General features: G+C 69.5%; 53 protein-coding genes (2 of these 53 running past the window's edge). 23 read left to right on the top strand and 30 right to left on the bottom strand.

Annotated features, from left to right (window positions below):
* From IEY14_RS14445 to tesB, 4 genes are all read right to left on the bottom strand, one after another.
* On the bottom strand, positions 1-2,108 hold the 5' portion of the coding sequence (locus tag IEY14_RS14445) for a DNA translocase FtsK (RefSeq protein ID WP_188909627.1). The gene continues 853 nt to the left of window position 1, outside the view; the window shows 2,108 of its 2,961 coding nt (coding positions 1-2,108); the start codon lies at positions 2,106-2,108; its stop codon lies off the left edge, out of view.
* A 211-nt stretch (positions 2,109-2,319) separates the two neighbouring features.
* Positions 2,320-3,756 carry an ammonium transporter gene (locus IEY14_RS14440; protein WP_188909626.1) on the bottom strand — a complete coding sequence of 479 codons (1,437 nt, stop codon included), beginning with the start codon at positions 3,754-3,756 and terminating at the stop codon, positions 2,320-2,322.
* Between the two features lie 15 nt (positions 3,757-3,771).
* Positions 3,772-4,110 (bottom strand): P-II family nitrogen regulator, encoded by a 339-nt coding sequence (locus tag IEY14_RS14435; protein WP_188909624.1) that lies wholly within the window; start codon positions 4,108-4,110, stop codon positions 3,772-3,774.
* A gap of 278 nt (positions 4,111-4,388) precedes the next feature.
* Entirely contained in the window at positions 4,389-5,252 is an 864-nt protein-coding gene (gene tesB / locus IEY14_RS14430) for an acyl-CoA thioesterase II (RefSeq protein WP_188909622.1), read from the bottom strand.
* Positions 5,253-5,366: 114 nt separating this feature from the next.
* Here tesB and IEY14_RS14425 point away from each other — a divergent pair, with 114 nt between their 5' ends.
* Positions 5,367-6,629 (top strand): ubiquinone biosynthesis hydroxylase, encoded by a 1,263-nt coding sequence (locus IEY14_RS14425; protein WP_188909620.1) that lies wholly within the window; start codon positions 5,367-5,369, stop codon positions 6,627-6,629.
* A gap of 34 nt (positions 6,630-6,663) precedes the next feature.
* On the opposite strand, the gene IEY14_RS14420 is transcribed toward IEY14_RS14425, so the two are convergent.
* Positions 6,664-6,927: a hypothetical protein gene (locus IEY14_RS14420; RefSeq protein ID WP_188909618.1), complete on the bottom strand. Its 264-nt coding sequence runs from the start codon at positions 6,925-6,927 to the stop codon at positions 6,664-6,666.
* 236 nt (positions 6,928-7,163) lie between these two features.
* A complete protein-coding gene (locus IEY14_RS14415) occupies positions 7,164-7,997 on the bottom strand; it encodes a flagellin (protein ID WP_188909615.1) in 834 nt (277 codons plus the stop codon).
* A 386-nt stretch (positions 7,998-8,383) separates the two neighbouring features.
* Here IEY14_RS14415 and IEY14_RS14410 point away from each other — a divergent pair, with 386 nt between their 5' ends.
* The 7 genes from IEY14_RS14410 to IEY14_RS26170 all read left to right on the top strand — a co-directional run bounded on the left by IEY14_RS14410 (position 8,384) and on the right by IEY14_RS26170 (position 14,712).
* Complete coding sequence (locus IEY14_RS14410) at positions 8,384-8,755, top strand: DUF2849 domain-containing protein (RefSeq protein ID WP_188909613.1); 372 nt, start codon at positions 8,384-8,386, stop codon at positions 8,753-8,755.
* Positions 8,756-8,784: 29 nt separating this feature from the next.
* Positions 8,785-10,479: a nitrite/sulfite reductase gene (locus IEY14_RS14405; RefSeq protein WP_188909611.1), complete on the top strand. Its 1,695-nt coding sequence runs from the start codon at positions 8,785-8,787 to the stop codon at positions 10,477-10,479.
* Positions 10,476-10,994, top strand: coding sequence for a DUF934 domain-containing protein (locus IEY14_RS14400; protein ID WP_188909609.1), 519 nt, complete (start codon positions 10,476-10,478; stop codon positions 10,992-10,994). The genes IEY14_RS14405 and IEY14_RS14400 overlap by 4 nt, the downstream gene beginning before the upstream one ends.
* Before the next feature lie 220 nt (positions 10,995-11,214).
* The gene (locus IEY14_RS14395) at positions 11,215-12,009 is read left to right on the top strand and encodes a phosphoadenylyl-sulfate reductase (RefSeq protein WP_188909608.1); all 795 of its coding nucleotides are present in this window, start codon (positions 11,215-11,217) and stop codon (positions 12,007-12,009) included.
* Positions 12,006-12,908, top strand: coding sequence for a sulfate adenylyltransferase subunit CysD (gene cysD / locus IEY14_RS14390; protein WP_188909605.1), 903 nt, complete (start codon positions 12,006-12,008; stop codon positions 12,906-12,908). The genes IEY14_RS14395 and cysD overlap by 4 nt, the downstream gene beginning before the upstream one ends.
* Before the next feature lie 2 nt (positions 12,909-12,910).
* Positions 12,911-14,584, top strand: coding sequence for a sulfate adenylyltransferase subunit CysN (gene cysN / locus IEY14_RS14385; RefSeq protein ID WP_188909603.1), 1,674 nt, complete (start codon positions 12,911-12,913; stop codon positions 14,582-14,584).
* Positions 14,581-14,712: a hypothetical protein gene (locus IEY14_RS26170; RefSeq protein ID WP_280515047.1), complete on the top strand. Its 132-nt coding sequence runs from the start codon at positions 14,581-14,583 to the stop codon at positions 14,710-14,712. The genes cysN and IEY14_RS26170 overlap by 4 nt, the downstream gene beginning before the upstream one ends.
* Before the next feature lie 784 nt (positions 14,713-15,496).
* Here the strand turns inward: IEY14_RS26170 and fabF are convergent.
* From fabF to IEY14_RS14370, 3 genes are all read right to left on the bottom strand, one after another.
* On the bottom strand, positions 15,497-16,765 hold the full coding sequence (gene fabF, locus IEY14_RS14380; protein WP_188910119.1) for a beta-ketoacyl-ACP synthase II: 1,269 nt from the start codon (positions 16,763-16,765) through the stop codon (positions 15,497-15,499).
* Between the two features lie 56 nt (positions 16,766-16,821).
* Positions 16,822-17,274 (bottom strand): MarR family winged helix-turn-helix transcriptional regulator, encoded by a 453-nt coding sequence (locus IEY14_RS14375; RefSeq protein WP_188909601.1) that lies wholly within the window; start codon positions 17,272-17,274, stop codon positions 16,822-16,824.
* Between the two features lie 118 nt (positions 17,275-17,392).
* Complete coding sequence (locus IEY14_RS14370) at positions 17,393-18,424, bottom strand: aspartate-semialdehyde dehydrogenase (protein WP_188909599.1); 1,032 nt, start codon at positions 18,422-18,424, stop codon at positions 17,393-17,395.
* A gap of 273 nt (positions 18,425-18,697) precedes the next feature.
* Here IEY14_RS14370 and IEY14_RS14365 point away from each other — a divergent pair, with 273 nt between their 5' ends.
* The gene (locus IEY14_RS14365; RefSeq protein ID WP_188909597.1) at positions 18,698-19,936 is read left to right on the top strand and encodes a GTP-binding protein; all 1,239 of its coding nucleotides are present in this window, start codon (positions 18,698-18,700) and stop codon (positions 19,934-19,936) included.
* Between the two features lie 446 nt (positions 19,937-20,382).
* Entirely contained in the window at positions 20,383-22,128 is a 1,746-nt protein-coding gene (locus IEY14_RS14360) for an MFS transporter (RefSeq protein ID WP_210318424.1), read from the top strand.
* An 84-nt stretch (positions 22,129-22,212) separates the two neighbouring features.
* Here the strand turns inward: IEY14_RS14360 and IEY14_RS14355 are convergent, their stop codons facing one another.
* Genes IEY14_RS14355 through leuB form a run of 3 tightly spaced genes read right to left on the bottom strand, consistent with a single transcriptional unit; the run spans position 22,213 to position 24,472 of the window.
* On the bottom strand, positions 22,213-22,875 hold the full coding sequence (locus IEY14_RS14355; RefSeq protein WP_188909595.1) for a hypothetical protein: 663 nt from the start codon (positions 22,873-22,875) through the stop codon (positions 22,213-22,215).
* Positions 22,872-23,315 carry a RusA family crossover junction endodeoxyribonuclease gene (locus tag IEY14_RS14350; protein ID WP_188909593.1) on the bottom strand — a complete coding sequence of 148 codons (444 nt, stop codon included), beginning with the start codon at positions 23,313-23,315 and terminating at the stop codon, positions 22,872-22,874. Before IEY14_RS14350 ends, IEY14_RS14355 begins: the two co-directional genes overlap by 4 nt.
* Before the next feature lie 47 nt (positions 23,316-23,362).
* The gene (leuB, locus tag IEY14_RS14345; protein ID WP_373288978.1) at positions 23,363-24,472 is read right to left on the bottom strand and encodes a 3-isopropylmalate dehydrogenase; all 1,110 of its coding nucleotides are present in this window, start codon (positions 24,470-24,472) and stop codon (positions 23,363-23,365) included.
* Positions 24,473-24,745: 273 nt separating this feature from the next.
* Here leuB and IEY14_RS14340 point away from each other — a divergent pair, with 273 nt between their 5' ends.
* Positions 24,746-25,657, top strand: a complete 912-nt coding sequence (locus IEY14_RS14340) for a mechanosensitive ion channel family protein (RefSeq protein ID WP_188909589.1) — start codon at positions 24,746-24,748, stop codon at positions 25,655-25,657.
* 20 nt (positions 25,658-25,677) lie between these two features.
* A complete protein-coding gene (locus IEY14_RS26165) occupies positions 25,678-25,812 on the top strand; it encodes a hypothetical protein (protein WP_280515046.1) in 135 nt (44 codons plus the stop codon).
* 7 nt (positions 25,813-25,819) lie between these two features.
* On the opposite strand, the gene IEY14_RS14335 is transcribed toward IEY14_RS26165, so the two are convergent.
* The 6 genes from IEY14_RS14335 to IEY14_RS14310 all read right to left on the bottom strand — a co-directional run bounded on the left by IEY14_RS14335 (position 25,820) and on the right by IEY14_RS14310 (position 29,467).
* Positions 25,820-26,203, bottom strand: a complete 384-nt coding sequence (locus IEY14_RS14335; protein WP_188909587.1) for a RidA family protein — start codon at positions 26,201-26,203, stop codon at positions 25,820-25,822.
* Entirely contained in the window at positions 26,200-26,805 is a 606-nt protein-coding gene (gene leuD, locus IEY14_RS14330) for a 3-isopropylmalate dehydratase small subunit (RefSeq protein ID WP_188909585.1), read from the bottom strand. The genes IEY14_RS14335 and leuD overlap by 4 nt, the downstream gene beginning before the upstream one ends.
* Positions 26,806-26,864: 59 nt before the next feature.
* Entirely contained in the window at positions 26,865-27,509 is a 645-nt protein-coding gene (locus tag IEY14_RS14325; RefSeq protein WP_188909583.1) for a class I SAM-dependent methyltransferase, read from the bottom strand.
* A 13-nt stretch (positions 27,510-27,522) separates the two neighbouring features.
* A complete protein-coding gene (locus IEY14_RS14320) occupies positions 27,523-27,945 on the bottom strand; it encodes a metallopeptidase family protein (protein WP_188909581.1) in 423 nt (140 codons plus the stop codon).
* A gap of 40 nt (positions 27,946-27,985) precedes the next feature.
* On the bottom strand, positions 27,986-29,146 hold the full coding sequence (gene opgC, locus IEY14_RS14315) for an OpgC domain-containing protein (protein WP_188909579.1): 1,161 nt from the start codon (positions 29,144-29,146) through the stop codon (positions 27,986-27,988).
* A 144-nt stretch (positions 29,147-29,290) separates the two neighbouring features.
* Positions 29,291-29,467, bottom strand: coding sequence for a hypothetical protein (locus IEY14_RS14310; RefSeq protein WP_188909577.1), 177 nt, complete (start codon positions 29,465-29,467; stop codon positions 29,291-29,293).
* A 319-nt stretch (positions 29,468-29,786) separates the two neighbouring features.
* Here IEY14_RS14310 and IEY14_RS25940 point away from each other — a divergent pair, with 319 nt between their 5' ends.
* The 10 genes from IEY14_RS25940 (at position 29,787) to IEY14_RS14265 (ending at position 43,270) form a co-directional block, all read left to right on the top strand.
* The gene (locus IEY14_RS25940) at positions 29,787-30,671 is read left to right on the top strand and encodes an ImuA family protein (protein WP_244639487.1); all 885 of its coding nucleotides are present in this window, start codon (positions 29,787-29,789) and stop codon (positions 30,669-30,671) included.
* Between the two features lie 4 nt (positions 30,672-30,675).
* Positions 30,676-32,133, top strand: coding sequence for a Y-family DNA polymerase (locus IEY14_RS14305; RefSeq protein WP_244639503.1), 1,458 nt, complete (start codon positions 30,676-30,678; stop codon positions 32,131-32,133).
* 406 nt (positions 32,134-32,539) lie between these two features.
* Complete coding sequence (locus tag IEY14_RS14300) at positions 32,540-36,067, top strand: error-prone DNA polymerase (protein WP_188909573.1); 3,528 nt, start codon at positions 32,540-32,542, stop codon at positions 36,065-36,067.
* A gap of 78 nt (positions 36,068-36,145) precedes the next feature.
* A complete protein-coding gene (locus IEY14_RS14295; protein WP_188909571.1) occupies positions 36,146-36,370 on the top strand; it encodes a DUF2188 domain-containing protein in 225 nt (74 codons plus the stop codon).
* Between the two features lie 3 nt (positions 36,371-36,373).
* Positions 36,374-37,003 carry a hypothetical protein gene (locus tag IEY14_RS14290; protein ID WP_210318422.1) on the top strand — a complete coding sequence of 210 codons (630 nt, stop codon included), beginning with the start codon at positions 36,374-36,376 and terminating at the stop codon, positions 37,001-37,003.
* Between the two features lie 116 nt (positions 37,004-37,119).
* A complete protein-coding gene (locus IEY14_RS14285) occupies positions 37,120-38,151 on the top strand; it encodes a c-type cytochrome (protein WP_188909569.1) in 1,032 nt (343 codons plus the stop codon).
* 10 nt (positions 38,152-38,161) lie between these two features.
* Complete coding sequence (ctaD, locus tag IEY14_RS14280) at positions 38,162-40,714, top strand: cytochrome c oxidase subunit I (RefSeq protein ID WP_188909568.1); 2,553 nt, start codon at positions 38,162-38,164, stop codon at positions 40,712-40,714.
* A gap of 5 nt (positions 40,715-40,719) precedes the next feature.
* A complete protein-coding gene (locus IEY14_RS14275) occupies positions 40,720-41,112 on the top strand; it encodes a hypothetical protein (protein WP_188909567.1) in 393 nt (130 codons plus the stop codon).
* A gap of 236 nt (positions 41,113-41,348) precedes the next feature.
* On the top strand, positions 41,349-41,990 hold the full coding sequence (locus IEY14_RS14270; RefSeq protein ID WP_244639486.1) for a cytochrome c oxidase assembly protein: 642 nt from the start codon (positions 41,349-41,351) through the stop codon (positions 41,988-41,990).
* Positions 41,987-43,270, top strand: coding sequence for a c-type cytochrome (locus tag IEY14_RS14265; protein ID WP_188909566.1), 1,284 nt, complete (start codon positions 41,987-41,989; stop codon positions 43,268-43,270). The genes IEY14_RS14270 and IEY14_RS14265 overlap by 4 nt, the downstream gene beginning before the upstream one ends.
* 96 nt (positions 43,271-43,366) lie before the next feature.
* On the opposite strand, the gene IEY14_RS14260 is transcribed toward IEY14_RS14265, so the two are convergent.
* Positions 43,367-44,044 (bottom strand): SH3 domain-containing protein, encoded by a 678-nt coding sequence (locus IEY14_RS14260; RefSeq protein WP_188909565.1) that lies wholly within the window; start codon positions 44,042-44,044, stop codon positions 43,367-43,369.
* Between the two features lie 152 nt (positions 44,045-44,196).
* Between IEY14_RS14260 and IEY14_RS14255 the strand changes: the two genes are divergently transcribed.
* Positions 44,197-45,006: a polyphosphate kinase 2 family protein gene (locus IEY14_RS14255; RefSeq protein WP_188909564.1), complete on the top strand. Its 810-nt coding sequence runs from the start codon at positions 44,197-44,199 to the stop codon at positions 45,004-45,006.
* 54 nt (positions 45,007-45,060) lie between these two features.
* Here IEY14_RS14255 and IEY14_RS14250 read toward each other — a convergent pair whose 3' ends face one another.
* From IEY14_RS14250 to IEY14_RS14200, 11 genes are all read right to left on the bottom strand, one after another.
* The gene (locus IEY14_RS14250; RefSeq protein ID WP_244639485.1) at positions 45,061-45,447 is read right to left on the bottom strand and encodes a cytochrome C oxidase subunit IV family protein; all 387 of its coding nucleotides are present in this window, start codon (positions 45,445-45,447) and stop codon (positions 45,061-45,063) included.
* Positions 45,444-46,085 carry a cytochrome c oxidase subunit 3 family protein gene (locus tag IEY14_RS14245; protein WP_188909563.1) on the bottom strand — a complete coding sequence of 214 codons (642 nt, stop codon included), beginning with the start codon at positions 46,083-46,085 and terminating at the stop codon, positions 45,444-45,446. Before IEY14_RS14245 ends, IEY14_RS14250 begins: the two co-directional genes overlap by 4 nt.
* Positions 46,082-47,791 (bottom strand): cytochrome c oxidase subunit I, encoded by a 1,710-nt coding sequence (locus IEY14_RS14240; RefSeq protein WP_188909562.1) that lies wholly within the window; start codon positions 47,789-47,791, stop codon positions 46,082-46,084. Before IEY14_RS14240 ends, IEY14_RS14245 begins: the two co-directional genes overlap by 4 nt.
* Positions 47,788-48,750, bottom strand: a complete 963-nt coding sequence (gene coxB / locus IEY14_RS14235; RefSeq protein WP_188909561.1) for a cytochrome c oxidase subunit II — start codon at positions 48,748-48,750, stop codon at positions 47,788-47,790. Before coxB ends, IEY14_RS14240 begins: the two co-directional genes overlap by 4 nt.
* Positions 48,747-49,535 (bottom strand): thioredoxin domain-containing protein, encoded by a 789-nt coding sequence (locus tag IEY14_RS14230; RefSeq protein WP_188909560.1) that lies wholly within the window; start codon positions 49,533-49,535, stop codon positions 48,747-48,749. Before IEY14_RS14230 ends, coxB begins: the two co-directional genes overlap by 4 nt.
* A gap of 224 nt (positions 49,536-49,759) precedes the next feature.
* On the bottom strand, positions 49,760-50,278 hold the full coding sequence (locus IEY14_RS14225) for a hypothetical protein (protein WP_188909557.1): 519 nt from the start codon (positions 50,276-50,278) through the stop codon (positions 49,760-49,762).
* Positions 50,268-51,320, bottom strand: coding sequence for a hypothetical protein (locus tag IEY14_RS14220; protein WP_188909556.1), 1,053 nt, complete (start codon positions 51,318-51,320; stop codon positions 50,268-50,270). Before IEY14_RS14220 ends, IEY14_RS14225 begins: the two co-directional genes overlap by 11 nt.
* Positions 51,317-51,841, bottom strand: coding sequence for a c-type cytochrome (locus tag IEY14_RS14215; RefSeq protein ID WP_188909554.1), 525 nt, complete (start codon positions 51,839-51,841; stop codon positions 51,317-51,319). Before IEY14_RS14215 ends, IEY14_RS14220 begins: the two co-directional genes overlap by 4 nt.
* Entirely contained in the window at positions 51,838-52,368 is a 531-nt protein-coding gene (locus IEY14_RS14210; RefSeq protein ID WP_188909552.1) for a DUF3341 domain-containing protein, read from the bottom strand. The genes IEY14_RS14215 and IEY14_RS14210 overlap by 4 nt, the downstream gene beginning before the upstream one ends.
* Positions 52,365-53,705, bottom strand: coding sequence for an NrfD/PsrC family molybdoenzyme membrane anchor subunit (gene nrfD, locus IEY14_RS14205; RefSeq protein WP_188909550.1), 1,341 nt, complete (start codon positions 53,703-53,705; stop codon positions 52,365-52,367). Before nrfD ends, IEY14_RS14210 begins: the two co-directional genes overlap by 4 nt.
* Positions 53,702-55,836, bottom strand: the 3' portion of a protein-coding gene (locus IEY14_RS14200; RefSeq protein WP_188909548.1) for a 4Fe-4S dicluster domain-containing protein. The gene runs 745 nt beyond the window's last position; only the last 2,135 of its 2,880 coding nucleotides appear in the window; the start codon falls outside the window, past its right edge — the gene reads right to left on this strand; it ends in the stop codon at positions 53,702-53,704. Before IEY14_RS14200 ends, nrfD begins: the two co-directional genes overlap by 4 nt.

Below are 55,836 nucleotides of genomic sequence, written 5' to 3'. Positions count from 1 at the left end.
TAGCGGTCCTCCATCTCGCGGACCGTCCATTTCAGCGCCACCACAGCCTTCTTCGGATCGGTGACGACGGGCGCGAGGAGATGCGGGATGCCGTCATAGATCGACAGTTCGAGCATCTTCGGGTCGATCATGATCAGGCGGCATTCGGCCGGCGTCATGCGATAGAGCAGCGACAGGATCATGGTGTTGATCGAGACCGACTTGCCCGAGCCGGTGGTGCCGGCGACGAGGAGATGCGGCATCTTGGCGAGATCGGCGATCACCGGCTCGCCGCCGATCGTCTTGCCGAGCGCCAGCGGCAGCTTGGCCTTCGAGCCGGAAAAGGTCTCCGAATCGATCATCTCGCGGAAATAGACGGTCTCGCGCTTGGCGTTCGGCAGTTCGATGCCGATCGCGTTCTTGCCGGGAATCACGGCGACGCGGGCGGCGATGGCGCTCATCGAGCGGGCGATGTCGTCGGCGAGGCCGATGACGCGGCTCGACTTGATGCCGGGGGCCGGCTCCAGTTCGTAGAGCGTCACGACCGGGCCGGGCCGCACCTCGATGATCTCGCCCTTGACGCTGAAGTCGTCGAGCACGCCTTCGAGCAGGCGGGCATTTTCCTGCAGCACGTCCGGGGCGAGCATCGCGTCGCGGCCGCGCGCCTTCGGCGGCGCCAGGAGATCGACCGGCGGCAGCTCGAAATCGGCCGGCTCGCGCGACGGCGCGAAGGCGACGGCGGCGCGCTGCGCGGCGGCCGGGCGGGACGGCGCGGCGGTGACGACACGGGCGGCGCCGCCGCTGGCCGGCAGGGCGGGCGCGGCCGCACGCGGAGCGGCGGCGGCGGCCGGACGGGCGGCGGGCGCCGCCGGGCGCGGCTCGGGCTCGGCCTTCGGCTTCCGCTTGCCCGGAAAGGCGACGATATTGGCGGCGATGCCGCGCCAGCCGCCGGCCTCCTCCTCGCGGGGCATCTCGGTCACGCGGTCGTCGGCCTCCATCACGAAGCTGTCGTCCTCGGCGATCGGAGCGTCCCGCTCGTCGAGATCGTCATCGACCTCCGGCTCGTCCATGTCGAAGGGCGGCTCGTGCGCTTCCTCGCCCTCGTCCTCGTCAACGAAGCGCGGCTCGGGCGCGGCCGGGGCGACCGGCGCCTCGGCGCGCGGCCGGCGCGCCACCGCCGGCGCCTCGAACTGGAAGGGTTCCGGCGCGTCCTTCACGAGGCCGGCATCCTCGTCGTCCTCCAGCGGATCGACATAGCCGCCGCGATAGGGCGCGGCGACGCGGATCTGGCGCTCGCGGGCGGGACGCGGCGCCTCGAGGCGCGGCTCGTCCTCTTCCTCGCCGCGCCATTCGCGGAAGCCGTCGGCGAACTCGCCCGGCTCCCGGCGGCCGGACGCCTCGGCCCGGCGGCGCTGGAAGGCGGCCTTGGTGGAATAGACGAAATGCGCGGCGGCGCCGAGCGCCAGCGCCAGCCGGCTTTCGCTCGGCTCGTCCTCGTCCTCCTCCACCGGGGAGAGCGGCAGGGCGGCGGGGTTCTGCCGATCGATCAGGCCGGCGCCGTTGAGAAACAGCCAGGTGCCCGGCAAGGCGAAGAAGGCGGCGAGGACGAGGCCGAAGACGCCGGACGGATAGGCGCCGGTGACGGCGGCGGGCAGCTTCAGCACGATGTCGCCGACGACGCCGCCGAGGCCGATCGGCAGCGGCCAGGCCGGCGGGGCCGGGAAGCAGCCGAGCGCGGCGGCGCCGAGCGCCATGCCGCCGAGCGCCAGCCAGGCGCGGCGCCAGATGCGGTCGACCGGGCGGCCGGAAGCGAGAAGCACGCCCCAGATCACCGGCAGGGCAGCGACGAGGACGGCGCCGAGGCCGAAGCACTGCATCACCAGATCGGCGACGATCGCGCCGGACGGGCCGGCGAAGTTCACCACCTCGCCGCCATTGGCCTGCGACCAGGACGGATCGCCGACATTCCAGGTGGCGAAGGCGATGCACGCCCAGATGCCGACCGTGACGAGAGCGAAGCCGCCGGCGATCTCCATCTGCCGGCGCAGGAAGCCGGGCTCCTCGCGCATGGCCGGGGCCGGCCGCGCCGCCGGCTTTCCTGCGCTTCTGCCGATTGTCGTAACCGCCATGGTGCAACCGCTCGTCTGAATGCCTGTCGTCCGCGCCCCGCCCGGGGCGGACGGACCCGATCGGGACGAGACTAGGCGCGCCCTGGTTAAATCCCGTTTAACCCTAAGGATTCCTTTTGACCGCAACCGGGCGGCCTATGCTGCCGGCCAAGCAAAAGGGGCAGGCGGTCGCCCGCCTGCCCCTTGTCGATCTCATGCTGCTCAGACGGGCTCAGAACGAGCCGTGATAGGCCGTCTCGCCATGCGAGGTGATGTCGAGGCCCTCGCGCTCGGCTTCCACCGAGGGACGCAGGCCGACGACGAGATCGACGATCTTGTAGAGGATCGCCGAGCCGACGCCCGACCAGACCACGGTCACGAGCACGCCCTTCAGCTGCGCCAGGACCTGCGTCGCCGTGCCGCCGTAGCTCGCGGCGAAATCGGCCGTCGAATAGTCGACGATGCCGGTGCCGCCGAGGGCTGGGTTGACGAGGACGCCGGTCATGATGGCGCCGAAGATGCCGCCGACGCAGTGGACGCCGAAGACGTCGAGCGAGTCGTCGTAGCCGAGCTTGTTCTTCACCACGTCGACGAAGAAGAAGCAGATCAGCGAGACGAGGAGGCCGAGGACGATGGCGCCCATCGGGCCGACGAAGCCGGCGGCGGGGGTGACGGCGACGAGGCCGGCGACGGCGCCCGAGGCGGCGCCGAGCATCGAGGCCTTGCCCTTGGTCACGGTCTCGACCAGCGCCCAGGAGACGACGGCGGCGGCGGTGGCGACGAAGGTGTTCAGCATCGCCAGCACGGCGCCGGGGCTCGCCTCAAGATTGGAGCCGGCGTTGAAGCCGAACCAGCCGACCCAGAGCAGCGAGGCGCCGACCATCGTGAGCGTCATGGAATGGGGCGCCATGATCTCCTTCTTGAAGCCCGTGCGCTTGCCGATCATCAGCGCGCCGACGAGGCCCGCGATGCCGGCATTGATATGGACCACCGTGCCGCCGGCGAAGTCGATCGCGCCGAAGGAGAAGATGAGACCACCCGGATCGGAATAGGCCGAGGGACCGCCCCAGAACCAGACCATGTGCGCCATCGGGAAGTAGACGAAGGTCACCCAGAGGATGGTGAAGAGGATGACGGCCGAGAACTTCACGCGCTCGGCGAAGGCGCCGACGATCAGCCCGGGGGTAATGCAGGCGAAGGTCATCTGGAAGCAGACGAAGACCAGCTCGGGGATCGCGACGCCCTTGGTGAAGGTCTCGGCGACCGAGGCCGGCGTGACGCCCGCCAGGAACATCTTCGACAGGCCGCCGACGAAGGCGTTGCCGGGGGTGAAGGCCAGCGAATAGCCGTAGACCACCCAGATCAGCATCACCACGGCGGTGATCATGAAGACCTGCATCAGCACGCTCAGCATGTTCTTGGCGCGCACGAGGCCGCCATAGAACAGCGCGAGGCCGGGGATCGTCATCAGAAGGACCAGGACGGTGGACAGCATCATCCAGGTCGTGTCGCCCTTGTCGACGGTCATCGCCGGCGCGGCGGCCGTCGCGGCGGCATCGGCGGTCCCGGCGGCGACGCCGGCCGGGGCGCTCGCGTCCTGCGCGAAGGCCGCCGTCGCGGCGAGGCCGGCCAGGAGCCCGCCGGCGAAGAGCAGTTTCTTCCAATTCATCAGGTTCATGTCCCCTTAGAGTGCGTTCGCGTCGACCTCGCCCGTGCGGATGCGCACGGCCTGGTCGATGCCGAAGACGAAGATCTTGCCGTCGCCGATCTGGCCGGTCTTGGCGGCGTTCGAAATGGCCTCGACCGCCCGGTCGACGAGATCGGCGGGCACGGCGACCTCGATCTTGAGCTTCGGCAGGAAGCTCACGGCATATTCGGTGCCGCGATAGATCTCGGTATGCCCCTTCTGCCGGCCGTAGCCCTTCACCTCGGTGACGGTCAGGCCCTGGATGCCGATGCCGGTCAGCGCCTCGCGCACCTCGTCGAGCTTGAAGGGCTTGATGATGGCCATCACGATTTTCATTCACCACCTCGAGTCTTGGGGCGGCGGCCCCCGCCGCCTGCCGCGATCTTCCGCTCTCCGCGAAGGCAGGGCGGAGGGCGACTGATCCACACCATTCAAGGAGCGTGCCAAGTCGCGCATCCCCCGGACCGATCGCGAAACAAGGCAAAGAAACGGGCAAAAGCGCAGGACTTCGCCCCGCGCCCGGCGCCGATGCCTGCGGATGGTGCGAATATAATTTCGGCATATGACGTTTTTTTCGGCAAACGGCGCGAAATGCGGCGCAGCCGAAGGGCGGCTCAGGACGCCCGGACGGGCCGGATCAGGCCTTCCTGCGCGACGGAGGCGACGAGCCGACCATCCTCGGTGAAGAGCGAGCCGCGCGTCAGGCCGCGCCCGCCCGAGGAGGAGGGCGAATCCTGCGCATAGAGCAGCCATTCCCCGACATCGACGGGCCGGTGGAACCACATGGAATGGTCGAGGCTCGCGGCCTGGATGCGCCGGTCGAAGACCGACAGGCCATGGGCGAAGAGCGCCGTGTCGAGCAGCGTCATGTCGGACAGATAGGCGAGGACGGCGGCGTTGAGCCCCGCGTCGTCGCCGATCGGGCGCAGCGCGCGCACCCAGATGCGCTGCACCGGCTCCAGCTTCTTCTCCGTCAGATAGTGGTCGAGCAGCACGGGGCGGAACTCGATGGGGCGGGGCCGGCTCCAATAGCGGCGCACCGGCTCCGGCGCCCCGTCAAGGAGGAGGCGCGCCAGATCCTCGCCGCCCGGCAGCGCGTCGGGCCGCGGCACGTCCGGCATGGGCAGCTGATGGGCGAGTCCCTCCTCGTGCTTCTGGAAGGAGGCGGACAGGGTGAAGATCGCCTGGCCGTGCTGGATCGCGACGACGCGGCGGGTGGTGAAGGAGCCGCCGTCGCGGATCCGGTCGACCTCGTAGACGATCGGCCGTTTCGGATCGCCGGGCCGCAGGAAATAGCCGTGCAGCGAATGGACCGGGCGCTCGCCGGGCACGGTCCGCTGCGCCGCGACGAGCGCCTGGGCGACGACCTGGCCGCCGAAGACGCGCTGCCAGCCCTGGTCGGGACTGATGCCGCGATAGAGATCGTCCTCGATCCGCTCCAGATCGAGGACGGCGAGCAGCTGGTCGACGCTGTTCATCCGGCTTTTCCCTGCATTCGGCGCGGCGCGGCACCCATATTCGCGCCACCCTTTGATTGCCGCCCGCGCGCGACGCATCTAAGTCACACCGAAACGGGATCGAGAGTCGAGACGATGCGGGCTGCGCCGGAAACGGATGGAGAGACGACGGAGCGCTTCGACGTCGTGATCGCGGGCGCCGGCTATGTCGGCCTGTCGACGGCGGTGGCGATCGCCGATGCGGCCCCGGGCCTGAAGCTGCTGCTGGTCGATGCCGCGCCGGACGAGGTCTGGCGGCGCGACACGCGCGCCTCGGCGGTGGCCGCCGGCGCCGTGCGGATGCTGACGCGGCTCGGCGTCTGGAGCGAGATCGCGCCGGAGGCCCAGCCGATCACCGAGATGATCGTCACCGATTCGCGGCTCGGCGACGTGGTGCGCCCGGTCTTCCTCACCTTCGGCGGCGAAGGCGAGACGGTGGCGGCCGGCGAGCCCTTCGCCCATATGGTGCCGAATGTCGCGCTGAACGGCGCGTTGCGCGCCCGCGCGGCGGCGCGCGGCATCACGATCCGTCAGAACTGCGCCGTCGCCGGGCTCGGCGAGGCGCCCGGCGCGCTAGAGGTCGCGCTCGCGGGCGGAAAGAGCGTGGCGGCGCGCCTCGTGGTCGCCGCCGACGGCGTGAAATCGGCCGTGCGCGACATGGCCGGCATCCGCACCGTCTCGAAGGACTACGACCAGTCCGGCATCGTCTGCACCGTTCGCCACGAGCGCCCGCATGGCGGCCGGGCGGAGGAGCATTTCCTGCCCGCCGGCCCCTTCGCCATCCTGCCGCTGAAGGGCAACCGCGCCTCGCTGGTCTGGACGGAATCGCGCCGCGACGCCGAGCGGCTCGTCAATGGCGACGCCTTCCTGTTCGAGATCGAGCTGGAACAGCGCTTCGGTCGCAAGCTCGGCCGCCTCGAGGTGGAAGGACAGCCCCGCGCCTTTCCGCTCGGCCTGACGCTCGCCCGCGATTTCGTGCGCTCGCGCGTCGCGCTCGTCGGCGACGCGGCGCATGGCATCCACCCGATCGCCGGCCAGGGGCTCAATCTCGGCTTTAAGGACGCGGCGGCCCTGGCGGAGGTGGTGGTGGAGGCGGCGCGGCTCGGCCGCGACATCGGCGCGCTCGACGTTCTGGAGACCTATAGCCGCTGGCGCCGCTTCGACACGCTGCGCATGGGCCTCACCACGGATGTGCTGAACATCCTGTTCTCGAACGACAACGCGCCCTTGCGCGCGCTGCGCGACCTCGGCCTGTCGCTGGTCGATCGCGCGCCGGGATTGAAGCGCTATTTCATCGGCGAGGCGGCGGGGCGGCTGGCCGGCCCGGCGCCGCGCCTTCTCCAGGGCGAGGCGATCTGAGCCGCATCAGCCAAGCGGCGGCCGGAGGGCGGCGTCAGCCCTCCACCGAGGGCTTCGGCGCGATATGGCTGCGCAGGAGCAGGTCGGCCGCCGAATTCACCATGGCCTCGAAATAGTAGTCCTGCAGGCGCGCCTCGGCCTCCGGCGTCGCGACGGAGGGCGCGGGCTCGGCGGCGGCGGCCGGCGCCGCGCCGCTCTTGTCGCGCAACGGAGCCGCGCCGCCCGGATGCACGGCCGGCATCGGGCCGGCGGGCATCGCGGTGGCGCTCGGCAGGAAGGAAAGGCTGCGGATGATCATCCGTGGTCGTCCCGTGAACGAAAGGCGAAGGCCCCGTCCGGTGACGAAGGCCTTGTCAGGCCCCGGTCCTTAACGGGCGAAACGTCGCCATTTCCTTCACGGACTCCGAACAATTCGAAGGAAACGGCCGGCGCCACCACCACTTTAACGAGAAACACCCCCGGCGCAAGTCGCGCCGAGGGTGCTGCGTAAGCCGCGAACCGCGTTCGCGACGGGGACCGCGTCGGTCCTGCGGCTTACTGGAAGAGGCGAAGGATGTTCTGCTGCGCGCTGTTGCCGATCGCGAGGGCCTGGTAAGCGAGCTGCTGCTTGACCTGGAGGGCGTTCAGCTTGGCGCTTTCCTTCTCGAGATCGGCATCGACCAAGCCGCTCACCGCCGAGTCGCGGATGTCGTTCAGCTTGTCGAGGAAGCTCATCGAAGATTCGATGCCGGCGGAGAACCCGGAGAGCGTCGCCGCGATCTTGCCGATTTCCGTCTGAGCCGTGTCGATGGTCGTGGTGGCGTAGGTCGCCGTGATGTCGGCCTTGGCGATCGAAGACTTCAGCGCGTCCTTGAGGACACCCGCGCTTCCGACCACATCCTGAGCCGTCAGGGTCGTCGTGAGGTTCGTCGTTGCGCCGTCGACGATGTTCATCGTCACCGAGACGTCGTTGGCGGTCGACGCACCGAGAAGGTTCTTGCTGTTGATCGAGGCGCCAGAGATGATCGCACGGGCCTGGGTAATCAGGGCGCCAATCTGGTTCGCGTCCGCGTCGGTCGCGCCGCCAGAAGCGTTCACGGCCGTGGTCGCGAGGTCCTTGATCTTCTGCAGAAGGGTGCTGACCTGATCGAGGGCGCCGGATGCGGCATCGGCCTGCGCCTTCGCCGTCGACATGCTGCTCTTCAGGTTCTCGGAGGCCGACCTGTCGGCGCGGATCTTCGTGGCCGTCGCCCAGACGGTGGCGTTGTCGGCCGCGGAGTTGACCTTATAGCCAGTGGCGATGCGGTTCTGCGTGACGGCGAGCTGAGCGTTGATGCTGCGGAGCGCCGCAGAAGCCATGCCGGTGGAGGAGGTGTTGATCGAAACCATTTTATTCTTTCCCCGTTTTTGTTTGAAGCGTCTTCCTGTCCGCTTCGAGGAATTGAATAGCCCGTGGCCTCGTAAGGTCTTCGTGCCAAAAAGATTCGAATTTTAGACATCCGGCATTTGGGTCGAATGCGGATCTATTATAGTCTACTATTCGATACGAACTCGCCGCGAATGCGAGCGATGCCGGTAGGGTTTCGGCAACCATGCCGGTCCCGGCCTCTTGGAAAAGCTCGGTTTTCCGGCCTTCAGGGGCAAAATCTTTCCCGAAGGGGCATGACGACGAAAATCCCTACGCCGCAACCGACGGCCCGCCCGGCTATTTAGAACGATGACAAACCCCGGCGGCGCCCCGTCGGGGGCGTTCTTGCATGCGGAAGGCTCAAGCCATGGCAAGGGACATCAAGGCGGGACCGAAGGCGACGCCGAAGAGCAAGGGCCCGCCCTTGCCGGTCGTCCTGTCGGCCAACGACCTTCTGGAAGGCGACGTCGTGTTCCTGGCGGCGACGGGCGGCTGGACCCGCGACCCCGCCAAGGCCCGCATCGCCCACGATCCCGAGACGGCGGCCGCGATGGAGGCGGAGGCCGGCGCCGAATTCAAGGCGAACCGGATCGTCGATCCCTATCTCGTCCCCGTGCGCGTCGCGGCGAACGGCCTTGCCGTCGCCTTGCATTTCCGCGAGGCCATCCGCCAGAAGGGGCCGACCGTCCATCCCGATTTCGGCAAGGAAGCCGAGTTCGGCAACGACTATCCGGCCTGAGCGCCAAAGGGCCGAGAGAAGGTTTCGCGATGTATCGCTACGATGAATTCGACGAGCGCTTCGTGCGCGAGCGCGTCGCCCAGTTCAAGGATCAGGTGGAGCGCCGGCTCGACGGCTCGCTGTCGGACGACGAGTTCAAGCCGCTCCGGCTGAAGAACGGGCTCTATCTCCAGCTCCACGCCTATATGCTGCGCATCGCCGTGCCCTATGGCACGCTGAATTCGCGCCAGCTGCGCCAGCTCGCCCATATCGCCGAGCGCTACGATCGCGGCTACGGTCATTTCACCACGCGCCAGAACCTCCAGTTCAACTGGCCGAAGCTGAAGGACGTGCCGGAGATCCTAAATCTCCTGGCCGATGTCGAGATGCATTGCATCCAGACTTCCGGCAACTGCATCCGCAACGTCACCGCCGACCAGTTCTCCGGCGTCGCGCGCGACGAGGTCGAGGACCCGCGCCCGACGGCCGAGCTGATCCGGCAATGGTCGAGCCTCCATCCGGAATTCGTCTGGCTGCCCCGCAAGTTCAAGATCGCCGTCACCGGCGCCGAGCACGATCGCGCCGCGATCATGGTGCACGATATCGGTCTGAAGGTGCTGCGCCACGCCGAGACCGGCGAGATCGGCTACGAGGTGGTGGTCGGCGGCGGTCTCGGCCGCACGCCGATGATCGGCAAGGTCGTGCGCTCCTTCCTGCCGAAGGACGAGCTTCTCGCCTATCTCGAGGCGGTGATGCGCGTCTACAATGCCGAAGGCCGGCGCGACAACAAGTTCAAGGCACGGGTGAAGATCCTCGTCCACGAGACGGGCACGGAGGAATTCGTGCGCCGCGTCGAGGAGGAATATGCCCAGCTCGACGGGCCGACGGTGAACGCGCCGCTGGAAGAGGTGGAGCGCATCGCCCGCTATTTCGCGCCGCCCGCCTATGCGGCGCTGCCGGAGACCTCCGAGACGCTGGCGAGCGCCCGCCGCGCCGATCCGGCGCTCGACCGCTTCGTCGAGCAGAACGGCTTCGCCCACAAGCAGCCGGGCTACATCGCGCTCACCGTGTCGCTGAAGCCGATCGGCGGCATTCCGGGCGACATGACGCATGACCAGATGCGCGCCTTCGCCGACATCGCCGAGCGCTGGTCCTTCGACGAGCTGCGCGTCACCCATGCGCAGAACCTCGTGCTGCCGCATGTGCGCCAGGACGACGTGCCGGCCGTGTTCGAGGCGCTGAAGGCGGCGGGGCTCGCCACCGCCAATGCCGGCCTCGTCACCGACATCATCGCCTGCCCGGGCCTCGACTATTGCGCCTTGGCGACGGCGCGCTCGATCGGGGTGGCGCAGGAGATCTCCAAGACCTTCGGGGCCGAGGAGCGCCAGCGCGAGGTCGGGCCGCTGCAGATCAAGATCTCCGGCTGCATCAATGCCTGCGGCCATCACCATGTCGGCCATATCGGCATTCTCGGCATCGAGAAGTCGGGCAAGGAGAACTACCAGATCACGGTCGGCGGCGACGCCTCGGAACAGGCGGCGCTCGGCGAGCGCGTCGGCCCCGGCATCGACGGCGAGGACGTGCCCGGCGCGATCGAGGCGCTGGTCGCGACCTATATGACCGAGCGGCAGGACGGCGAGACCTTCATCGACACGGTGAAGCGCACCGGGCTCGACCCCTTCAAGGCGAGCTTCACCGCCTATGTCGCGGACAGGACCGGCAGCCCGGTCGGAGAGGATGCATGAGCCTGCTGATCGGAGCCGAAGGGCCGCGCCCGGACGCCTATGCGAGCGTCGAGGACTGCGCCGACCTGTCGCTCGCCGACGGGCCGGTCGTCGTGCCGCTGACGGTGATCGACGAGGCGCTGACGCATCGGCGCAACGAACGCATCGGTCTCTTCGTCGAGAACAACGTTTCGATCGAGGCGATCCGCCCCTATCTGCCGAGCCTGTCGCTGATCGCGATCGGCTTTCCCTCCTTCGCCGACGGGCGCGGCTTCAGCCTGGCGCGGCGGCTGCGGCGCGCGGGCTTCACCGGTACGCTGCGGGCGAAGGGGCCGCTGATCGCCGACGAGTTCTACGACGCGCTCGCCTGCGGCTTCGACGAGGTGGAACTGCCCGACCAGATGGCCGCCCGCCAGCCGCCGGAACAATGGCTGCGGCAGAAGGACATCGTCTCCGCCCATTACCAGTCCGGCTATGGCGAGGGGCAGAGCATTCTCGAACAGCGCATGGCCGCCCGTAAGGCGGCGGCGGAATGACGGGCGCCGGACCTTCGCGGGAAGGGCTCCCTCCCCTCTCCCGAGTCGGGAGAGGGTGGCCCGAAGGGTCGGGTGAGGGAAGCGTCGCGAGCCGGCGTCGGACCGGCCTGCGCCCCATCGCTCCCTCATCCCGCTGCCGCGACCTTCTCCCGACTCGGGAGAAGGCCGAAGCGTCGCCGTTCTCGCGTCCCCTCCCGCTCCCCTCTTCCGGAGCCTTCGCATGAGCACCGATCTCGAAGCCCTGTCCCGCGAGCTCGATCTCGCCTTCGCGCAGCTCACCCCGGTCGAGCGCTTGAAGACGCTGGTCGAGCGCGTGCCGGGCCGTATCGTCTTCACCACCAGCCTCGGCCTGGAGGACCAGATGCTCACCCATCTGATCTTCGCCGAGAAGCTGCCGATCGAGGTGAAGACGCTGGATACCGGCCGCCTGTTTCCCGAGACCTACACGGTCTGGCGCGAGACGGAGGAGAAGTACGGCCGCCGCATCAAGGCCGTCTATCCGAAGGGCGAGGCGCTGGAGGAGCTGGTCAACGACCAGGGGATCGACGGCTTCTACTACGCGCCGGAATTCCGCAAGGCCTGCTGCGGCGTGCGCAAGGTGGAGCCGCTCGCCCGGGCGCTTTCCGGCGCCGAGGCCTGGATCACGGGCCTGCGCCGCGACCAGTCGGCCAATCGCGAGGGCATGCATTTCGTCGGCTTCGACGCGGGGCGCGGCCTTCTGAAGGCCAATCCGCTCTTCGACTGGACGCGCGAGGAGATCCGCCTCTTCGCCGAGGAGGAGAAGGTGCCCGTCAACGCCCTGCATGGCCAGGGCTTCCTGTCGATCGGCTGCGCCCCCTGCACGCGGGCGGTGCGGCCCGGCGAGCCGGAACGCGCCGGCCGCTGGTGGTGGGAAGAGGAAACGCTGCGCGAATGCGGCCTGCATGTCGAGCCGGACGGGCGCGTCATCCGCGCCAAGCTCGTGCCCGGCACCAATCATGGCGATGCCGCCTTCGAAGGACCCGCCGAATCATGAAGCCCATGACCCATCTGCAGCGGCTCGAGGCCGAGTCGATCTTCATCATCCGCGAGGTGGCGGCGACGGCCGAGAACCCGGTGATGCTCTATTCGATCGGCAAGGATTCGGCCGTGATGCTGCATCTGGCGCTGAAGGCCTTCGCGCCGGGGCCCCTGCCCTTTCCGCTGATGCATGTCGACACGACCTGGAAGTTCCGGGAGATGATCGAGCATCGCGACCGCCTGCCCGAGCGGCTCGGCGTGAAGATGATCGTCTATACCAACCAGGAAGGGCTGAAGGCCGGCATCAATCCCTTCGCCTCCGGCTCGCGCGTCCATACCGACGTGATGAAGACCGAGGCGCTGAAGCAGGCGCTGGACAAGTACAAGTTCGACGCGGCCTTCGGCGGCGCGCGGCGCGACGAGGAGAAGAGCCGCGCCAAGGAGCGCGTCTTCTCGCTGCGCTCGGCCGAGCACCGCTGGGAGCCGAAGAACCAGCGGCCGGAACCCTGGCATCTCTACAATACACGCAAGCGCAGCGGCGAGAGCTTCCGCGTCTTCCCGCTGTCCAATTGGACGGAGGGCGATGTCTGGGACTATATCGCCCTCGAGAAGATCGACGTCGTGCCGCTCTATTTCGCCAAGCCGCGCCCCGTGGTGGAGCGCGACGGCACGCTGATCATGCGCGACGACGAGCGCATGCAGCTGAAGCCCGGCGAGGTGGTCGAGGACCGCATGGTCCGCTTCCGCACGCTCGGCGACTATCCGCTGACGGGCGCGGTGGAATCCTCCGCCGCCACGCTCGACGAGATCATCGCCGAGATGCGCGCCTCCCGCTCCTCCGAGCGCCAGGGCCGGGTGATCGACCGCGACGGCGGCGCCTCCATGGAAGAAAAGAAGCAGGAAGGCTATTTCTGACGATGACTTCCGCAGCAGCCCGGATCGCCGACGCCGAATTCGCCGGCCCCGCGCCCGACCTCGCCCCGGTGACGCCGGCTTTGGCCGGCCGGCCGGAATCGCTTCTTCACTTCATCACCTGCGGCTCGGTGGACGACGGCAAGTCGACGCTGATCGGCCGCCTGCTCTATGACGCCGGCGCCGTCTTCGACGACCAGCTCGAAGCCCTGGAGCGCGACTCCAAGAAGTTCGGCACGACGGGCGGCGGCCTCGACTTCGCCCTTCTCGTCGACGGCCTCTCGGCCGAGCGCGAGCAGGGCATCACCATCGACGTCGCCTATCGGTATTTCTCGACGCCGCGCCGCGCCTTCATCATCGCCGATACGCCCGGCCACGAGCAATATACCCGCAACATGGCGACCGGCGCCTCGGATGCCGAGCTCGCCGTGATCCTGGTCGACGCGCGCAAGGGCATCCTGCCCCAGACGCGCCGCCATTCCTTCATCACCTCGATGCTCGGCGTCAAAAGCGTCGTCGTCGCCATCAACAAGATGGATCTCGTCGATTTCGATCAGGCGGTCTTCGACCGGATCGTCGCCGACTACAAGACGATCCTGCCCTCGCTCGGCTTCGCCGACGTTGCCTATATCCCGCTTTCGGCGAAGAACGGCGACAACATCACCAGCCTTTCGGCCCATACGCCCTGGTATCGCGGCAAGACCCTGCTCGACCATCTGGAAACGGTGGAGCCGAAGACGCTGCGCGAGGAGGACGAGTCCTTCCGCCTGCCCGTGCAATGGGTGAACCGGCCCAATCTCGACTTCCGCGGCTTCGCCGGCACGGTGGCCGGCGGGCGGGTGCGGCCGGGCGATGCCGTGATCTCGCTGCCCTCCGGCCGCACCAGCCATGTGAAGGCCGTCTACGGCCCGAATGGCGAGGTGGCGGAGGCCCAGGCCGGCGAGGCGGTGACGCTGACGCTGGCCGACGAGATCGACGCCTCGCGCGGCGACGTGCTGGTCGCTTCGGACGACACGATCGCGCCGCATCGCAGCGCCAAGGCCGAGATCCTCTGGATGGTCGACCGGCCGCTGATCGCCGGCAGCCGCCTCATCGCGCGGCTCGCCACCAGCCAGACGCCGGCCTCGGTGCGCACGCTCGACGCCGCCATCGACATCCACACCTATCAGACGCGGCCCGCCAACGCGCTCCTGATGAACGAGATCGGCCGCGTCACCATCGCCTTCGACCGGCCGACCGTCTGCCTGCCCTATGCGGAGAACCGCGAGCTCGGCGCCTTCATCTTGATCGACCAGCTCACCAACGAGACGGTGGCGCTCGGCTTGGTGCGCGAGGTGAAGGCGGACGTGCCGCCGGCGGAGGCCGCCCTGCCCAAACCCGGCGAGCCGGCCGCGCCCGCCGAGCCGGACAGTGCCGCCGAGCGCATCGGCCGGCTCTGGCTCGGCGCGGATGCGCAGCGCAACCCGGAACGGGCGGCGGGCGTCGTGCGCTTCCGCCTTCTCGGCGCGCTGCTCGTCGCGATCCTCGGCTATGCCTTCGGCCTCGGCTTCGGCGGCGCCTTCGCGCTCGGCCTCGCCGATCTCGCGCTGCGGCCCTTCCTGCGCCTTCTCGTCGACCGGACGGAGCGCGAGCCGAAAGCCGCCGAGCCCGACACGGTGGACGAGGGCGCCGGCATATGACGGACGGCTTCGAGGAGCGCTTACGCCGCGCCTTCAGCGCCGTCCGGCGCCCGCCCTACGCGGAAGCGGCCCTCTTCGCCGCCTCCGCCGGCCTTTGCCTGGCGCTGACGACGGGGCTGATCCGGTAGGGCGGGCCGTATTCGTTCGCCAAAGAGGCCTTCCCTGAAGGCTTCGCCCGGCCAAGACGGATTCGGCCTCCCGCACATCTCGTCCGCCGCGAGCGCCGAGGCTTCCACGGCGTTCTTCTCCCCTGCGGGGAAGTGCCCGGCAGGCGATGAGGAGGCGGTGGAGCCGAGGGGCCGGGGCCATTCTCCACCGCCGCATGCCCCTCACCCGGCCCTTCGGGCCGCCCTCTCCCCGCAGGGGAGAGGAAGGGCGCCCTTGCGTCCACCGACTTGGCGCACCTGCCGCTTTTCCATGTGGAGGAAGGCGAAGGCCGTGCAGCCTCCTCCTTCTCCCGAGCCGGGAGAAGGTCCCGGCAGGGGGATGAGGGAGCCGTAGAGCGCCGGCGTCCACACACAGCCGTGACGCCAATGCCTGCGCCTCACGGCTCCCTCACCCGCCTGCCGGCACCCTCTCCCGACTCGGGAGAGGGACGCGGTGGCCGCCGTCCGCGCTCGTTCTGTCGGCTCGTAAGAAGGCGCGGCCGCCCCACCGCTTTCTTCTCCCCTGCGGGGAGAAGTGCCGGCAGGCGATGAGGGGTCGGCGCAGCCGAGCAGTCTTCGCCCACTCTCCACCGCCGCAGGCCCCTCACCCGGCAATTCGGGCCACCCTCTCCCCGCAGGGGAGAGGAAAGAAGCCCTATCCGGTCCGGCATGGCGGCCCACCCGGCGGTTCGAGGCTGACGGCTTTCACTACCGCCTCATGTCGATCATCAAGTCGATCCGATGCCGTCTTCCGGCAAAAAGCCGGCTAATCGTAGCGACTGAAGACCAGGGCGGCGTTGACGCCTCCGAATCCGAAGGCGTTGGACAGGACATGGTCGACTTCCGCAGGACGGGCGCCCTCGGAAAGAAGATCAAAGCCCTCCGCTTCCGGCATCGGATGGTCGATATTGAGGCTCGGGGGAAGGGTTCGGTTCCGAAGGGCGAGAACGGCAAACACCGCCTCGATCGCTCCCGCCGCGCCCAGCATGTGTCCCGTCGCCGATTTCGTCGAGCCGACCGGGATACGGCCGCCGCCCGGTCCGAAGAGGGTCGTCAGGGCGGCGAGTTCCGCTGCGTCGCCCACCGGCGTGGAGGTGGCATGCGCGTTGACATAGCCGACCTGTGCCGGCTCGATACCGGCCATCGATAAGGCGATCTCCATGGCCCGCGCGGCCTCCCGCCCATCGGGCCAGCCTGCAGTGACGTGATGAGCGTCGGTCGTCGTGCCATAGCCGGATAGTATCGCGAGTGGACGGGCGCCACGCCGCTCGGCATGGGACAGGCGCTCGATGACCAGCATCGCGGCCCCTTCCGATAGGACGAACCCATCGTGATCGCGATCGAACGGCCGTGACGCCCGTTGGGGCTCATCGTTGAAGCCGAAGGTCAGGGCCCTTGCTGCCGTGAAGCCGCCGATCGCCACGGGATCGACGCAAGCCTCCGTTCCGCCGCAGAGAGCAATGTCGGCTTCGCCGGAACGGATCATGCGCATGGCATCGCCGATCGCTTGGGCGGAAGCGGCGCAGGCGGTCGTCGGCGCGCCGGCCGGGCCGTTGAAGCCGAAGCGAATCGACGCCTGTCCCGCCGCGAGATTGGGCAGGAAGGACGGAACCACGAAGGGCGACAGCCGGCGGACGCCGGACAGGCGGATGGTTTCGTTCGCGGCGGTGATGGCCGGCACGCCGCCGACACCCGTGCCGATCACCGTCGCCGTCCGCGCACGCTCCTCGCGCCGCTTGGGATGCCAGCCGGCTTGGTTCACCGCCTCCTGGGCCGCTGCCATCGCATATTGGATGAACAGATCGTTGCGGCGCAGATCGCGAGACTCCATGGCTGTTTCGGGATCGAAGCCTTCGGCGTCCTCCTTGATCGAGGGGACCAGACCGGCGACACGACATTTCCAGCCTTCGACATCGAAGCGCCCATTCGCGCGAATGCCGCTGCGGCCTGCGACAAGCCGCGACCAGACGGCGGGAATGCCGATCCCCAGTGGCGATACGGCACCCAAGCCGGTGACAACGATGGGTTCCTGCATAGTCTCCTCACAGTGTGCATATGCACTGCGCATATACAGACTGTCAGGACTCGAGGCTACGGATTTCCGGGCTCGCCGCCCGCCGCGAAATGCTTCGCCAATTTCAGATAGGCCTTTGCTTCGGCTGGCGAGAAACCCTGCAACAGATCGGCCTGCGCTTTGCGCCATTCGACGAGCAGTTGGTCGAGAAGTCGGTCTCCCTCCTCCGTGAGCTCGCAGAGGCGCGCGTTGCCGCTGGTCTCCGCGACGCGCCGAACCAAGCCCTTTTGCTCCAGCAGGTCGAGATTGCGCGTCAGGCTGGTCCGATCCAGCAGGATCCGCTGCGCCAGGGCCGCCACCGGCTGGGTAGGATTGAAGCGGATGGCGGCCAGGAGCGAGAACTGCTGAACCGTCACGTCGAACCGCCGCATCGCCGCATCGCCGCGGCGCAGAAGCGTCCGCGACGCCGCAATCGTGTTGAGGACGAGACAGTTCGACAGTTCTTCGGGCATGGCCATGGGCAAGGACATGCGGGACCTTGCCCGCCGCCGTCAATCCACCCTCGTTCCTGGTCCGGCCGTCCCAACCCCGATACGAAAAAGGCGGCCCACTCGGAGCCGCCTTCATTCATGCGTATGGGAAGGCCCCTCAGGCCGCCTTCTTGGCGCCGAGGAGCTTGCGGTTGACGAGGAGTTCGGCGATCTGCACCGCGTTCAGCGCCGCGCCCTTGCGCAGGTTGTCCGCGACCACCCAGAGGTTCAGGCCGTTCTCGACGGTGATGTCCTCGCGGATGCGCGAGATATAGGTCGCGTCCTCGCCCGCCGCCTCGTGCGGGGTGATGTAGCCGCCGTTCTCGCGCTTGTCGACGACGAGGCAGCCCGGGCTGGAGCGCAGGATGTCGCGCGCCTCTTCCGCCGTGATCGGCTTCTCGAACTCGATGTTCACCGCCTCCGAATGGCCGATGAAGACCGGCACGCGCACCGCCGTGCAGGTGACCTTGATCTTCGGGTCGAGCATCTTCTTCGTCTCGGCCATCACCTTCCACTCCTCCTTGGTGGAGCCGTCCTCCATGAAGGTGTCGATATGGGGAATGACGTTGAAGGCGATGCGCTTGGTGAACTTCTTCGCCTCGACCGGATCGGAGACGAAGACGGCGCGCGACTGGGAGAAGAGCTCGTCCATGCCCTCCTTGCCGGCGCCCGAGACCGACTGATAGGTCGAGACCACGACGCGCTTGATCGTCGCGTGGTCGTGGAGCGGCTTCAGCGCCACGACGAGCTGGGCGGTCGAGCAGTTCGGATTGGCGATGATGTACTTCTTGGTGAAGCCGCGCACCGCCTCGGCATTCACTTCCGGCACGACGAGCGGCACCTCGGCGTCGTAGCGCCAGGCCGAGGAATTGTCGATCACGACGCAGCCCTGCGCCCCGATCTTCGGCGACCATTGCTTGGAAATGTCGCCGCCCGCCGACATCAGGCAGATATCGGTGGTCGAGAAATCGTAGGTGTCGAGCGCCTGCACCTTCAGCGTCTTGTCGCCGAAGGCGACCTCGGTGCCCTGGCTGCGCCGCGAGGCAAGCGCCACGACCTCGTCGGCGGGAAAGCCACGCTCGTCGAGAATGGAAAGCATTTCGCGCCCGACATTGCCGGTGGCGCCCGCGACGGCGACCTTGTAGCCCATCTTCACTCCGCCCTCGCCTCCCGAAACCTGTGGCAGCGCGCTTCTCGCCCACCCCGGGGAGACAAGCGGGGCGGCGGGTCAGCGAATGAGAATGGTTTTCGGGGCGAAGCGCGTCGTCATGGGCGGAGCTATGGGCGCGCGGAAAAGGGAAGTCAACCATTGCTTTTCGGGAGGGCGCGGCCGGCGCCGCCGGTTTCAGCCCCGCCGTCGGGCGCTTGCCAAGTGGGATCGCTTCCCATAACGTTATATTGTTACATCTGATTGGAGAGACCCATGAGCCGCTTTCGCTGCGACGCGGTGGAGACCGCGCCGCGCCTTCCCGTCACGGTCCTTTCGGGCTTTCTCGGCGCCGGCAAGACGACGCTGCTCAACCACATCCTCAACAATCGCGAGGGCCGGCGCGTCGCGGTGATCGTCAACGACATGAGCGAGGTGAATATCGACGCCGATCTCGTGCGCAGCGGCGGGGCGGACCTGTCACGCAAGGAGGAATCCCTTGTCGAGATGACCAATGGCTGCATCTGCTGCACGCTGCGCGGCGACCTGATGGACGAGGTGCGGCGGCTGACGGCGGAGAACCGCTTCGACTATCTCCTGATCGAGGGCACCGGCATCGCCGAGCCCCTGCCCGTCGCGGCGACCTTCTCCTTCCGCGACGAGACGGGCGCCAGCCTGTCCGATGTCGCCCGGCTCGACACGATGGTGACGGTGGTCGACGCCGCCTCGCTGCTACGGGATTTCGGCTCGCACGATCTCCTCGCCGCGCGGGGCGAGACGGCGGGCGAGGGTGACACGCGCACGCTGGTCGACCTCCTGGTCGAGCAGATCGAGTTCGCCGATGTCGTGGTGATCAACAAGGTGTCCGAGGTGGATGCGACGCAGCGCGGCCATGTGCGGGCGGTGGTCGCCGCGCTGAATGCCGATGCGCTCGTGCTGGAGACGGATTTCGGCCGCGTGCCGCTGAATCTCGTCCTCAATACCGGCCTCTTCGACGAGGAGAAGGCGCAGAGCCATCCGCTCTGGTACAAGGAGCTCTACGGCTTCGCCGACCATGTGCCGGAAACCGAGGAATACGGGATCTCCAGTTTCGTCTACCGGGCGCGCCGGCCCTTCGATCCGACGCGCTTCGACGCCTTTTCCAAGGCGACCTGGCCGGGCCTCATCCGCGCCAAGGGGCATTTCTGGCTGGCGACGCGGCCGGACTGGGTCGGCGAGTTCTCGCTGGCCGGGGCGGTCGCCCGCATGTCCGGCCTCGGGCGCTGGTGGGCGGCGGTGCCGAAGGAGCGCTGGCCGGACGTGTCCGAATGGCGCGACCTCGTCGGGCGCCATTGGAGCCCCGTCTGGGGCGACCGGCGCCAGGAGCTCGTCTTCATCGGCCAGGCGATGGACGAGGCGGCGATCCGCGCGGCGCTCGATGCCTGCCTGGTGGGGGCGGAGGAGGAGAAGGGCTTCGAGCCGGGCCGCTATCGGCGCCTCGCCGATCCTTTTCCGCGCTGGGGCGCGGCGGCCTGAGGCGCGGACGCCGAACGAAAAAGGACCGGCCGCGCGGGTCGACCGGTCCTGGTCATGAGGGCTGGAGGGTTCAGGCGCGGCGAACCGGCTCGCGGTCGTCGCGGCGCTCGATGAACTTCTTGGTGATCCAGCCGACGATGAGAGCCTTCAAGATGCCTCTGATCACGGGTCCGATCCTTCCATGGCCGTTTGACGATGGAAATGCGCGGCGGGCCGAAGGGTTGCCTCGCGGCGCCCCGTTGACTTCGATGTGAGCCGATAGCCACCCGGGCCGCAAGATTCCACTGGCGCGAGCACGCGAAAGCCCTATCAATTTTCGGGTCGGGCTCGCGGGGAGGCGAAGCACCGGCCGGCGCGGCCCTTGGGGGCGTCGCGCCGCCGAGGAGAGAAGGGGCGCGCGGCGCCGTCCTGCCGCGGGACCCCGGTTGCTTGGGAGGTCAGGCGGCATGGTCACGGTCCATACGAGCTACGAGGATGCGCGCGCGATGACGCGCGAGGAGAAGAAGGTCATCTTCGCCTCCTCGCTCGGCACCGTCTTCGAATGGTACGACTTCTATCTCTACGGCTCGCTGTCGGCGGTGATCGCGACGCAGTTCTTCTCCGGCGTCAATCCGACGGCGGCCTTCATCTTCGCGCTGCTCGCCTTCGCGGCCGGCTTCGCGGTGCGCCCCTTCGGCGCGCTGGTCTTCGGCCGGCTCGGCGACATGATCGGCCGCAAATATACCTTTCTCGTCACCATCCTGATCATGGGCCTGTCGACCTTCGTCGTCGGCATCCTGCCGAACTACGCGGCGATCGGCATCGCGGCGCCGGTGATCCTCATCGCGCTGCGCCTGCTCCAGGGCCTGGCGCTCGGCGGCGAATATGGCGGCGCGGCGACCTATGTCGCCGAGCATGCGCCGCACGGCAAGCGCGGCGCCTATACGTCCTGGATCCAGACCACGGCGACGCTCGGCCTGTTCCTGTCGCTGCTCGTCATTCTCGGCTGCCGCGTCTCCATGTCGGCGGAGGATTTCAACGCCTGGGGCTGGCGCATTCCCTTCCTCGTCTCGGTCGTGCTGCTCGGCATCTCGGTCTGGATCCGCATGATGCTGTCGGAAAGCCCGGCCTTCGTGAAGATGAAGGCGGAGGGCAAGGCCTCGAAGGCGCCCCTCACCGAATCCTTCGCCCGCTGGGGCAATCTGAAGATCGTGCTCCTGGCGCTGTTCGGCATCGTCGCCGGGCAGGCGGTGGTCTGGTACACGGGCCAGTTCTATGCCCTGTTCTTCCTGACGCAGACGCTGAAGGTGGACGCCCAGCCGGCCAATCTGATGATCGCGGCGGCGCTGCTCATCGCGACGCCCTTCTTCGTCATCTTCGGCACCCTGTCCGACCGGATCGGCCGCAAGCCGATCATCATGGCCGGGCTGGCGCTCGCCTGCCTCACCTATTTCCCGCTCTTCAAGGGCATCACCCACTACGCCAATCCGGCGCTGGAGGAGGCGATCGCCCGCGCGCCCATCACCGTCATCGCCGATCCCGCCGAATGCTCGTTCCAGTTCAACCCGGTCGGCACCTCGAAATTCACCACCTCCTGCGACATCGCCAAGGCGGCGCTCGTCAAGCGCGGCGTTCCTTACGTGAACGAGGCGGCGCCCGCCGGCACCACGGCTTCGGTGAAGGTCGGCGAGACGGTGATCCCGTCCTATAGGGCGGCCCCCGCCCCGGAGGCGGCCAAGGTCGAGCTCGGCCATGCGCCGACGCCCGCGCCCGCCGCGCCCGCAGCCGCGCCGGCCGCCCCCGCCGCGGCCACGCCCGCGACGCCGGCCGCCGCCTTCGACGCGAGCCTCAAGACCGCGCTCGACACCGCCCAATATCCGGTGAAGGCCGATCCGGCGCGCACCAACACCGTGATGGTGACGCTGCTGCTCTTCGTCCTCGTCCTCTACGTGACGATGGTCTACGGGCCGATCGCGGCGATGCTGGTGGAGATGTTCCCAACGCGCATCCGCTACACCTCGATGTCGCTGCCCTACCATATCGGCAACGGCTGGTTCGGCGGCTTCCTGCCCACCACCTCCTTCGCGATGGTGGCGGCGACGGGCGACATCTATTACGGCCTCTGGTACCCGATCGTCATCGCCGCCGCGACCCTGGTCATCGGCCTCCTCTTCGTGCGCGAAACCAAGGATGTCGATATCGACGCGGTCTGAAACACCCGTCCGTCGTGGCGACCCGCCGGAGCGATCCGGCGGGTCTTCCATCTTATCGCGCTTGCGCTCCGGTCGATCTCCGCCTCAAGCAGCGGCGGATTCCGCGTCTAGTTCAGCGCGCAGGTTTTCGATCAGGCGCATCACCTGCCGCACCTCTTCCGAGGATGGCGCGAGTTCGGTCGGGTCGAGATGCATGAGTTCGCCCCGCCGGCGCCAGGCAAGGTCGAAGCTCTCGAAAAGCGGCTTCGGGAGCACGCCCCGGACCACCAGTTCCCGCGCCACGTCCCGCGTCGCCATATGATCGACCTTCAGGCCTTCGAGGCGGCCGGCTTCCGTTATCAATAGGCCGGCGGCATGGGCGGCGTAATCGAGGGCCATGTCGGACAGACCCGCCGCGAGGGCCCGATCCACCTTATCCGCCAAAGTGGCCAATTGCTCCCGGGTCGCAAGCCTGCCGGCGGGCTCGGGCGCGATCGCGATGAGTTCGAACCGCCAGCCGGGCAGCCGCGCCACCCGGTCTGCGACGAGGGTCAACTCGTTCGCCTTGCGCACGGCATCGCTTTGCTTGACCTCGACCAGAACGGTTTCCCGCCCGTTCGTGGCGATGAGATCCGGCACATAGCCTTCCAATCCCTGCGGCAGTTCGATCGGCCCCCTCGGAACGAGAGCCGTATATCCCCTACGGCGATATTGGCGCGCGACGGCTCGGATTTTCGTCTCTTCGGGAGTGAGCGATGCTTTCGTCACGACAGAAGGTCCGTCCTCGGAACGTGTCGCGCCACCCTCAGCCAGAGGAATTCGTCGCCTCTGCTCAAGGCGGCGGCGACGACGGGCGACATATGCCGCACGATATAGGAACCGTCGATGTCGCTCCAGTCCACATGCAGTTCGAGGACCTGCCGGTCGTCGGCATAGATGACGCCCTGCATGGCATCGAGCATCGGCTTGGCCAGATTGTCCCGGTCCTTCGTGGCGACCTGGCTGAATTCGGTGATCCAGACCGTCAGGCCTCCCGACAGCAACTCCCCGCCATGCGCCGCCATGGCGGCGGCGCGGACCTTGTCCCTCCAGGCATGGAGCAAAGGCTTCCGCCGGGCGCGAAACGACACGGCGGGTCCGGCGACGCTGAAATCGAGAAGGGGCGGAAGCGGGACGAGGGTCTCGTTCCGCCGCTTCGGGCCGCGCATCACATCGTCCGCTTCACGAGCCGAGTCGCCGCCGGATCATCCGGCTTTCAACCCGCCAGCTTCGCCTCGAAGGCCTTCAGCACGGCGGCGCCCATCTCGGTGGTGCCGACCTGGCGGCAGCCGGGGGCCATGATGTCGCCGGTGCGGGTTCCGCTTTCCAGCACCTCGGCGACCGCCGCCTCCAGCGCCTCGGCTTCGCGGATCATCGCGAAGGAATAGCGCAGGCACATCGCGAAGGAGGCGATCATCGCGATCGGATTGGCGATCCCCTTGCCGGCGATGTCCGGGGCCGAGCCGTGGACGGGCTCGTACATGGCGCGGCGCCGGCCGGTGGTCTCGTCGGGGCGCCCGAGCGAGGCCGAGGGCAGCATGCCGAGCGAGCCGGTCAGCATCGCCGCGATGTCGGACAGCATGTCGCCGAAGAGATTGTCCGTCACGATCACGTCGAACTGCTTGGGGGCGCGCACGAGCTGCATGCCGCCGGCATCGGCCAGCATGTGGTCGAGCGCGACGTCGGGATAGTCGCGGCCGGTCTGCGTCACCACCTCGTTCCAGAGCACGCCCGACTTCATGACGTTGCGCTTCTCCATGCTCGTCACGCGGCCGCGGCGCGTCCGGGCCAGCTCGAAGGCGACGCGGGCGATGCGCTCGATCTCGAACGTGTCGTAGACCTGGGTGTCGATGCCGCGCTTCTGGCCGTTGCCGAGATCGAGGATCTCCTTCGGCTCGCCGAAATAGACGCCGCCGGTCAGCTCGCGCACGATCAGGATGTCCAGCCCGTCGACGAGCTCGCGCTTCAGCGAGGAGGCCTCGGCCAGCGCCGGATAGCAGATGGCGGGGCGCAGATTGGCGAAGAGCTCGAGATCCTTGCGCAGCCGCAGGAGACCCGCCTCGGGGCGCTTCTCGTAGGGCACGCCGTCCCATTGCGGGCCGCCCACCGCGCCGAACAGCACCGCGTCGGCGGCCAGCGCCTTCGCCATGTCCGCCTCCGAGATCGGCAGGCCGTGCGCGTCCAGCGCCGCGCCGCCGACGAGGCCGCGCTCGACCGTGAAGCCCGCTCCCGCCTCGCGATTGAGGAGGTCGATCAGCGCCTCGACCTCGGCCATCGTCTCAGGGCCGATGCCGTCGCCGGGAAGCAGGAGGAGGCTGCGCGACATGACAAATTCCTTCATCTCGAAATGTCGCGTTTTCGTTAGTGCCGGTGCCGCAAGGGCGCAAGCGTCCCGTTCACCTCGATGGCGGCCAGCTCCTTGATAATGCCTGAAAACGGACATGATCCGGCAAGCCTTTCTTAAGCCTCGGACGGGATAACGAACCCATCCGAGCGATGGCGCGGCCTTACGGCGAAGACGATGATTTCTTGAGGGAAATCGCCGTCCGACACCGCTTGCCGCACCATCCTTTCCGCGTTCCGCCGTCCCGAGCATTCCATGCCGAGCTTCATCACCGCGAAACTCGCCGAGAATATCGGCCTCAGCCTCTGCATCCTCGGCCTCGCCTTCGTCGGCCGCTTCCTGGTCGAGCGCGCGGTGACGCGCGAGGCCGACCGGCTGGTGGCGCGCCAGCGGCGCTTCACCGTGCGGGCGCTCGCCAATCTCCTCGTCGCCTTCGCGCTGCTGGCGGTCTGGATGAGCGAGATCCAGAACCTCGTCTTCTCGCTCACCGCCGTCATGGTGGCGCTGGTGGTGGCGACGAAGGAGCTGATCATGTGCGCGGCGGGCGCGGTGCTGCGCTTCGGCGGCCAGCTCTTCAAGGTCGGCGACCGGATCGAGATCGCCGGCCTGCATGGCGAAGTGATCGATCATGGCCTGTTCTCGACGACCATCATGGAACTGCCGCATCACGGCTTCGGCCATCTGTCGACCGGACGGCGCCTGACCCTGCCGAACTCGGTGCTGCTCGCCGGCACGGTGCGGGTCGAGGCGCAGCCGCGCCATTTCGCGCCGCATCGCTTCACGCTGACGCTCGAACATCCGGTGCCGGTCGAGGCGGCGGTGGCGCGGCTGGAGGGGGCCTGCGCCGAGGCGCTTGCCTGCGACGCCGACCGGGCGGCGCGCTTTCACCGCATGACGGCGGCCAAGCTCGGCACGGAGATCGACGGGCCGGGCCATGCGGTGACGGTGACGACCACCGAGTTCGGCAAGCTGCAATTCACGGTGATGCTCTATTGCCTGGTGAAGGACGCGCATGCCCTCCAGCAGAAGGTGACGCGCGCCTTTCTCGCCGAGGCGCTGACGGCGGCGCCGCCGCTCGCCGCCCCCGCCGCCAAGCCCCAGGAGGGCTGGCCCGAGATCGCCCGGCGGCTCGGCCAGCAGCCGCAGCTCCGCTCCAACGCCGCATGATGACCGGAAGGAGAGACCGCATGACCCTCGCCGCCCTCCACCCGTCCCGCCACGGTGCCGCCGGACCGGCCCGCACGAATCCGCGCGCCGCGCTTCGGCCGGGCGACGTCGTGCAGCGCGAGGGCGAGACGCGCTCCCGCCTGCCGCGCCGCTGAGCGGAGATCAGCCGCGAAAGGCCGTCGCCTCGATCTCGAGTTTCATCTCGGGCTTCAGAAGCCCGGCGACGATCAGCATCGCGGCCGGACGGATCGCGCCGAGGCGCCGGCCCGAGACCTCGAAGAGCTCCGGCGCGAAGGCGGGATCGGTCACGACATAGTTGACGCGCACCAGATCGGCGAGCGCGAAGCCCGCCTCGCCGAGGGCGCGCTCGATCGTGGCGAAGGCGTTCTCGGCCTGGGCGGCGACGCTGTCCGGCATCGCCATCGCCGCATAGTCGTAGCCGGTCGTGCCGGCCACGAAGCACCAGTCGCCCTGGACGAGGGCGCGGGAATAGCCGGCCTCGCGCTCGAAGGGCGAGCCGGTGGAGACGAGGCGCCGCGCCGTCACACCCAGGGCCGCTCCTCGGCCATGCGGGTCTCGAAATTCTCGATGCCCTTCGCCTTCTCCATGGTGAGGCCGATATCGTCGAGCCCGTTGAGCAGGCAGTGCTTGCGGAACGGGTCGATGTCGAAATGCACCGTGCCGCCGTCCGGCCCGTGGATCTCCTGCTTTTCCAGGTCGATGGTGATCCTGGCATTGGCGCCGCGCTCGGCATCGTCGAGAAGGAGCTGGAGCACCTCCGGCGAGACGGCGATTGGCAGGATGCCGTTCTTGAAGCAGTTATTGTAGAAGATGTCGGCGAAGGACGTGGAGATCACGCAGCGGATGCCGAAGTCGAGCAGCGCCCAGGGCGCGTGCTCGCGCGAGGAACCGCAGCCGAAATTGTCGCCGGCGACGAGGATCTCCGCTTGGCGATAGGCCGGCTTGTTCAGGACGAAGTCCGGGTTCTCCGAGCCGTCCTCCAGATAGCGCAGATTGGCGAAAAGGCCCTTGCCGAGGCCGGTGCGCTGGATGGTCTTCAGATAGTCCTTCGGAATGATCATGTCGGTATCGACATTGACGATGGGCATCGGCGCCGCGACGCCCGTCAGGTGATCGAACTTCTGCATGGGGCTCACCCTGGAATGGTTCGCCGCCCCTCTAGCACCCCGCGGCCCGCGCCGCAAAATCAGGGGGCGAGGGTGAAGACGCCGCTCGGCACCGGCGCGGCCCTGCCGACCTCGGCGGTCTCGTAGCGGGCGAGGAGGCGCAGGCGGGCGAGCGGCAGGGCGGCGCGCCAGGGATCGCCGATCAGCACCGCGGCGCCGCCTCGGGCGGCCCGTTCGAGAAAGGCGAGGACGCGCGCCGCCAGATCCGGCGCGTAGAACAGGTCGCCGGCGAGGACGAGATCGACCGCCGGCGGCTCGCCGGAGAGAAGATCCTCCGCCGTCACGGCGATCTCGACGCCGTTCAGCCGCGCATTCAAGGCGAGCGCCGCCCGGGCATAAGGGTCGATCTCCGCCGCGAGGACCTCGCGCGCGCCGGCCTTCGCCGCCGCGATGGCGACGAGGCCGGAACCGGCGCCGAGATCGAGCACCCGGCGCCCGGCCGCGATCTGCGGATGGTCGAGGAGATGGCGGGCGAGCGCCAGGCCGCCGGCCCAGGGATAGGCCCAGTAGGGCGAGCCGAAGCCCGCCGCGTCGCGCGCCGCCAGGCGGTTGAGCCCGCTCGCGGGCGAGGCGCGGTGCAGGCGGACCTCCGGAATGCCGGGCACGGCCACCACCGGCAGATGGGCCTCAATGAAGGCGGCCGCGTCCACCGGGCGGTCCGTCATGGGAACGGCGTCCTCAGACCGCCGAGACCTCGATGCGCTCCATGTCCTCGTCCGACAGGCCGAAATGATGGCCGATCTCGTGGATCAGGACATGGCTGACGAGATCGCCCAGCGCCTCCTCGTGCTCGGCCCAATAATCGAGGATCGGCCGGCGATAGAGATGGATGCGGTTGGTCAGTTCCCCGGTCGCCGGGATGTCGGCCTCGCCGACCGGGCGGCCCTCGAAGAGGCCGAGAAGATCGAAGGGCGATTCGAGCTCCATCGCCTCCACCACCTCGTCCTCGGGAAAGTCGGCGACGATCAGGCGGATCTCGCCGGACAGGCGGCGGAAATCCTCCGGCAGGGCGGCATAGGCGTCCTGCGCGAGGGATTCGATCTCGTCGAGGCTCGGCGCGTGGCGCCGTGTCCAGTCCCCGGTCTGATCGTGTCTTGCCATGCCGTCCCGGCCCCGTCGCGAATCGTCCGTCCTGCGATGGTTATAGCGCGGCGGAGGTGGAAACAGGGGGGCGCGGCGCGCTTCTTCGCCGCTCGCGGCGCGCCGCTTCCTTGCGCGTCGCCAGACGGAGCTGGACGAGCGTGCCGAGGATGAGGAGCGCCGATTGCAGGGCGAGCGGCACCTCGGCGCTCGCCGCCATCACTCCTTGCGCGACCGTCGACAGGGCCAGCCCGCAGGCGAAGACCGGCAGGCTGTGCCGCCCGGCCGCCCGCACCGGCTCCAGCCAGGGCGCCCGGCAGGCGCGGCGCACGATGTCGAGATTCCAGGCGAGATAGACGATGGCGAGCGCGTCGAGGAGGCGCAGGACGCCGCAGAAGGCCTTCGACACGAAGAGGGCGGTGAGCGCGTGCTCGCGCGCTTGGAGTTCGAGCCCCGCCGGCGTGAACTGGAGGGCGAAATTGGCCGGAATGCTGAGAAGCGCGACGGCGGCGGCGAGGCGGAACAGCCAGGGCCGCTCGGGAAAGGGCGGCAGCCCGCGCCGCAGCCGCAGGCCGAGGACGAGACCGAGAACCAGCACCCATTGCCAGGACAGGGGGTCGAAATGCCAATGGCCGCCCTCCTGCACGCGATTGACGAAATCGGCATGCGTCGCCCCGGCGAGAAGCCAGAGGGCGAGCGAGCCGGCGACGAGCAGGGCGACCGAGCGCCGGGCGAGCGCGAGCAGCAACGGCAGCGCCCCCATCAGCACCACATAGAGCGGCAGGATGTCGAGATTGGCCGGCAAGGCGACGAGCAGGGCCGCGTCGGCGACGAAGCGCAGCGGCGCGGCGCGCAGGCTCTCCACCTGCCAGGCGGCGAGCGTGCCCGGGTCCTCGATCAGGAAGCGGCCGGCGCCGAAGGGCCAGGGCAGGAGCACGAGGGCGACGAGCCCGGCGACGAGCGCCAGATGGACGCGATAGATCTGGAAGGCGCGGACGAGGATGCGGCGGACGGGCAGGCCCTGCCGGGGATCGCGCGGCATATAGGCGAGCACCGCCGACATTCCGGCCATCATCACGAAGAGCTCGGACGCGTCGGCGAAGCCCCGGCTCTGCTGGAGCGCGTAGGAAAAGGAGAAATTGCAATGGGCGGCGAAGATCAGGAGCAGGCAGAGACCCCGGATCAGGTCGATGCGCTCCTCTCGGCCGGCCCCTTCCGCCATCCGCCCCTCGCCCCCTCGTCGCGCCCGTTCGGGGTGCCGACCGGGCAGCTATAGGCCACAAGAGGACAAGACGAGGTTAAGGCGGGGCGCTTCGCAGTGCGGCCCTCCGGCGGGTACGGGCGCGTCCGGCCCGCCGATGCCGGCTCAGCCGCCGCCGGTCTGCTTGGCCTCGTCCTGCGTCGTCACGCGCCCGCTCGGCGCGCCGGTATTGTCGGTCGGCCCGGCGCCGCTGCCGACGCGGGCGGGCGGCGTCTCGTTGTTGCAGGCGGCAAGTCCCCATCCCGCGACGAGCAGGGCAATGGCGGCGCTGGTTCGTTTCATGGCGTCCTCTCCGGTCTCGGAGGGCAACGGGTGGGCGGCACCGAGGTTGCCGGCGCGGCCGCCTTTCGCGGTTTCTCGCGCCATCAACAGGAAATTTTTCCTCTCATGGGATTGCTTGACTCTTCCCGAGGGCTCTGGAATCCCTAAGAACATATCAGGAACGACAGGAGTCGTCTTGTCGATGTCGATGTGAACCTGGCGCGATCGCGCGGCTCGTCCGGCGGGATCGCGGTGGCACGCGGCATGCGGGGCGTCTCGCCTCTCGTGGAAGAGGAAGGAACGGCCGTGGCGTGAAGGCGCGCGGGCGGGGGAGATCGTCATGGCGTTTACGGCCGTGGAGGATGGACGGGAAAGGGCGGCGGCGCGCCCGGCGGAGAAGGTCGCGGCACTGCGCGCGGCGCTGGCGCGGCTCGCCGACGTCCCCGACGCGGCGGCGGAACAGGAGCCGCTTCAGCCGCTCGGCCTGCCCGCGCTCGACGCGGCGCTCGGCGGCGGTCTGCCGGGAGCGGGGCTGTCCGAGCTCCATGGCGACGAGACGCGCGGCATCGGCGCGGCGACGGGCTTCGCCCTGGCGCTCGCGGTGCTGCGCCGCGCCTCGGCGCGGCGTCCCCTCCTCTGGATCGGCACGGCCCTGTCCTTCGGCGAGGCCGGCGCGCTCTACGGGCCGGGCCTCGCGGCGGCCGGGCTCGATCCGGCGGCGCTGTTCTCCATCCGCACCCGGCGCCTCGTCGACGCGGTCTGGGCGGCGGAGGAAGCGGTGCGCTCCGGCCTTGCCGCCCTCACCGTCCTTGAGGCGCGCGGCAACCCGCCGCTTCTGGAGCTCGAAGGCACGCGGCGCCTGCATCTGCGCGCGCAGAAGGGCGGCGCGCCGCTCCTGCTCCTGCGCCAGGGCGGCCGGGCGGAGCCGACGGCGGCGCCCTTGCGCCTGCGGATCGCGGCCCACGGCTCGCGCCCGCCGCCCGAATTCGCCGATCTCGCGCGGCTCGTCGGCCGGCCGGCCTTCGCGCTCGCCATCGAGAAGAGCCGCGCCCACCGCTTTCAACAGGTCCTCGTCGAATGGAACGCCCATGACCGTCGCTTCGAACTCGCCCCCGACGACCGCCGCCGCGCGGATCCTGGCCCTGCGCTTGCCGCGCCTGCCGACGGACCGGCTGCGACGCCTGGAGCTCGGCCGCGCCTGGCGCTCGGCCGGCGCCGTTCCTGACACGGTGCCGCCGCTCGTCCTCTTCGAGCGGGAAGGCAATGCCGATCGCGTCGCGGCGCTCTGCGAGACGGCGAGCGCGGCGGGTCTGCGGCCGGGACTCGGCCTCGCCGAGGCGCGGGCGCGCTTTCCCGGCTTCGACTTCCGCCCGCGCGAGCGGGAGGCCGAGGCGCGGCTGCTCGGCGCCGTCGCCGACTGGTGCGACCGCTATACGCCGCTCGTCGCGGTGGACGCGCCCTTCGGCCTCCTTCTCGACATTTCGGGCTGTGCCCATCTCTTCGGCGGCGAGAAGGCGCTGGTGGACGATCTTCTCACCCGGCTCTTCGCCCTGGGGCTGGCGGCCGAGGCCGTCGTCGCCTCGCATCCCGGCGCGGCGCTCGCGCTCGTCGGCCATGTCGCCTCCGGCCCGCTCGCGCCCGGCGAGGAGGCCGAGGCGGTGCGCCCCCTGCCCGTCGAGGCGCTGCGCCTCGACCCGGAGCTTGCCGCCAAGCTGCGGCGCCTCGGGCTGAAGCGCGTCGGCCAGCTTCTCGACCTGCCGCGCGAAAGCCTCGCCAAGCGCTTCGGCGAGGCGCTGACCGAACGCCTCGCCGAAGCCTCCGGCCGCCGGCGCCGGCCGATCAGCCCGCGCCGCATCGTGCCGTCGCTCATCGCCGAGCGGCGCTTCGCCGAGCCGATCGCCCTCCTGGAGGATGTCGAGCGGGTGATCCTGTTCCTCGCCGCCCGGCTGGAGCGCGATCTCGAACGGCGCGGCGAGGGCGGCCGGCGCTTCGAACTCTCGCTCTTCCGTCTCGACGGCCATGTCGAACATGTCGGCGTCGGCGCCGCCGCGCCGGTGCGCGAGGCCGAGCGCATCGCCCGGCTGTTCCGCGAACGCCTCGCGGGAGCGGCCGAGCGGCCCGATGCCGGCTTCGGCTACGATCTCATCCGCCTCGGCGTGCCGCTCGCCGAAGCCATGCCCGACCGCCAGGTGGAGCTCGACCGCTCCGAAGCCCTCGGCGAGGAGGATCTCGTGGCGCTGCTCGACCGCCTCTCCGCCCGGCTCGGCGAGGCGAGCGTGACGGCGACGCTGCTCGCCGGCAGCCATTGGCCGGAGCGCGCCGAGCGCCGGCAGACGGCCGGCGCGGCGCTCGGCGCGCGGGATAAGAGTGCCGCGCCCCACCGCGAAGCCCCGCCCGAGACGGACCGGCCGACGCGGCTGCTCGACCGGCCGGAGCCCGTCGAGATCACGCAGCTCCTGCCGGAAGGGCCGCCGCTCCATTTCCGCTGGCGACGCGCGCTGCATGTCGTGAAGAGCTTCGAGGGACCGGAGCGCATCGCCGCCGAATGGTGGCGCGACGCGGCCGCGCCAGCCCGCGACTACTACCGCATCGAGGACGAGCGCGGCCGGCGCTACTGGCTGTTCCGCCAGACGGCGGCCCGCGACGCCGCCCGGCCCGACTGGTTCATGCACGGCCTCTTCGCATGAGCCGGAAGCCGGATTTGGCGGCCCGGCCGGCGACGAGGACGCGCTTGTCCTTGGGGCAGGCTTCGGTCGGGGGAAAAGAGCGGAGCATCGTCGGGAACCTCCGCGCGGATCGAAGGCTCACGCCTTCGCACCCCCCTCTGCCTGCCGGCATCTCCCCCTCATGGGGGGAGATCGGGCTAGTGGCGGACGGTTGTACCCGGCATCGTGTCGGGTTCAGAAATTGCGAAACCTCATCGCTGCGATCTCCCCCCTTGAGGGGGAGATGGGCGGCAGCCCAGAGGGGGGTGGCGAGCGAAAGCGAGGTCCAACCTTTCCACTTCAGAGATCGACGCCCTCCCGCTCCTCCTGCCACGGCCCAAAACGAGACCGGCCCCGTCGCGGGCAAGGGCGGAAAGCCGCGTACCCCATGAGCGGGCCCGCCTATGCCGAGCTGGCGCTCGCCTCGAACTTCTCCTTTCTGCGCGGCGCCTCGCGGGCCGAGGAGCTGGCCGTCGCGGCCGATGCGCTGGGGCTTGCCGGCTTCGGCCTCGCCGACCGCAACAGTCTGGCCGGCGTGGTGCGCGCCTATCAGGCGGCCCGCGAGATCGGCATTCCCTTCCGGCCGGGCGCCCGTCTCGTCTTTTCCGACCGCGCGCCGGACGCCCTCGCCTATCCGCGCGACCGGGCGGGCTGGGGCCGGCTCTGCCGGCTGCTCAGCCGCGGCAACCTGCGCGCGACGAAGGGCGAATGCCGGCTGCATTTCGACGATCTCGTCGAATGGGGCGAGGACCTGTCGATCGCCCTTCTCGCCCCGGCCGAGCTCGGCCGGACGGGGCCGGCGGCCGAGCGGGCGGCGGGCGCGCTCCAGCACCGGCTGGCGCTGCTCGCCAACCGCTTTCCCGGCGCCGTGCGCCTCGCCTGCGCGCCGCGCCTCGACGGGTGCGACCGCCGCCGCCTCGCCCGGGCGGCGCTCGTCGCGGCGAAGGCCGGGGTGCCGCTGATGGCGGCCGGCGACATCCTCTATCACGCGCCGGAGCGCCGCCCGCTGCAGGACGTGATGACGGCGATCCGCGAGCATGCGACGGTGGCCGAGGCCGGCACCCGCCTCCTGCCGAATGCCGAGCGGCATCTGAAGGGCCCGACCGAGATGGCGCGGCTCTTCGCCGACCATCCGGCGGCGCTGTCCGAGAGCCTACGCTTCTTCGAGGAGCTCGGCTTCGACCTGAAGAGCCTGCGCTACGAATATCCCGACGAGGTCTCGGCCCTCGGCATGGCGCCGGCCGAGGCCCTGCGCCGCATGACCTACGAGGGCGCCGCCTGGCGCTATCCGCATGGGCTGCCGGAGGCGCTGCGCCGGACGATCGAGCACGAGCTCGGCATCATCGCCGAGCTCGAATACGAACCTTATTTCCTCACCGTCCGCGCCATCGTCCGGGCGGCGCGCGAGGAGCTCGGCATCCTGTGCCAGGGGCGCGGCTCGGCGGCCAATTCCCTTGTCTGCTACTGTCTCGGCATCACCGAGGTCTCGCCGGAGCGCGCCGGCCTCCTGTTCGAGCGCTTCATCTCGCCCAAGCGCGGCGAGCCGCCGGATATCGACATCGATTTCGAGCACGAGCGGCGCGAGGAGATCATCCAGTGGATCTACGGGAAATACGGCCGCGACAATGCCGCCCTCGGCGCGACCGTCATCTCCTATCGCGCCCGTTCGGCGCTGCGCGAGGTGGGCAAGGCCTTCGGCCTGTCGGAGGACGCGGTGGGCGCGCTGTCCGGCTCGGTCTGGGGCTACGAGGCGCATGACATCGGCGCCCGCGACGCCGCCGCCGCCGGCCTTTCGGCGACGGACCCGGCGGTCGCCCATGTTCTCGGCCTCGCCTCCGAGCTCGTCGGCTTTCCGCGCCACCTGTCGCAGCATGTCGGCGGCTTCGTCCTGACGCGCGGGCGCATCGACGAGGTCGTGCCCGTCCTCAACACCGGCATGAAGGGCCGCACCATCGTCGAATGGGACAAGGACGATCTCGACGAGCTCGGCATCCTGAAGATCGACATCCTGGCGCTCGGCATGCTGTCTTGCCTGCGGCGCGGCTTCGATCTCCTCCGGGCGCATTACGGCGAGACGGTCACGCTCGCCAGCCTTTCGGAAGCACCCGACGACGCGGCGACCTATGCCATGACGCGCCGCGCCGACACGCTCGGCGTCTTCCAGATCGAGAGCCGGGCGCAGATGACCATGCTGCCGAAGCTCCGGCCGGACAAGTTCTACGACCTCGTGATCGAGGTGGCGATCGTGCGGCCGGGACCGATCCAGGGCGACATGGTGCATCCCTATCTGCGGCGGAAGATGGGGCTGGAACAGGCCACCTATCCCCGGCCGGAACTGCAGAAGATCCTCGAAAAGACGCTCGGCGTGCCGCTCTTCCAGGAGCAGGCGATGCAGATCGCCATCGACGCCGCCGGCTTCACGCCGGCCGATGCCGACGGGCTGCGCCGCGCCATGGCGACCTTCAAGCGCTCCGGCACCATCCATCACTACGAGGAGAAGCTGATCGACGGCATGATGGCGCGCGGCTACGAGCGGGGCTTCGCCGAGCGCTGCTACGCCCAGATCAAGGGCTTCGGCGAATATGGCTTCCCGGAAAGCCACGCCGCCTCCTTCGCGCTGCTCGTCTATGCCTCCGCCTGGCTGAAATGCCATTACCCGGACGTCTTCTGCGCCGCCCTTCTCAACGCCCAGCCGATGGGCTTCTACGCTCCGGCGCAGATCGTGCGCGACGCCGCCGATCACGGCATCGCCGTCCGGCCGGTCGACGTGAACCATTCGCACTGGGATTCGACCCTGGAACCCGATCCCTTCGAGCCGCGCCGCCTCGCGCCGCGCCATGCCGAGATGGCGCCGGCGATCCGCAGCACCCGCGCGGTGCGGCTCGGCCTCCGGCGGGTGAAGGGGCTCGGCGAGGCCGAGATGCGGCGCCTCGCCTGGATTCGCGAGACGTCCGGCGCCTTCGATTCCGTGCGCGGCCTCTGGTTGCGCACCGGCCTGCCGCGCGCCGCCATCGCCCGCCTCGCCGAGGCGGACGCCTTCGGCTCCCTCGGCCTGTCCCGCCGCGAGGCGATGTGGGCGGCCGAGGCGCTGGAGGCGAGCCCGGCCGCCGCGTCGCTGCCGCTCTTCCAGGCGATCGACGGCGAGAGCGCCGCGCGGGAACGGGAAGCCGTACTACCCAGTATGCCGCCCGGCGAGGAGGTGATCAACGACTATCGCTTCCTGTCGCTGTCGCTGAAGGCGCATCCGGTGGCCTTCGTGCGCCAGACGCTCGACGCGCGGCGCGTCCTGCCGCATGCGGCGCTCGCCTCCTGCCGCTCCGGCACGCGCGTCACGGTCGCCGGCCTCGTCCTGGTGCGCCAGCGGCCGGGCTCGGCCAAGGGCGTGATCTTCATGACGCTGGAGGACGAGACCGGCGTCGCCAATGTCATCGTCTGGCCGAAGATGTTCGAACGCTTCCGCCCGCTCGTGCTCGGCGCGCGCTTCGTGAAGGTGACGGGCCGCATGCAGTCGGATCACGGCGTGATCCATGTCGTGGCCGAGACGCTGGAGGACCTGTCGGGTCTCCTGACGCGGATCGCCGGCGGGGCGGAGGCGGAGACCGGCCCCGTCGCGCCGGCCGACCATGTGCGCCATCCGCTGCGCCGCGGCCATCCGCGCCATCGCACGCCCGCCGCCGTGCCGGAGGAGACGGGGCTGACCATGGGCGACATCCTCGCCCGGGCGGATGAGCTGCGCCGGCCGATCGACGAGGGCCGCCTCGCCGGCCAGCGGATGGACCGTGCCCGCCGCCTCGCCATCGCGGCGAGCCGCATCGACGCGACGGCGCTCGGCCGCGACGGCGCCCCGCCCCCGGACACCGAGCCGCCGGACCGGGACCTCGCCGCCGTCCTGCCGCGCGGCCGCAACTTCCACTGACGGAAGGACGAAAAGGATTTGGGTCGCGGCTTTGAGTTGCATTATGCTTCCGGTCCACAGAGCCGGAAAGGAGAGGCGATGACCAAACGCGGTCAGCACGTCGTACCGAAGGGCGACAAATGGAGCGTCAGGAAAGCCGGAGCCTCGCGGGCTTCGGGTGTCTTCGCGACCCAGGAGGAAGCGATCACCCGAGCCCGCGACCTTGCCCGAACCGAGAAGACCGAGCTCTTCATCCACGGTCGCGACGGACGCATCCGCGAGCGAAACTCCTATGGCGACGATCCGCATCCGCCCAAGGGGTGAGGAGTGATCGACCCGAGTTTCGAGTCTTCCGTCTTCATCAACTGCCCGTTCGACCGGGATTATGCGGCGATCCTTCAGGCGATGCTGTTCTGCATCGTCTATCTCGGCTTCCATCCGCGTCTCGCGACCGAGCGCACGGACTCGGCGGAAAACCGCCTGGAGAAGATCCGTGGTTTGATCGAGGCCTCGAAATATTCGATCCATGATCTCAGCCGGTGTCAGGCGGCCAGAAAGGGCGAGCATTTCCGCCTGAACATGCCCTTCGAGCTTGGCATCGACTACGGCTGTCGCCAATATTTCGGTCGAGGACGGGATAAGAAGAAGATCCTCATCCTCGAGGCGAAGCCCTATCGTTATCAGGCGGCCATCTCCGATCTGTCGGGATGCGATATCGATATCCATGACGGCGATTATCAGAAGGCCGTCCGCAAGGTCCGCAACTGGCTCGTGACGGAAGCCGGCGCGCCGGCCGAAGGCGCGGGCAAGATCCTTAACGCCTATGTCGATTTCCAGGAGTGGAACTACCAGAGACAGCTCGCCGCCGGCTTTTCGGACGCCGACATCCAGGATTATCCGACAAGGGAGCTGCTCGACGCGATGCTGGAATGGGTCGCCGCCGGAAAGCCGGTGTGACGGCTCTTCATTTCGCCGGGGCGTGACACATCTGGTTGGAACTATCGCCAGCCGATCGTCGAGCGCATTTCGCGGCGGTCCAGTCCGGGAAGCCGACCCTGAGCAAGACGCGCCCTATGCCGGTTTTCGGCGACGCGCCTTCCGAAAGTACGACGCGACGATGGCGTCACGTCTTTCCGACGGCGCTGCTTCTGCCGATCGCCGGCTGCGCCGGCGCTCAGTCGAGCCTCGATCCCGCCGGCACGGAAGCCGATCTCGTCGCGACGCTGTTCTGGGCGATGACGGGCGGCGGGGCGCTGATCTGGCTCTTCGTCGTCGGCTTCTCGGTCTTCGTCACCAAGATCCGGCCGAGCGCCTATTCCGACGCGGCGGGCGTCCATCTCATCGTCTGGGGCGGCTGCGTCTTTCCGGTCGTCGTGCTCGGCTTCCTCGTCTGGTTCGGCACGGCGGCGATGCCGGACCTGCGCCGCGCCTCCGACGGGCCGCGCATCGCCGTCTCGGGCGAGCGCTTCTGGTGGCGCATCGCCTATGACGTCGAGGGCGAGCCGGGCGTCGCCAGGAGCCTGCCGAAGGGCGGCGTGGCGAGCGCCAACGAGCTCTATCTGCCGCTCGGGCGGCGCAGCGAGATCCTGCTCGGCAGCCCGGACGTCATCCATTCCTTCTGGGTGCCCGCCATCGCCGGCAAGACCGACACGATCCCGGGCCGCGTCAACCGTCTGGTCCTCGAGCCGACGCGCGCCGGCACCTTCAACGGCATCTGCGCCGAATTCTGCGGCACGGCCCATGCCGAGATGGGCTTCCGGGTGATCGTCCTGCCGGAGGCCGACTATCTTGCCCGCGTCGCCGCCGAGGCGGGGCCGGCCGCGCTTACCGCTCATCCGGGCCGCGACCTCTTCCTCGCCCATGGCTGCGGCGCCTGCCACGCGGTGCGCGGCACCGAGGCGGCCGGCACGGTCGGGCCGGATCTCACGCATCTCGCCGCCCGCCGCACGCTCGGCGCTGGCATCCTGCCGATGGACGAGGCGTCGATCGCCCGTTTCGTGCGCGATCCGGGCGCCGTCAAGCAGGGCGCCACCATGCCGCCCTTCCGCCACCTGCCGGAGGCCGAGATCGCGACGATCGCCGCCTGGCTCGGACGATTGCGATGAGCGGCAAGCGATGAGCGACGCGGTCTTTCCCCCGCCTTCCGGCCTCGCCTCGCCGCAGGACGACCCGGCGCTGCGCCGGGCGCAGGAAGCACGGCTGACCAAGGTCTGGGCGAGCCCGAAGGGCTGGCGCTACTGGTCGGACGTCAACAATACCGAGGTCGGCGTCTGGTACACCGCCACCTCCTTCGCCTTCATGCTGTTCGCCGGCGTGCTCGGCCTCCTGATGCGCGTCCAGCTCGCCCGGCCGGACAACGACTTCCTGACCGCGACGATGTACAACCAGATGTACACGCTGCACGGCACGGCGATGATGTTCCTCTTCGCCGTGCCGATCTTCGAGGCGGTGGCGATCATCCTCCTGCCGCAGATGCTCGGCGCGCGCGACCTGCCCTTTCCGCGCCTCTCGGCCTTCGGCTACTGGTGCTTCCTCATCGGCGGCATCTTCGTCTGCGGCTCGATCTTCTTCGGCGAGGCGCCGAATTCCGGCTGGTTCATGTATCCGCCGCTGACGACGGAGGAGCGCTTCACCCCCGGCTACGGCGCCGATGTCTGGCTGCTCGGCCTGTCCTTCATCGAGGTCGCCTCCATCGCCGCCGCCGTGGAGCTGATCGTCGGCACGCTGAAATGCCGCCCGCCCGGCATGCGGCTGAACCTCATGCCGCTCTATGCCTGGTACGTGCTCGTCGTCGCCGGCATGATCCTCTTCGCCTTTCCCCCGCTGATCGCCGGCGACATCCTGTTCGAGCTGGAGCGCCTGTTCGACTGGCCGTTCTTCGATCCGACGCGCGGCGGCGACCCGCTGCTCTGGCAGCACCTGTTCTGGATCTTCGGCCATCCGGAAGTCTACATCGTCTTCCTGCCGGCCATCGCGCTCGTCGCGATGATCGTGCCGACCTTCGCGCGGCGTCCGCTGCTCGGCTATTCCTGGATCGTGCTCGCCGCCGTCGGCACCGGCTTCATCTCCTTCGGGCTCTGGGCGCATCACATGTTCGCCACCGGCCTGCCCTCGATCTCGCTCGCCTTCTTCTCCGCCGCCTCCGAGGCGGTGGCGATCCCGACCGGCGTGCAGATCTTCGTTTTCCTGGCGACGCTGATGACGGGCCGGGTGATCTATTCCGTGCCGATGCTCTTCGTCTCGGGCTCGCTCGCCATCTTCGTGCTCGGCGGCCTCACCGGCGTCATGGTCGCCATCGCGCCCTTCGACTGGCAGGCGCATGACAGCTATTTCGTCGTCGCCCATCTCCATTACGTGCTGATCGGCGGCATGCTCTTTCCGCTCGTCGCCGGGATCTACTACTACTATCCGATCGTCGCGGACCGCCTGCTCTCCGCCCGGCTCGGCCGCTGGGCCTTCTGGCTGATGTTCGTCGGCTTCAACCTCGCCTTCTTTCCCATGCACTGGTCCGGCCTCGTTGGCATGCCGCGCCGCGTCTGGACCTATCCCGAGGCGCTCGGCATCGGCACCGCCAATCTCCTCTCCTCGATCGGCGCCTTCGTCTTCGCCGCCGGCTTCCTCCTCGTCGTCCTCGACGTCCTGCGCCCGAAGGGCAAGGAGGCTCCCGCCGCGCGCAATCCCTGGAATGCCGGCTCGCTCGAATGGCTCGCCGAGATTCCGGGCAAGACCTGGGGCGTGCGCACCGTGCCGCTCGTCACCTCGCGCTACCCGCTCTGGGAGCAGAAGGACTTCCTGAAGGATTACGACGAGGGCCGCTTCTACATGCCCGACGCCGAGGAGGGCCTGCGCGAATGCATGATCACCTCGGTGCTCGACGGCCGGCCGGAACAGGTGCTGCGCGTGCCGGGGCCGAGCTTCATGCCGATGGCGGCCGCCGTCGCGCTCGGCGCCGTCTTCATCCTCGCCACCTTCCACATGTGGACGGCGACGCTCGCCATGATGGTCGTCGCGACGCTCGCGATCCTCGTCTGGACCTGGCGCGGCACCGGCATCCTGCCGGAAAAGGCCGAGAAGGATGTCGGGCTCGGCCTCAGCCTGCCGCTCTACCGCTCCGGTCCGGCCTCCTCCGGCTGGTGGGCGATGTTCATCACCATGACCGGTGACGCCACCGCCTTCTTCGGCCTCGTCTTCGGCTACTACTTCTTCTTCACCATCCATGCCGACTTCCCGCCGCCCGGCGTCGCCGGGCCGGGCACGCTCTGGCCGAGCCTCGCGCTCCTCTTCCATGCCCTCGCCTGGGGCGCGACGCGGCTCGCCTTCCGCCTCAACCGCCGGGGCGGCGTGGCACCGGCCCGGCTGCTGATGGCTTTCGGCGGGCTCGCCGCGCTTCTCGCCGGCGCGCTCCTCACCTACGCGCCCTATGCGACCGGGCTCGAGCCCGCCGCCCATGTCTATCCGGCGATCATCTGGACCCTGGTGATCTGGACCGCCGTCCATACCGGGGTCGGCGCCCTGATGCTCTTCTACTGCCTGGCGCGGTCCTTCGCCGGGCGCCTCACCCCGGATCACGATCTCGACCTGTCGAACGTCGCGCTTTACTGGCACTTCATGGCGATGACCGCCCTGGTGACGGTGGCGACGATCGCTTGGTTTCCCTTGGCGGCCTGAGCTCCATGCGCCTCCTCCGCTTCCATCCCGACCGCCAGACCCGCGACACGCTCTGGACGCTGATCGCCTCGCCGACGATCTGGGCGCTGCATTTCCTCTTCTCCTATGTCTTCGCCGCCTCGGTCTGCGCGCCGAACGAGGCGATCACCCGGACGCTCGGCACGGTGCGGCTCGCGGTCGGCGGCGCGACGCTCCTCGCCCTGGTCCTCATCGCCCTGATCGGCTGGCGGGCCTATCGCGAATGGCGTCACAATGGCGGCCGCTTCCCGCATGACGGGAACACGGCGGAGGAGCGCGAGCGCTTCATGGAATTCTCCAGCGTGCTCCTCGCCGGCCTGTCCTTCGTCGCCGTCGCCTTCGTGGCGCTGCCGGTCTTCCTGATCGCGGATTGCCGATGAGGATGGATCGGGGAAGGGCGATGGAGGTGGCGGGAGGGCGCCTCCCCCTCTCCCGAGTCGGGAGAGGGTGGCCGCGAAGCGGTCGGGTGAGGGAGCCGAAGGGCGCCCCTCCGAAACGGCCAGCATCCGACGGCTCCCTCATCCCCCTGCCGGGACCTTCTCCCGACTCGGGAGAAGGAGGAGGCTCCGCCGCCGGCGGGAACGGAAAGCAGCGTCCAGGCCCCGCCCTCTTCGTCTTGCATTCCGATCTCTGGCCTCTCGCCCTCGGCTCCCTTCTCCTTCTCGCGCTGTGGCTGGGGCCGCTGCCGGAGCGGGCGCGGGGATCGTTCTCGGCGCATATGATCATGCATATGGGGATCGTCGCGGTGGCGGCGCCGCTCCTCGCCCTCGGGCTGACGCGCCGCTTCGGCGCGCGTCTGCCGGCGATGCCGGCCAGCTTCGCGCTTGTCGCCACCTTCGTCGAGATGGTCATCGTCTGGGGGTGGCACGCGCCCGCGCTCCACGACGCGGCGCGGGTCGATCTCCGCGTCACGCTCGTCGAACAGGGCTCCTTCCTTCTCGCCGGCCTTCTCGTCTGGACGGCGGCCTTCGGCGGCGCCGGGCGGGCGGGCCGCTCGCCCAAGCTCGCCGGGGCGGGCGCCCTTCTCCTCACCTCCATGCACATGACGCTGCTCGGCGCCCTTCTCCTCTTCGCCCCGCGCCCGCTCTATGCCTGCGCCACGCTCTGCGCCCCGCTTTCGGCCCTCACGCCTTTGCAGGATCAGGCGGCGGGCGGCGCCATCATGCTGAGCCTCGGCGGCCTCGCCTATCTCTTCGGCGGGCTGGCGCTGGTGGGACGGCTGCTGCGCGACGAACCCGCGAAGGAAGCGGCGGCATGAAGATCCCCATCCTCCTCACCTGGAAGACGCTCGCCGGCGCCGCCGCCTTCGCCCTTCTCGGCGCCCTCGCCGTCGGCTGGTCCGGCCTCGTCTCCGTCGCCGCCAATACCGGCCATTTCGCGCCGGTCGAATGGTTCTTGCACTGGACGCTGCGGAACGCCGTCGCGACGCAATCCCTGACGATCGCCGTGCCGAAGGATGTCGATCTCGCCGACGCGCGGCTGGTGCGGCGGGCGGCGGGCCATTTCGCCACCGGCTGCGCGCCCTGCCACGGCGCGCCGGGCATCGCCCAGACGGCGGAGTTCCGCTCGATGACGCCGCTGCCGCCGCGCCTGGAAACGAAGGTCGGCGAATGGCGCGACCGCGAACTGTTCTGGATCGGCCAGCACGGCATCAAATATTCCGGCATGCCCTCCTGGGCGACGCAGCATCGGCCCGACGAGGTCTGGGCGATGGTCGCCTTCCTGCGCGCCTTGCCGGGCATGAAGCCGGAGACCTATCGCGACCTCGCGCTCGGCGGCCCGGACGGCACGCCCGCGCCGGTCGGCCAGGCCAGCGCCGCGCTGTCGGGGCTCGGCACGGTCGCGCTCGCCGATTGCGCCCGCTGCCATGGCCGCGACGGCGGCACCGGGGGCGGCGCCTTTCCGGCGATCGGCGGCCAGCCCGAAGCCTATCTGCGCGAGACCCTGACGGCCTATGCCGAGGGCCGGCGCGAAAGCGGCTTCATGCAGCCGGCCGCGACCCGCTATCCGCCGGAAATTCTCGCCGAACTCGCCGCCCATTATGCCCGCCAGCCGGCCCAGGGCACAGGTTCCGGCGCGGCGACGCCCGGCACCGCGCCGGGCCTGCCCGAAACGCCGCAAGCGAGCACCGTCCCGGATAGGCCCGCGCCGTCACCGATGGTCGATGCGGCGGCGGCCTCCGCCAGCCGGACGGCGATCGGCCAGGTGGTGGCGCCGAGCGCCGGCCACGGCCCGCCATACGACCGGCCGGGCCTTCTGGCGCTCGGCGAGAGCCTCGCCCGCACCGGCCTGCCCGACCAGAAGATCCCGGCCTGCGAGACCTGCCATGGCGACGGGCGGCGCGCGGCCGACCCGCTCTATCCGAGGCTCGCCGGCCAGCCGGCCTGGTATCTCTCCACCCATCTCCATCTCTGGAAGGAGGGGCATCGCGGCGGCACCGCCGCCGCCCCGCTGATGACCGAGATCGCGATCCACCTCACCGACGAGCAGATCGAGGCCCTCTCGCTCTGGTACGAGGGGCAACCGGCAGGAAACTAAGCCGGCTTAGTTTTGGATTCGCTCCCTCGCCTCTTGCCTGCGGGCGGCTATCGGCGTCTCGCCGTTTCGCCACCCGCCCGGAAAGTTCCGCAGGGATCAGTCCAGATAGCGGCGGCGCGGATCGAAGCGGTCGTTGTCGTAGAGATCGCGGTCGGGGCCGTCGCGACGGAAGTCGTCGCCGCCCGGCGGCGGAGGCGGCGGCAGGCGGCGGCCGTAGCGGTCGTCATAGGGGCGCGGCGGCGGCGGGGGCGGCGGCGCGATGCTGTCGCCATAGGCCTGCCGGTCGCGGTCGCGGTCGCGCCGCCAGCGCTCGCCGTCATCGTCGTCGCGCCGGTCGTAATCCGGGCGCTCGTAGCGGGGGCGGTCATAGCGCGGACGGTCCAGATAGCGGTCGTGATACCAGGGCCGTCCGACATAGTAGCGGCGATGGTAGTCGTAAGGGTCGAAGCCATAGACCGGCACGCCGATCCGCACCGCGATCTGCGGGATCGGCTGGCGGTAGTAGCGCTGGCCGACATAGGCGAGATAGGCGCCGTGCACCCAGCCGCGCTCGCCGTCCCAGCCGACGTCGCACCAGTTGTAGCCGCGCAGGCAGCCGAAGACCGTCACCTGGTCGCCGGCCGGAATCGTGCCGTAGCGCTGGTAGCGCGCCGAGGGGCCGGTGCGGATGTTGAGATCGTTCGTCACCACCGCCGTCGTCGCGGCCAGCGCCGCCCCGGCGGGAAGCGTCAGGCCGAGGCCGAGCGCGAGAAGTCTGACTGCCTTGCGGAACATGCCTCTTCGTCTCCAGGGGATGGGCGGGTGCGGCGCTTGGGCCGTGCGCATCCGATCCATGCCCGATAGGCCCTTCCAACTGAACGCTCCGTGAACGGCTCGCCGCGGCCGCGTCCTGCCGCAGATATGGAGCACCATTCACGGAGCATCCAATGGCCAAGGACGACAAGAAGGGCGGCTTCTCCTTCGCGAAGGAGGACATGGACCGGGAACTGCCGAAGAGCGTGGACTATGACGAGCGGATCGCCGAGCTCCAGACCATGCTGGTCCGGATCGAGCAGGCCTATCTCGGCTCCGACCATTCCGCCGTCATCGTCTTCGAGGGCTGGGACGCGGCCGGCAAGGGCGGCACGATCCGGCGCATCTCGAACGTGCTGGATCCGCGCGGCTTCAAGGTCTGGCCGATCGCGGCGCCGACGCCGGAGGAACTGAAGCGCCATTATCTGTCGCGCTTCTGGCAGCGCCTGCCCGGCAAGGGCGAGATCGCCGTCTTCGACCGCTCCTGGTACGGCCGCGTCCTGGTGGAGCGCGTCGAGGCGATCACGCCGGAGACGGACTGGCGCCGCGCCTATCGCGAGATCAACGAGTTCGAGCGCCTCCTCACCGACAACGGCACGCGGGTGGTGAAGATCTTCCTCGCCATCGACCGCAAGGAGCAGCTCGAACGCTTCGTGAAGCGCATGGACGATCCGCTGAAGCGCTGGAAGCTCTCGGCCGAGGATTTCCGCAATCGCGGCAAGTGGGACGCCTATATCGAGGCCGGCGAGGAGATGATCGCCAAGACCTCCACCGAGGCGGCGCCTTGGCATGTCGTCGCCTCGAACCACAAGAAATATTCGCGCGTCACCGCCATCCAGCATATCGTCGACGACCTGTCGGCCGGGCTCGACCTCACCCCGAAGCCGCTGCCGCCGAACGTGCGCGAGGCCGCCGAACAGGCGATCGCGGCGGAGAAAGGTTGACGAAGCGTTTCACGTGAAACGTCGCCGGCCGCGACGCCCGCCGGCGAGCGCCGCTCAGCGCGGCAGGCCGCTGGCGGCGACCGGCGCCGGATCGGCGGGCGCCTCCTGCGGGAAGCCCGGCAGGCGTTCGCCGGCGAGGCGGAACGGGTAGTCCGTCAGCGTCATGGTGAAGAGGGCCGCCAGCCAGAAGCAGCCGGCAAGGGCCGCGAGGGCGAAGAGCGCTGGCGAACGGACGAGCTTCATGAAGACGAGGGCGACGAGGAGCGCCTTCAGGAGCGCGATGGCGTAGGAGACCGGGCCGTTCGCCGCGCCCATCGGGAGATAGGCGAGGCCGAGCGTCGCGGCGAGGAGCAGCATCAGCGCCGCGCCGACGGCGAGCGGGCCGCGCCAGAGCGCGAGGCCGCCGCCCGTCTTCCGCCCGGAGGGCCGCGCCGCGCTCACGCCCCGCCCGCCCGGCCGCCGAGATAGAGCAGCGGATAAAGGAAGATCCAGACGATATCGACGAGATGCCAGTAGAGGCCGAGCACCGGCAGCGTCGCGCTGTCGCGGAACGGCAGGCGGCCCTGGCGGATGCGCAGCATCACCAGCGCCACCGTCGCGATGCCGATGGTGAGATGCAGGGCATGGACGCCGGTCATCGTCCAGTAGAAGCCGTAGAAGAGGCGCGCGGGCGAGTCGCCGAAGGCGAAGTCCGGCCCCGGCCAGAGATGCTTCTCGACATCCTCGCGATATTCGAAGCCCTTCACCACGAGAAAGGCGAGGCCGAGCGCGGCGGTGAGGCCGAGGCAGCGCAGCGCATCCCGCCGCAGGCCCTCTTCCGCCGCCTTGTCGGCCACGGCCATGGTGACGCTGGAGGCGAGGAGGATGGCGGTGTTGAGACTGCCGAAGACGATGTTGGTCTCGCGGCCCGCCGCCAGCATCTCGTTCGGATGGAGCTGGCGATAGACCAGGAAGCAGAGGAACAGGCTGCCGAAGAACAGGATCTCGCTGGCGAGGAAGCACCACATGCCGAAGCGCGCCGCGAGGCGCTGGCGGCCGAGGTCCTCGAAGGGCTCGTTGAGGGCGGAGCCGGCGCTCATGCGGGCGTGCCCTGCGCGCTGTGCGGCCGACGCTTCTCCGGCTCCTCGTGTCCCGGCGCCTCGCGCTCCGGGTGATAGATATAGGCCTCTTCCGTGACGATCGGCGGACGGGAGAAGTTCTCGCGCGGCGGCGGCGAGGTCGTCTGCCATTCGAGCCCCGTCGCGCCCCAGGGATTGGGCTCGGCGCGCCGGCCGTAGCGCAGCGACCAGGTGAGATAGACCATCGGCAGGAGATAGGCGGCGGCCAGCACCGCCGCGCCGGCCGAGGAGGTGACATGGTAGATCTGGAATTCCGGCGCATAGTGATGGTAGCGCCGGTTCATTCCCAGATAGCCCATGAGGAATTGCGGGAAGAAGGTGAAGTTGAAGCCGAAATACATGAGGATGGCGGCGAAGCGCGCCCAGCCGTCCGGCGCCATGCGCCCGGTGATCTTCGGCCACCAGAAATGCAGCGCGCCGAAAAAGGCCGACACCGCCCCGCCCACCATGATGTAGTGGAAATGGGCGACGACGAAATAGCTGTCCGTGACGTGGATATCGACCGGCAGCGAGGCGGTGAAGAGGCCCGACAGGCCGCCCACCGTGAAGAGGCCGATGAAGCCCAGCGCATAGAGCATCGGCGCCTCGAAATAGATCTGGCCGCGATAGAGCGTGAAGGTCCAGTTGAAGACCTTGATGGCCGAGGGCACCGCGACGACGAAGGAGAGGAAGGAGAAGACTACCGCCGCGAAGGGCGACATGCCGGCGACGAACATGTGGTGGCCCCAGACGAAGAAGCCGATCACCGCGATGCCGAGGATGGCGTAGATCATCGCCGTATAGCCGAAGACGCGGCGGCGGGCGAAGCAGGCGACGAGTTCCGAGATCACCCCGAAGGCCGGCAGCACCATGATATAGACGGCCGGGTGGCTGTAGAACCAGAAGAGATGCTGGAACAGCACCGGGTCGCCGCCATGGGCGGGATCGAAGATCGGCAAGCCGAAGAGCCGCTCCGCCATGAGGAGCAGGAGCGAGATGGCGAGCACCGGCGTCGCCAGCACGATGACGAGCGCCGTCGCATATTGCGTCCAGACGAAGAGCGGCAGCCGCCGCCAGGTCATGCCCGGCGCCCGGAGCACATGGATGGTGACGATGAAGTTGACGCCCGTCGCGATGGTCGAGAAGCCGGCGACGAAGACCGCGAAGGCGGCGAGCGCCACATAGCCGTTCGAGAAGAGCGAGGAGAAGGGCGTATAGAAGGTCCAGCCCGTATCGACGCCGCCGAGGACCAGGCAGGCGACGACGCAGAGCCCGCCGACGATGTTGAGATACCAGGACAGAAGGTTGAGGCGCGGAAAGGCCATGTCCTTCGCCCCGATCATCAGCGGCAGGAGGAAGTTGCCGAAGCTCGTCGGGATGGAGGGGACGAGGAAGAACCAGACCATCACCACGCCATGCAGCGTGAAGAGCTTGTTGTAGCCGTCATTGGTGAAGAAGCGGCCCTCTGGCGCGATCAGCTCCAGGCGGATCAGCGTCGCGGCGATGCCGCCGATGAAGAAGAAGATGGTGATCGAGCCGAAATAAAGGAGCGCGATCCGCTTGTGGTCCGTCGTGAGGAGCCAGGAGCGCAGCGAGCGCCCGGCGGTGAGATAGCTGCCCTCAGCGATCTCGCCGAGCGGCGCGTGGCGGCGGGCGATCTCGGCGGCGTCGAGGCTTGCGTCGCTCATCGTGTCGTGGTCTCCCCGGCAGGGTCCGCCGCGCCCAGCGCACGGATATAGGCGACGAGCTGGGCGAGTTCGTCCTCCGAGACGCTGCCGGCGAAGCTTGGCATGATCGGCTCGTAGCCGGCGGCGATCTCGCGCCGGGGCTGGAGGATCGAGTCGCGGAGATAGCGCTCGTCGACCAGGACTTGAGAGCCGTCGGCGAGCGGGATGGTGCGGTTCCAGAGCCCGGCGAGATCGGGCGCGTGAACAGGCGAGCGTCCGGCATGGCAGCCGGCGCAGCCGAGCCGGACGAAGAGCCGCCCGCCTGCCTCGCCGAGATCGTCGCCCTGCGGCTGGGCGCGCAGCCATGCGGCATAGTCGGACTTCGACAGGACCGTGACGCTGCCGCCCATCACCGAATGGTCGGTGCCGCAAAGCTCGGCGCAGAAGAGATGATAGGTGCCGACCCGGTCGGCCTGGAACCAGCCCTGCGTCAGCCGGCCCGGCAGGATGTCGCGCTTGAAGCGGAAGGCCGGCACCCAGAAGGAATGGATCACGTCCTCCGAGGTCATGGCGAGGCGGACCGGCGTGTCGACCGGAATGTGCAGGCTGTTGATCTCGCGCGGGCCGCTCGGCTGTTGCGTCTTGAACATCCATTGCTTGGCGGTGACATGCACCTCCATCGCCTCCTGCGGCGGATCGTAGCCGGAGAGCTGCGAGGCCGCCGCCCACCAGAACAGGAACAGGAAGAGGAAGAAGGTCGCGGCCGTCCAGCCGATCTCGAATTCGCGCCGGATGAGCGCCGGCATCTCGCCGCGCGGCGCCGGCGAGCCGTGGCGATAGCGCACCGCGAAACTGACGATCAGCCCGAAGACGAGCAGGATCACCAGTCCCGAGACGAGCAGAAGGGCGAAGAACAGCGTATCGACCGCGTGGCCCTGGACGCTGGCCGAGGGCAGCCAGAAGATCGGATTGGCGTTCATCGCGCGCCTCCGCCGAGCCGCGCCGCGCGCCGCACGAGGCCGGCGAGGGCAAGGCCGAGCGCCAGGAGCGTGCCGAGGCCGGCAAGCCGCAGCGCCAGCTTGATGTCGGCGGTGTAGAGCCCGCTCGCCGGATCGAAGGCATAGCATCGCAGCATGATCCGCTCCGCCAGACCGCCGACGCGCCCCTCGCCCGTCTCGACAAGGGCATGACGCAGCGTGTCCGGCATCAGCGACAGGCCGGCGAGCGGGCGGCCGATGCGCCCGTCCGGCGCAAGGGTCAGCAGCGCCGCCGGATGGGCGAACTGATCGGTCTCCGCATCGTAGCGATAGCGATAGCCGGCGCTCGCCGTCAGCGCCGCGAGCGTTGCGGCATCCGCATGGAAGATGTGCAGGCGCGCGGCGAGGCCGGGCGGCAGGCCGGCGAGCGTCCGGTCCGCGAGGCGGCGCGCGGTTTCCGGTCCGTCCTTCGGATCGAGGCCGATCACGATGAGCCCGGCATCGAGATCGGCGAGCGCCGGATCGGCCAGCGAGGCACCCGCGATGGCGAGCTCGGCGCCGCAGACGCTTTGGCAGGTGAAGTCGGCGAAGACGAGAAGCGAGACCGGGCGGGCGGCGAGAAGGCGGCCGAGCGTCGTCGGCTGACCGCCCTCCGTCAGCACGGCGCCGAGCGGCAGACGCGCGCCGGGCGGCGGCGCCAGCTCGACCGCCGCCAGATCCGCCGGCGCCAGCGCCGCGCGGGCCTCCGGGCCCGGCAGCGACAGGAAGGCCAGCGCGAGGAGCGCCACGCAGAGGATCGAGGCCAGGATGGAGGGCGAGGACCCGGATCGCCGTCCTGGCGAGGAAGAACGCCGCCCAACGGCTCCGCCGCTCCCGCCACCGCAACGATGCCGGGCCCTGTCGTCCGCGATTAGCCTGATCTCCCCCCTTGAGGGGGAGATGCCGGCAGGCAGAGGGGGGTGCGAAGGCGTGAGCCTTCGATCCGCGCGGCCGCGAGGGTCCGGCCCGCGTCTCATCGCGAAGCCCCCGCCGCCGTCGCGGCGCCGACGGCGCGGGTGCGGGCATCGTCGGGCGGCGCCACGGAGGTGAGCGGCGCGAAGGCCGCCGGCCCGCGCCCGACGAGGATCGCCATCGCCCGCTCCACCGGGATCTGGAGGATGCCCTTGTCGCGGTCCACCCATTCCGTCCGGCGGAGGCGCTCGGTCTGGAGGCTCACCAGCCGGTCGTAATCGGCGGCGGGATCGATTTGGAGCCTCGGAGCCGGCAAGGCATGCACGTCCTGCGAGGGCGAGGACAGGTCGAGCCGCGCCGCCATGTATGCGCCGAAGCCGGCGAGCGCCACGGCCACGAAGAGCGCCCAGCCGAGGAACAGCCAGAGGACGCGGCCGGTCGCGACATCCGGCGCCTCCGGCTCGACCTTGCCCGGCAGGACGGTGGCGACGAGGACGCGCAGGCCATGCGCGGCCCCTTGCCAGGCACGGGCGAGGATGGCGGCGGAGCCTTTTGCGTGGCGGGCGATCTCAGGCGCCATGGATCACCCTCCCCGCCCGGAGAGCGAAGGCGCTTCGCTCGTGGAACAGAGCAGCGAGCGCGGCGGCGGCGATCGCCGCGAGCGGCAGGGCCAGCCAGAAGGCGACCGAGCCCTGCCATTCCGGCACCGTCCACCAGAGCGTGCGCAGCGCGATGCCGACGAGCACGGCCCAGCCGACCATGCGCTGGAGGCGCGGCGAAGCGCGCCAAGCGGAGATCAGGACCAGCGCGAAGGGCAGAAGCACCGCGCCGACGAAGGCGAGAGCCAGGGTCACCGAAGCGAGCGGCCCGGCCCGGCGCAGATACCAGGCGGCCTTGTCCGGCAGGTTGCCATCATAGGCGACGAGGAACTGCATCAGATCGAGATAGAAGAGCCCCAGCGCGAAGGCGGCGGCGAGTTTCGCCATGTCGTCCCTTGGCAGGTCGCCCCGCCCCGTCGCCATGGCGAAGCCGGTGGCGGAGAGAAGGCAGGCGACCGTGAAGCTCATCGCGAAGGCGCTCGACTGGAAGCGCGGGTCGAGCGACAGGACCCAGTCCACCGCGACGAGGCTGACGGTCAGGCCGAAGAGAACGAGGCCGAGACTGGCGAGCCCCTTCGTCAGCCGGTCCGGCCGGGCGGCGGCGAGGAGCGCGAACCCGCTCCAGAGCGCCAGCGCGACGAGGCTGCGCAGGGCGAGGCCGGGCGCGGTGAGGTAGAACCGGGCCAGTTCGGTCGAGGGCCGGCTGGCGGGATCGGCCGCCCAGCGAAAGACGAGGGACGGCCAGAGCAGCGCCGGCAGGACGAGAAGCGCCACCGCCGGCAGGGCGTGCGCCGCCCGCGCCAGCGCCGGGCGCATCGCCCGCCCCCATTCGCCTCCGGTGAGGCGATGAACGAGGAGGAGCAGCAGCGCGCCGACCGGCACCGGCAGGAGCAGCAGGAAGGCGGTGAAGATACCGCGCAGTATGCCGGGAGTGTCGATGATGGCGAGCGCGAGAAGCAGGCCGGCGGCGACGAGGCCGAGCCAACGGGGATCGCGGGGCCGGGTCGGGGCCACGGCGCTCATCGGGCCTCGCTCGCCGCGTCCGGCGCGTCGCCGGCCGAGGCATGCCGGGCAAGCTGCAGGGCGCGGATATAGGCGGCGATGGCCCAGCGGTCCCGGGGCGCGACGCGGTCGCCATAGGCATACATCGCGCCATAGCCGTTGCCGATCACGTCGACGAAATGCGCCGCCTCGGCGGCCCGCAGCCGATCGGTGTGATAGGAGGGCGGCGGCGAGAAGCCGCGCTGGACGACGATGCCGTCGCCGTCACCGGCCAGCCCGTGGCAGGGGGCGCAGACCTCGCCGAAGAGCCGGCGGCCGCGCCCCATCAGCTCGGCCGTCACCGGCGGCGGGGTGGCGAGAAGCGCCCGCCGCGCGCCGTCGCCGCGCGCCACGACGCCCTCCGGCAAAGGCCGGGCGGCACTGGCGCTGCCCCAGAGATCGCTCGCCTCATCGGTCTTCAGCGAGGGCTGGTCCGCCATTTCCTGGCCGGAACAGCCGGCGAGGAGCAGGGCGAGGAGCAGGGCGGGAATCTGGCGGTTCATCGCGGCAGCTCCGCCACCGACAGGGCGCCGAGCCCCTTCAGATAGGCGCGGGCCCGCCCGGCCTCCGCCGCGTCTCCAGTCTCGACTTCCAGGAAGAAGCGGTCCTGCGTCGCCCGCTCGAAGCCCGGCAGGTCGAAGATCGGATGGTGGAGGCGCGGCAGCCCGCAGCCGACGAGCAGCGCGACGAAGCCGCTCGACCCGGCGCCGAGGATCGTCATCTCGAAGATCGCGAAGAAGAAGTCGGGCCAGCTGGCGAGCGCCCGGCCGCCGGCCGGCATCGGCAGCACCTGCGTCACCGAGAGCCATTGCAGGAGAAGCGCGGCAAGGCCGCCCGCGAGCCCGCCGAGAAGAAGCGCCAATCTCAGCCGGGTCGGGCGCAGGCCCTCGATCTCGCCCGCCAGCCCCTCGACGGCGAAGGGCGTATAGGCGTCGCGCACGAAAAAGCCCGTCGCCTGCCGCACCTGGCGCGCCGCGAGCAGGATCTGTCGCGGGCCGGCGAATTCGGCGAGGAGCCGAGGCGCACTCATCGTCCCTCCCCCTCCGGCACGAGCTGGCGCACCTCGTGCATCGAGACCGCCGGCACGAAGCGCAGGAACAGGCAGAAGAGGAACAGGAAGAAGCCGAGCGAGCCGGCAAGCAGCAGCCCGTCCCAGAGCGTCGGCGCGTAGAGGCGCCACATCGCCGGCAGATGGCTGCGCGACAGGGTGTTGATGATGAGAAGGATGCGCTCGAGATACATGCCGAGATTGACGGCGAGCGCGACGAACACGAGCGCCGGCACCGCGCGCCGGGCGCGCGGCCACCAGAAGAGCTGCGGCACGATGCAGTTGCAGGCGAGTTGCAGCCAGTAGAGCGGCGCATAGGCGCCGCCATATTGGAAGGCGACGAGCGTCCGGTCGGCCTCGTCGCCGGTCAGCAGGGCCTCGAAGCTTTCCGTGGCATAGGAGAGCGTCATCACCAGCGAGCCGGCGAGGAGGATCTTCGCCATGGCGTCGAAATGGGCGAGCGTGACGAGGCCGGTATCGCCGAGATAGGCGCGCACGGCGACGGCGAGGAGCACGACCATGGCGAAGCCCGAGAACATCGCGCCGACGACGAAATAGGGCGGAAAGATCGTCTCCTGCCAGCCGGGCATCGGCCCGGCGGCGAAATCGAGGCCGACGACGCTATGCACCGAGACGACGAGCGGCACGCCGAGCGCCGCCATCGTGCGATAGAAGGCCTCGTAGCGCTGCCAATGCCGGGCCGAACCGCGCCAGCCGAGCGCCAGGACGCCGTAGCAGACCTGGGCGCGCCGCGTCCGCGCCCGGTCGCGCAGCGTGGCGAAATCGGGGATCGCCCCGGTATACCAGAACAGAAGGGAGAAGATCAGGTAGCTCGCGATAGCGAAGAAATCCCAGACGAGCGGGCTCTTCCATTGCGGCCAGGCGCCCATCGTATTCGGGTAAGGCATCAGCCAATAGGCGTAGAAAGGCCGCCCGAGATGGAGGATCGGGAACAGGCCGGCGATGGCGGCGGCGATTAGCGTCATCGCCTCGGCGAAGCGATTGATCGAGGAGCGCCAGCGCTGCCGCGTCAGGAGCAGCATGCAGGAGATCAGGGTGCCGGCATTGCCGATGCCGATCCACCAGACGTAGTTGGCAATCGGAAAGCCCCAGACGACGACGGTGTTGTTGCCGAAGATGCCGATGCCCTCGAAGAACAGCCAGCCGAGCACGCCGAGGAGGAGCAGGGTGAGAAGCGCGCCGAGGCCGAAGGCGATCCACCAGCCGCGCGGCACCGGACGGGTCAGAACCGGATCGGCGATCCGCTCGGTGACGGCCGCATAGGACCGGTCGGGCGCAAGCAGCACCGCCTCGCTCATGTCCCCTCCCCTTCCAGCGCGGGATTGGGGTTGAGGAGCCGGGCGAGATAGGTGGTGCGGGGCCTCGTGCCGACCTCTTCGAGGAGCGCGTAATGCTGCGGCTCCTCACGCAGCGCCCGCACCTCCGACTTTGCCGAGGCGAGGTCGCCGAAGCGGATCGCCTCGGTCGGGCAGGCGCTGGCGCAGGCCGTCACCACCTCGCCCTCGCGGAGGTCGCGGCCTTCCGCTTCCGCCGTCTGGCGCGCGCCGGCGATGCGCTGGACGCAATAGGTGCATTTCTCCATGACGCCCCGCCCGCGCACGGTGACGTCGGGATTGAGCAGCGCCTGGAGCGGCGGCTCGCCGAGATTGGCGTATTCCTGGCCGTTGGCATAGCCGAAGAAGTTGAAGCGCCGCACCTTGTAGGGGCAGTTCGCCTGGCAGAAGCGCGTGCCGACGCAGCGGTTATAGACCTGGCCGTTCAGCCCTTCGTGATCGTGGACCGAGGCGCCGACCGGGCAGACCGGCTCGCAGGGCGCCTTCTCGCAATGCATGCAGGGCACCGGCTGGAAGGTGGCGCGGCCGGGCTCGCCCGGCGCCTCGTAGGCGTCGATGCGCAGCCAGTGCATCATGCGCCCGGCGCGGATCTCGTCCGGCCCGACCACCGGCACGTTGTTTTCCGACTGGCAGGCGATCACGCAGGCATTGCAGCCGATGCAGAGCGTCGTGTCGATCACCATCGCCCAGGCGGCGCGCTCGCCTCCGCTTCGATCGGGCGCCTCGTAGGATTGCGGGCCGTAGAAGCTCGGCGGCTCCGCCTTCTCCCGCAGCCGCTTGCCGGCGCGCCGCTCGGCGAGCGGCATGCGGGGCGCGAGATCGCGGCCCTCCTCGGAAAGGTCGAACTGCGTGCGCGGAATCGGCTCGCCCCGGCCGAGCCGCGTCAGCCGCGCGCCGGCGAGCTGCCAGAGCGCATCGGAACGGCGCAGACGATAGGCATCGACGCCGAGCCCGACGCCGATCGCGCCCGCCCGGTCGCGGCCATAGCCAAGCGAGAGCGCGGCCACGCCCGGCGCCATGCCGCCATCGACGAGAACCGGCGCGTCGAGGCTGGCGCCGCCGGCCTCGATCCGCACCGCATCCTCCGAGGCGAGGCCGAGCCGCGCCGCGTCGGCGGGCGCGAGGCGCAGGACATTGCCCCAGACCTCGTGCGTCACCGGCTTCGGGCATTCCTGCAGCCAGGCATTGTTGGCATAGCGCCCGTCGAAGATCGTCGGATCGGGCTCGAAGAGCAGCACCAGCCCGCTGTCCGGCGTGGCGGGCGGGCGCGGCGGCATGGGCGGCGGGCGCGGCGGCGCGACGGGCGGAGCCGCGCTGTCCGGCACGCTGCCCGCTTCGAGCACGGCGCGCCACCAGTCCTCGAAGCCTTCCGCCGGGCGGCCCGCCGCCCAGGTGTCCCGCACGAGCGCGCGGGGCTCGGGCGCCGCATCGCCGCCGAGCGCCGCGAGGAGTTCCGCCGCCGTCTTCGAAGCGTGAAGCGGCCGGATCAGCGGCTGGACGATGCCGGCCGTGCCGTCGACGGCGCGCAGGTCGCCCCAGGCCTCCAGAGGATGGCTTTCCGGCACGTGCCAATGGCAGGCATAGGCCGTCTCGTCGCGATAGAGACCGAGATGGAGGGCGAGGCCGGCGCGGCGCAGGCGGGGACCGAAATCCTGGTCGCGCGGCGCGTCATAGGCGGGATTGGCGCCCAGCACGAGAAGCGTGTCGACCCGGCCGGCATCGAGTTCGGCGCCGAGCGCCGCCAGGCTTTCCCCGTGATCCTCCGGGACGGGATCGACCGGCTCGATCAGGTCGAGCGCCGTCCCGAAGCCGCCCAGCCGATGGTTCAGCCAATGGCCGAGGGCGTGGAGCTCCGGCGGCTGGCCGTCGCCGACGAGAACGAGCGCTTCCCGCCCGGCCGCCTGGAGATCGGCGGCGAGGCCCGCGAGAAAGCCCTCGTGCGGACCGGGCGTGGAACCCGCGCCTTCGCCCAGCCGCTCGGCGAGCGCGAAGGCGAAGCCGGCGAGCTCGCCGGGGGCGAGGGCCAGCCGATGGTCGGCCATGCGGCCGGTGAGGCTCGGCCGGCTTTCCACGACATAGAGCCGCGCCATGCCGC

The organism is Aureimonas endophytica (assembly GCF_014642635.1).
In the GTDB taxonomy this organism is placed as follows: domain Bacteria; phylum Pseudomonadota; class Alphaproteobacteria; order Rhizobiales; family Rhizobiaceae; genus Plantimonas; species Plantimonas endophytica.
Note: the sequence above shows the minus strand (reverse complement) of the source record. Positions and strands in the feature narration are given on the sequence as shown.

What these genes read in the sequence shown, in the direction of transcription:
- IEY14_RS14440 (WP_188909626.1), bottom strand. Translation starts at nt 3,756, where the DNA reads ATGAATTGGAAGAAACTGCTCTTCGCCGGCGGGCTCCTGGCCGGCCTC.
- IEY14_RS14435 (WP_188909624.1), bottom strand. Translation starts at nt 4,110, where the DNA reads ATGAAAATCGTGATGGCCATCATCAAGCCCTTCAAGCTCGACGAGGTG.
- tesB (WP_188909622.1), bottom strand. Translation starts at nt 5,252, where the DNA reads ATGAACAGCGTCGACCAGCTGCTCGCCGTCCTCGATCTGGAGCGGATC.
- IEY14_RS14425 (WP_188909620.1), top strand. Translation starts at nt 5,367, where the DNA reads ATGCGGGCTGCGCCGGAAACGGATGGAGAGACGACGGAGCGCTTCGAC.
- IEY14_RS14420 (WP_188909618.1), bottom strand. Translation starts at nt 6,927, where the DNA reads ATGATCATCCGCAGCCTTTCCTTCCTGCCGAGCGCCACCGCGATGCCC.
- IEY14_RS14415 (WP_188909615.1), bottom strand. Translation starts at nt 7,997, where the DNA reads ATGGTTTCGATCAACACCTCCTCCACCGGCATGGCTTCTGCGGCGCTC.
- IEY14_RS14410 (WP_188909613.1), top strand. Translation starts at nt 8,384, where the DNA reads ATGGCAAGGGACATCAAGGCGGGACCGAAGGCGACGCCGAAGAGCAAG.
- IEY14_RS14405 (WP_188909611.1), top strand. Translation starts at nt 8,785, where the DNA reads ATGTATCGCTACGATGAATTCGACGAGCGCTTCGTGCGCGAGCGCGTC.
- IEY14_RS14400 (WP_188909609.1), top strand. Translation starts at nt 10,476, where the DNA reads ATGAGCCTGCTGATCGGAGCCGAAGGGCCGCGCCCGGACGCCTATGCG.
- IEY14_RS14395 (WP_188909608.1), top strand. Translation starts at nt 11,215, where the DNA reads ATGAGCACCGATCTCGAAGCCCTGTCCCGCGAGCTCGATCTCGCCTTC.
- cysD (WP_188909605.1), top strand. Translation starts at nt 12,006, where the DNA reads ATGAAGCCCATGACCCATCTGCAGCGGCTCGAGGCCGAGTCGATCTTC.
- cysN (WP_188909603.1), top strand. Translation starts at nt 12,911, where the DNA reads ATGACTTCCGCAGCAGCCCGGATCGCCGACGCCGAATTCGCCGGCCCC.
- IEY14_RS26170 (WP_280515047.1), top strand. Translation starts at nt 14,581, where the DNA reads ATGACGGACGGCTTCGAGGAGCGCTTACGCCGCGCCTTCAGCGCCGTC.
- fabF (WP_188910119.1), bottom strand. Translation starts at nt 16,765, where the DNA reads ATGCAGGAACCCATCGTTGTCACCGGCTTGGGTGCCGTATCGCCACTG.
- IEY14_RS14375 (WP_188909601.1), bottom strand. Translation starts at nt 17,274, where the DNA reads ATGTCCTTGCCCATGGCCATGCCCGAAGAACTGTCGAACTGTCTCGTC.
- IEY14_RS14370 (WP_188909599.1), bottom strand. Translation starts at nt 18,424, where the DNA reads ATGGGCTACAAGGTCGCCGTCGCGGGCGCCACCGGCAATGTCGGGCGC.
- IEY14_RS14365 (WP_188909597.1), top strand. Translation starts at nt 18,698, where the DNA reads ATGAGCCGCTTTCGCTGCGACGCGGTGGAGACCGCGCCGCGCCTTCCC.
- IEY14_RS14360 (WP_210318424.1), top strand. Translation starts at nt 20,383, where the DNA reads ATGGTCACGGTCCATACGAGCTACGAGGATGCGCGCGCGATGACGCGC.
- IEY14_RS14350 (WP_188909593.1), bottom strand. Translation starts at nt 23,315, where the DNA reads ATGCGCGGCCCGAAGCGGCGGAACGAGACCCTCGTCCCGCTTCCGCCC.
- leuB (WP_373288978.1), bottom strand. Translation starts at nt 24,472, where the DNA reads ATGTCGCGCAGCCTCCTCCTGCTTCCCGGCGACGGCATCGGCCCTGAG.
- IEY14_RS14340 (WP_188909589.1), top strand. Translation starts at nt 24,746, where the DNA reads ATGCCGAGCTTCATCACCGCGAAACTCGCCGAGAATATCGGCCTCAGC.
- IEY14_RS26165 (WP_280515046.1), top strand. Translation starts at nt 25,678, where the DNA reads ATGACCCTCGCCGCCCTCCACCCGTCCCGCCACGGTGCCGCCGGACCG.
- leuD (WP_188909585.1), bottom strand. Translation starts at nt 26,805, where the DNA reads ATGCAGAAGTTCGATCACCTGACGGGCGTCGCGGCGCCGATGCCCATC.
- IEY14_RS14325 (WP_188909583.1), bottom strand. Translation starts at nt 27,509, where the DNA reads ATGACGGACCGCCCGGTGGACGCGGCCGCCTTCATTGAGGCCCATCTG.
- IEY14_RS14320 (WP_188909581.1), bottom strand. Translation starts at nt 27,945, where the DNA reads ATGGCAAGACACGATCAGACCGGGGACTGGACACGGCGCCACGCGCCG.
- opgC (WP_188909579.1), bottom strand. Translation starts at nt 29,146, where the DNA reads ATGGCGGAAGGGGCCGGCCGAGAGGAGCGCATCGACCTGATCCGGGGT.
- IEY14_RS14310 (WP_188909577.1), bottom strand. Translation starts at nt 29,467, where the DNA reads ATGAAACGAACCAGCGCCGCCATTGCCCTGCTCGTCGCGGGATGGGGA.
- IEY14_RS25940 (WP_244639487.1), top strand. Translation starts at nt 29,787, where the DNA reads ATGGCGTTTACGGCCGTGGAGGATGGACGGGAAAGGGCGGCGGCGCGC.
- IEY14_RS14300 (WP_188909573.1), top strand. Translation starts at nt 32,540, where the DNA reads ATGAGCGGGCCCGCCTATGCCGAGCTGGCGCTCGCCTCGAACTTCTCC.
- IEY14_RS14295 (WP_188909571.1), top strand. Translation starts at nt 36,146, where the DNA reads ATGACCAAACGCGGTCAGCACGTCGTACCGAAGGGCGACAAATGGAGC.
- IEY14_RS14285 (WP_188909569.1), top strand. Translation starts at nt 37,120, where the DNA reads ATGCCGGTTTTCGGCGACGCGCCTTCCGAAAGTACGACGCGACGATGG.
- ctaD (WP_188909568.1), top strand. Translation starts at nt 38,162, where the DNA reads ATGAGCGACGCGGTCTTTCCCCCGCCTTCCGGCCTCGCCTCGCCGCAG.
- IEY14_RS14275 (WP_188909567.1), top strand. Translation starts at nt 40,720, where the DNA reads ATGCGCCTCCTCCGCTTCCATCCCGACCGCCAGACCCGCGACACGCTC.
- IEY14_RS14265 (WP_188909566.1), top strand. Translation starts at nt 41,987, where the DNA reads ATGAAGATCCCCATCCTCCTCACCTGGAAGACGCTCGCCGGCGCCGCC.
- IEY14_RS14260 (WP_188909565.1), bottom strand. Translation starts at nt 44,044, where the DNA reads ATGTTCCGCAAGGCAGTCAGACTTCTCGCGCTCGGCCTCGGCCTGACG.
- IEY14_RS14255 (WP_188909564.1), top strand. Translation starts at nt 44,197, where the DNA reads ATGGCCAAGGACGACAAGAAGGGCGGCTTCTCCTTCGCGAAGGAGGAC.
- IEY14_RS14245 (WP_188909563.1), bottom strand. Translation starts at nt 46,085, where the DNA reads ATGAGCGCCGGCTCCGCCCTCAACGAGCCCTTCGAGGACCTCGGCCGC.
- IEY14_RS14240 (WP_188909562.1), bottom strand. Translation starts at nt 47,791, where the DNA reads ATGAGCGACGCAAGCCTCGACGCCGCCGAGATCGCCCGCCGCCACGCG.
- coxB (WP_188909561.1), bottom strand. Translation starts at nt 48,750, where the DNA reads ATGAACGCCAATCCGATCTTCTGGCTGCCCTCGGCCAGCGTCCAGGGC.
- IEY14_RS14225 (WP_188909557.1), bottom strand. Translation starts at nt 50,278, where the DNA reads ATGGCGCCTGAGATCGCCCGCCACGCAAAAGGCTCCGCCGCCATCCTC.
- IEY14_RS14220 (WP_188909556.1), bottom strand. Translation starts at nt 51,320, where the DNA reads ATGAGCGCCGTGGCCCCGACCCGGCCCCGCGATCCCCGTTGGCTCGGC.
- IEY14_RS14215 (WP_188909554.1), bottom strand. Translation starts at nt 51,841, where the DNA reads ATGAACCGCCAGATTCCCGCCCTGCTCCTCGCCCTGCTCCTCGCCGGC.
- IEY14_RS14210 (WP_188909552.1), bottom strand. Translation starts at nt 52,368, where the DNA reads ATGAGTGCGCCTCGGCTCCTCGCCGAATTCGCCGGCCCGCGACAGATC.
- nrfD (WP_188909550.1), bottom strand. Translation starts at nt 53,705, where the DNA reads ATGAGCGAGGCGGTGCTGCTTGCGCCCGACCGGTCCTATGCGGCCGTC.